At 60.2% G+C, this 55,796-nt stretch carries 55 protein-coding genes and 2 pseudogenes (1 of these 57 only partly in view); 25 read left to right on the top strand and 32 right to left on the bottom strand.

Annotation, left to right across the window (positions count from 1 at the left end; genetic code table 11):
• A protein-coding gene (glpT, locus tag ACIOU6_RS09600) for a glycerol-3-phosphate transporter (protein WP_221730798.1) crosses the window boundary here: on the top strand, positions 1 to 1,255 show its 3' portion. The gene continues 95 nt to the left of window position 1, outside the view; only the last 1,255 of its 1,350 coding nucleotides appear in the window; the start codon falls outside the window, past its left edge; its stop codon occupies positions 1,253 to 1,255.
• Here glpT and ACIOU6_RS09595 read toward each other — a convergent pair.
• From ACIOU6_RS09595 to ACIOU6_RS09565, 7 genes are all read right to left on the bottom strand, one after another.
• Positions 1,231 to 1,899: a gamma-glutamylcyclotransferase gene (locus ACIOU6_RS09595; RefSeq protein ID WP_221730799.1), complete on the bottom strand. Its 669-nt coding sequence runs from the start codon at positions 1,897 to 1,899 to the stop codon at positions 1,231 to 1,233. The genes glpT and ACIOU6_RS09595 overlap by 25 nt on opposite strands.
• Positions 1,900 to 2,095: 196 nt before the next feature.
• On the bottom strand, positions 2,096 to 3,064 hold the full coding sequence (locus ACIOU6_RS09590; protein ID WP_221730800.1) for a CDP-6-deoxy-delta-3,4-glucoseen reductase: 969 nt from the start codon (positions 3,062 to 3,064) through the stop codon (positions 2,096 to 2,098).
• Positions 3,064 to 4,530, bottom strand: coding sequence for a 4-hydroxy-3-polyprenylbenzoate decarboxylase (ubiD, locus tag ACIOU6_RS09585; protein WP_339430445.1), 1,467 nt, complete (start codon positions 4,528 to 4,530; stop codon positions 3,064 to 3,066). Before ubiD ends, ACIOU6_RS09590 begins: the two co-directional genes overlap by 1 nt.
• Before the next feature lie 80 nt (positions 4,531 to 4,610).
• A complete protein-coding gene (locus ACIOU6_RS09580) occupies positions 4,611 to 6,566 on the bottom strand; it encodes an acyltransferase family protein (protein ID WP_401135679.1) in 1,956 nt (651 codons plus the stop codon).
• Positions 6,567 to 6,704: 138 nt separating this feature from the next.
• Positions 6,705 to 7,964: a transcription termination factor Rho gene (gene rho / locus ACIOU6_RS09575; RefSeq protein WP_042561678.1), complete on the bottom strand. Its 1,260-nt coding sequence runs from the start codon at positions 7,962 to 7,964 to the stop codon at positions 6,705 to 6,707.
• Positions 7,965 to 8,212: 248 nt separating this feature from the next.
• On the bottom strand, positions 8,213 to 8,542 hold the full coding sequence (gene trxA / locus ACIOU6_RS09570; protein WP_003206727.1) for a thioredoxin TrxA: 330 nt from the start codon (positions 8,540 to 8,542) through the stop codon (positions 8,213 to 8,215).
• Between the two features lie 120 nt (positions 8,543 to 8,662).
• On the bottom strand, positions 8,663 to 9,370 hold the full coding sequence (locus ACIOU6_RS09565) for a FadR/GntR family transcriptional regulator (RefSeq protein WP_401135676.1): 708 nt from the start codon (positions 9,368 to 9,370) through the stop codon (positions 8,663 to 8,665).
• Between the two features lie 256 nt (positions 9,371 to 9,626).
• On the opposite strand from ACIOU6_RS09565, the gene ACIOU6_RS09560 reads away from it, so the two are divergent.
• The 5 genes from ACIOU6_RS09560 to ppx all read left to right on the top strand — a co-directional run bounded on the left by ACIOU6_RS09560 (position 9,627) and on the right by ppx (position 14,184).
• Entirely contained in the window at positions 9,627 to 10,412 is a 786-nt protein-coding gene (locus tag ACIOU6_RS09560; RefSeq protein WP_221730804.1) for a transporter substrate-binding domain-containing protein, read from the top strand.
• A gap of 21 nt (positions 10,413 to 10,433) precedes the next feature.
• A complete protein-coding gene (locus ACIOU6_RS09555; protein WP_221730805.1) occupies positions 10,434 to 11,102 on the top strand; it encodes an amino acid ABC transporter permease in 669 nt (222 codons plus the stop codon).
• Positions 11,099 to 11,749, top strand: a complete 651-nt coding sequence (locus ACIOU6_RS09550) for an amino acid ABC transporter permease (protein ID WP_221730806.1) — start codon at positions 11,099 to 11,101, stop codon at positions 11,747 to 11,749. Before ACIOU6_RS09555 ends, ACIOU6_RS09550 begins: the two co-directional genes overlap by 4 nt.
• On the top strand, positions 11,736 to 12,473 hold the full coding sequence (locus ACIOU6_RS09545; RefSeq protein ID WP_401135671.1) for an amino acid ABC transporter ATP-binding protein: 738 nt from the start codon (positions 11,736 to 11,738) through the stop codon (positions 12,471 to 12,473). The genes ACIOU6_RS09550 and ACIOU6_RS09545 overlap by 14 nt, the downstream gene beginning before the upstream one ends.
• 208 nt (positions 12,474 to 12,681) lie before the next feature.
• Positions 12,682 to 14,184, top strand: a complete 1,503-nt coding sequence (ppx, locus tag ACIOU6_RS09540; protein ID WP_221730808.1) for an exopolyphosphatase — start codon at positions 12,682 to 12,684, stop codon at positions 14,182 to 14,184.
• Between the two features lie 67 nt (positions 14,185 to 14,251).
• On the opposite strand, the gene ppk1 is transcribed toward ppx, so the two are convergent.
• Both ppk1 and hemB read right to left on the bottom strand, forming a co-directional pair.
• Positions 14,252 to 16,477 (bottom strand): polyphosphate kinase 1, encoded by a 2,226-nt coding sequence (ppk1, locus tag ACIOU6_RS09535; protein WP_401135668.1) that lies wholly within the window; start codon positions 16,475 to 16,477, stop codon positions 14,252 to 14,254.
• 18 nt (positions 16,478 to 16,495) lie between these two features.
• Positions 16,496 to 17,509: a porphobilinogen synthase gene (hemB, locus tag ACIOU6_RS09530; RefSeq protein WP_221730810.1), complete on the bottom strand. Its 1,014-nt coding sequence runs from the start codon at positions 17,507 to 17,509 to the stop codon at positions 16,496 to 16,498.
• 207 nt (positions 17,510 to 17,716) lie between these two features.
• Between hemB and ACIOU6_RS09525 the strand changes: the two genes are divergently transcribed.
• A complete protein-coding gene (locus tag ACIOU6_RS09525; RefSeq protein ID WP_221730811.1) occupies positions 17,717 to 18,349 on the top strand; it encodes a DedA family protein in 633 nt (210 codons plus the stop codon).
• Here the strand turns inward: ACIOU6_RS09525 and ACIOU6_RS09520 are convergent.
• Entirely contained in the window at positions 18,330 to 19,565 is a 1,236-nt protein-coding gene (locus tag ACIOU6_RS09520) for a sterol desaturase family protein (protein WP_401135664.1), read from the bottom strand. The genes ACIOU6_RS09525 and ACIOU6_RS09520 overlap by 20 nt on opposite strands.
• Positions 19,566 to 19,680: 115 nt before the next feature.
• On the opposite strand from ACIOU6_RS09520, the gene elbB reads away from it, so the two are divergent.
• On the top strand, positions 19,681 to 20,349 hold the full coding sequence (gene elbB / locus ACIOU6_RS09515; RefSeq protein ID WP_401135661.1) for an isoprenoid biosynthesis glyoxalase ElbB: 669 nt from the start codon (positions 19,681 to 19,683) through the stop codon (positions 20,347 to 20,349).
• 126 nt (positions 20,350 to 20,475) lie between these two features.
• On the opposite strand, the gene ACIOU6_RS09510 is transcribed toward elbB, so the two are convergent.
• Positions 20,476 to 20,931 (bottom strand): YaiI/YqxD family protein, encoded by a 456-nt coding sequence (locus ACIOU6_RS09510; protein ID WP_221730814.1) that lies wholly within the window; start codon positions 20,929 to 20,931, stop codon positions 20,476 to 20,478.
• Between the two features lie 102 nt (positions 20,932 to 21,033).
• The gene (locus tag ACIOU6_RS09505) at positions 21,034 to 22,929 is read right to left on the bottom strand and encodes an FTR1 family protein (protein WP_401135659.1); all 1,896 of its coding nucleotides are present in this window, start codon (positions 22,927 to 22,929) and stop codon (positions 21,034 to 21,036) included.
• A gap of 232 nt (positions 22,930 to 23,161) precedes the next feature.
• Here ACIOU6_RS09505 and ACIOU6_RS09500 point away from each other — a divergent pair, with 232 nt between their 5' ends.
• The 5 genes from ACIOU6_RS09500 to ACIOU6_RS09480 all read left to right on the top strand — a co-directional run bounded on the left by ACIOU6_RS09500 (position 23,162) and on the right by ACIOU6_RS09480 (position 27,932).
• Entirely contained in the window at positions 23,162 to 24,571 is a 1,410-nt protein-coding gene (locus ACIOU6_RS09500; protein ID WP_401135657.1) for a COG3014 family protein, read from the top strand.
• 204 nt (positions 24,572 to 24,775) lie between these two features.
• The gene (locus tag ACIOU6_RS09495) at positions 24,776 to 26,170 is read left to right on the top strand and encodes a COG3014 family protein (protein ID WP_401135655.1); all 1,395 of its coding nucleotides are present in this window, start codon (positions 24,776 to 24,778) and stop codon (positions 26,168 to 26,170) included.
• Positions 26,171 to 26,185: 15 nt separating this feature from the next.
• A complete protein-coding gene (locus tag ACIOU6_RS09490) occupies positions 26,186 to 26,560 on the top strand; it encodes a YcfL family protein (RefSeq protein WP_221730817.1) in 375 nt (124 codons plus the stop codon).
• A 37-nt stretch (positions 26,561 to 26,597) separates the two neighbouring features.
• Entirely contained in the window at positions 26,598 to 27,185 is a 588-nt protein-coding gene (lpoB, locus tag ACIOU6_RS09485) for a penicillin-binding protein activator LpoB (RefSeq protein WP_039757415.1), read from the top strand.
• A 3-nt stretch (positions 27,186 to 27,188) separates the two neighbouring features.
• A complete protein-coding gene (locus ACIOU6_RS09480; protein WP_221730818.1) occupies positions 27,189 to 27,932 on the top strand; it encodes a penicillin-binding protein activator LpoB in 744 nt (247 codons plus the stop codon).
• Between the two features lie 63 nt (positions 27,933 to 27,995).
• Here the strand turns inward: ACIOU6_RS09480 and ACIOU6_RS09475 are convergent, their stop codons facing one another.
• From ACIOU6_RS09475 to ACIOU6_RS09465, 3 genes are all read right to left on the bottom strand, one after another.
• Positions 27,996 to 28,628 carry a LysE family transporter gene (locus ACIOU6_RS09475; protein ID WP_221730819.1) on the bottom strand — a complete coding sequence of 211 codons (633 nt, stop codon included), beginning with the start codon at positions 28,626 to 28,628 and terminating at the stop codon, positions 27,996 to 27,998.
• Between the two features lie 194 nt (positions 28,629 to 28,822).
• The gene (locus tag ACIOU6_RS09470; RefSeq protein WP_221730820.1) at positions 28,823 to 29,404 is read right to left on the bottom strand and encodes a mechanosensitive ion channel family protein; all 582 of its coding nucleotides are present in this window, start codon (positions 29,402 to 29,404) and stop codon (positions 28,823 to 28,825) included.
• The gene (locus ACIOU6_RS09465) at positions 29,404 to 31,314 is read right to left on the bottom strand and encodes an ATP-binding cassette domain-containing protein (protein WP_221730821.1); all 1,911 of its coding nucleotides are present in this window, start codon (positions 31,312 to 31,314) and stop codon (positions 29,404 to 29,406) included. Before ACIOU6_RS09465 ends, ACIOU6_RS09470 begins: the two co-directional genes overlap by 1 nt.
• Positions 31,315 to 31,364: 50 nt before the next feature.
• Here ACIOU6_RS09465 and ACIOU6_RS09460 point away from each other — a divergent pair, with 50 nt between their 5' ends.
• Entirely contained in the window at positions 31,365 to 31,829 is a 465-nt protein-coding gene (locus tag ACIOU6_RS09460) for a TIGR02444 family protein (RefSeq protein ID WP_221730822.1), read from the top strand.
• Here the strand turns inward: ACIOU6_RS09460 and ACIOU6_RS09455 are convergent.
• Positions 31,826 to 32,932, bottom strand: a pseudogene (locus ACIOU6_RS09455) (AlgP family protein); the annotation flags it as partial. The gene ACIOU6_RS09460 and the pseudogene ACIOU6_RS09455 overlap by 4 nt on opposite strands.
• A 198-nt stretch (positions 32,933 to 33,130) precedes the next feature.
• On the opposite strand from ACIOU6_RS09455, the gene ACIOU6_RS09450 reads away from it, so the two are divergent.
• Positions 33,131 to 33,796, top strand: coding sequence for an FKBP-type peptidyl-prolyl cis-trans isomerase (locus tag ACIOU6_RS09450; protein WP_221730824.1), 666 nt, complete (start codon positions 33,131 to 33,133; stop codon positions 33,794 to 33,796).
• Positions 33,797 to 33,852: 56 nt separating this feature from the next.
• Here the strand turns inward: ACIOU6_RS09450 and rsd are convergent, their stop codons facing one another.
• The 8 genes and pseudogenes from rsd to ACIOU6_RS09410 form a co-directional block, all read right to left on the bottom strand.
• Positions 33,853 to 34,311, bottom strand: a complete 459-nt coding sequence (gene rsd, locus ACIOU6_RS09445) for a sigma D regulator (protein ID WP_221730825.1) — start codon at positions 34,309 to 34,311, stop codon at positions 33,853 to 33,855.
• Positions 34,312 to 34,494: 183 nt separating this feature from the next.
• Positions 34,495 to 35,046 carry a disulfide bond formation protein B gene (locus tag ACIOU6_RS09440; RefSeq protein ID WP_221730826.1) on the bottom strand — a complete coding sequence of 184 codons (552 nt, stop codon included), beginning with the start codon at positions 35,044 to 35,046 and terminating at the stop codon, positions 34,495 to 34,497.
• A 218-nt stretch (positions 35,047 to 35,264) separates the two neighbouring features.
• Positions 35,265 to 36,503, bottom strand: coding sequence for a heme biosynthesis protein HemY (locus ACIOU6_RS09435; protein ID WP_221730827.1), 1,239 nt, complete (start codon positions 36,501 to 36,503; stop codon positions 35,265 to 35,267).
• Entirely contained in the window at positions 36,500 to 37,642 is a 1,143-nt protein-coding gene (locus tag ACIOU6_RS09430; RefSeq protein ID WP_401135647.1) for a uroporphyrinogen-III C-methyltransferase, read from the bottom strand. The genes ACIOU6_RS09435 and ACIOU6_RS09430 overlap by 4 nt, the downstream gene beginning before the upstream one ends.
• Before the next feature lie 16 nt (positions 37,643 to 37,658).
• Complete coding sequence (locus ACIOU6_RS09425) at positions 37,659 to 38,426, bottom strand: uroporphyrinogen-III synthase (RefSeq protein WP_401135644.1); 768 nt, start codon at positions 38,424 to 38,426, stop codon at positions 37,659 to 37,661.
• Entirely contained in the window at positions 38,423 to 39,364 is a 942-nt protein-coding gene (hemC, locus tag ACIOU6_RS09420; protein WP_401135641.1) for a hydroxymethylbilane synthase, read from the bottom strand. The genes ACIOU6_RS09425 and hemC overlap by 4 nt, the downstream gene beginning before the upstream one ends.
• Positions 39,365 to 39,502: 138 nt before the next feature.
• On the bottom strand, positions 39,503 to 40,249 hold the full coding sequence (locus ACIOU6_RS09415) for a LytTR family DNA-binding domain-containing protein (protein WP_221730831.1): 747 nt from the start codon (positions 40,247 to 40,249) through the stop codon (positions 39,503 to 39,505).
• Positions 40,246 to 40,386, bottom strand: a pseudogene (locus ACIOU6_RS09410) (sensor histidine kinase); the annotation flags it as partial. The pseudogene ACIOU6_RS09410 and the gene ACIOU6_RS09415, both read right to left, overlap by 4 nt.
• A gap of 334 nt (positions 40,387 to 40,720) precedes the next feature.
• Here ACIOU6_RS09410 and argH point away from each other — a divergent pair.
• On the top strand, positions 40,721 to 42,115 hold the full coding sequence (gene argH / locus ACIOU6_RS09405) for an argininosuccinate lyase (protein ID WP_007911110.1): 1,395 nt from the start codon (positions 40,721 to 40,723) through the stop codon (positions 42,113 to 42,115).
• A gap of 114 nt (positions 42,116 to 42,229) precedes the next feature.
• On the opposite strand, the gene ACIOU6_RS09400 is transcribed toward argH, so the two are convergent.
• Complete coding sequence (locus ACIOU6_RS09400; protein WP_401135637.1) at positions 42,230 to 42,889, bottom strand: glutathione S-transferase family protein; 660 nt, start codon at positions 42,887 to 42,889, stop codon at positions 42,230 to 42,232.
• Positions 42,890 to 43,012: 123 nt separating this feature from the next.
• Here ACIOU6_RS09400 and ACIOU6_RS09395 point away from each other — a divergent pair, with 123 nt between their 5' ends.
• The 3 genes from ACIOU6_RS09395 to ACIOU6_RS09385 all read left to right on the top strand — a co-directional run bounded on the left by ACIOU6_RS09395 (position 43,013) and on the right by ACIOU6_RS09385 (position 46,840).
• Positions 43,013 to 43,300 carry a hypothetical protein gene (locus ACIOU6_RS09395; protein ID WP_221730833.1) on the top strand — a complete coding sequence of 96 codons (288 nt, stop codon included), beginning with the start codon at positions 43,013 to 43,015 and terminating at the stop codon, positions 43,298 to 43,300.
• A 256-nt stretch (positions 43,301 to 43,556) separates the two neighbouring features.
• Positions 43,557 to 43,802, top strand: coding sequence for a TIGR02647 family protein (locus ACIOU6_RS09390; protein WP_003229392.1), 246 nt, complete (start codon positions 43,557 to 43,559; stop codon positions 43,800 to 43,802).
• Positions 43,803 to 43,996: 194 nt separating this feature from the next.
• Entirely contained in the window at positions 43,997 to 46,840 is a 2,844-nt protein-coding gene (locus tag ACIOU6_RS09385) for a class I adenylate cyclase (RefSeq protein ID WP_401135634.1), read from the top strand.
• Between the two features lie 7 nt (positions 46,841 to 46,847).
• On the opposite strand, the gene rnk is transcribed toward ACIOU6_RS09385, so the two are convergent.
• From rnk to cyaY, 3 genes are all read right to left on the bottom strand, one after another.
• Complete coding sequence (gene rnk / locus ACIOU6_RS09380; protein WP_221730835.1) at positions 46,848 to 47,258, bottom strand: nucleoside diphosphate kinase regulator; 411 nt, start codon at positions 47,256 to 47,258, stop codon at positions 46,848 to 46,850.
• A gap of 129 nt (positions 47,259 to 47,387) precedes the next feature.
• Complete coding sequence (locus ACIOU6_RS09375; RefSeq protein ID WP_401135631.1) at positions 47,388 to 47,609, bottom strand: DUF1289 domain-containing protein; 222 nt, start codon at positions 47,607 to 47,609, stop codon at positions 47,388 to 47,390.
• A gap of 4 nt (positions 47,610 to 47,613) precedes the next feature.
• Positions 47,614 to 47,946, bottom strand: a complete 333-nt coding sequence (gene cyaY / locus ACIOU6_RS09370) for an iron donor protein CyaY (protein ID WP_077575013.1) — start codon at positions 47,944 to 47,946, stop codon at positions 47,614 to 47,616.
• Between the two features lie 316 nt (positions 47,947 to 48,262).
• Between cyaY and ACIOU6_RS09365 the strand changes: the two genes are divergently transcribed.
• From ACIOU6_RS09365 to ACIOU6_RS09340, 6 genes are read left to right on the top strand one after another with little or no spacing between them, the layout of a single operon-like run.
• Positions 48,263 to 48,436, top strand: a complete 174-nt coding sequence (locus tag ACIOU6_RS09365) for a lipoprotein (RefSeq protein WP_007911098.1) — start codon at positions 48,263 to 48,265, stop codon at positions 48,434 to 48,436.
• Positions 48,437 to 48,445: 9 nt separating this feature from the next.
• On the top strand, positions 48,446 to 49,693 hold the full coding sequence (gene lysA / locus ACIOU6_RS09360; RefSeq protein ID WP_221730837.1) for a diaminopimelate decarboxylase: 1,248 nt from the start codon (positions 48,446 to 48,448) through the stop codon (positions 49,691 to 49,693).
• Positions 49,694 to 49,696: 3 nt separating this feature from the next.
• Positions 49,697 to 50,527 (top strand): diaminopimelate epimerase, encoded by an 831-nt coding sequence (dapF, locus tag ACIOU6_RS09355; RefSeq protein ID WP_221730838.1) that lies wholly within the window; start codon positions 49,697 to 49,699, stop codon positions 50,525 to 50,527.
• A gap of 13 nt (positions 50,528 to 50,540) precedes the next feature.
• Positions 50,541 to 51,266, top strand: a complete 726-nt coding sequence (locus tag ACIOU6_RS09350) for a DUF484 family protein (RefSeq protein ID WP_221730839.1) — start codon at positions 50,541 to 50,543, stop codon at positions 51,264 to 51,266.
• A gap of 2 nt (positions 51,267 to 51,268) precedes the next feature.
• On the top strand, positions 51,269 to 52,168 hold the full coding sequence (gene xerC / locus ACIOU6_RS09345; protein ID WP_221730840.1) for a tyrosine recombinase XerC: 900 nt from the start codon (positions 51,269 to 51,271) through the stop codon (positions 52,166 to 52,168).
• Entirely contained in the window at positions 52,165 to 52,872 is a 708-nt protein-coding gene (locus ACIOU6_RS09340) for an HAD family hydrolase (protein ID WP_401135625.1), read from the top strand. The genes xerC and ACIOU6_RS09340 overlap by 4 nt, the downstream gene beginning before the upstream one ends.
• A 187-nt stretch (positions 52,873 to 53,059) precedes the next feature.
• Here ACIOU6_RS09340 and sutA read toward each other — a convergent pair whose 3' ends face one another.
• The 4 genes from sutA to ACIOU6_RS09320 all read right to left on the bottom strand — a co-directional run.
• On the bottom strand, positions 53,060 to 53,386 hold the full coding sequence (gene sutA / locus ACIOU6_RS09335; protein ID WP_116028492.1) for a transcriptional regulator SutA: 327 nt from the start codon (positions 53,384 to 53,386) through the stop codon (positions 53,060 to 53,062).
• 101 nt (positions 53,387 to 53,487) lie between these two features.
• The gene (locus ACIOU6_RS09330) at positions 53,488 to 53,913 is read right to left on the bottom strand and encodes a secondary thiamine-phosphate synthase enzyme YjbQ (protein WP_221730842.1); all 426 of its coding nucleotides are present in this window, start codon (positions 53,911 to 53,913) and stop codon (positions 53,488 to 53,490) included.
• A gap of 215 nt (positions 53,914 to 54,128) precedes the next feature.
• Positions 54,129 to 55,466 (bottom strand): ammonium transporter, encoded by a 1,338-nt coding sequence (locus ACIOU6_RS09325; RefSeq protein ID WP_221730843.1) that lies wholly within the window; start codon positions 55,464 to 55,466, stop codon positions 54,129 to 54,131.
• Between the two features lie 36 nt (positions 55,467 to 55,502).
• Positions 55,503 to 55,796, bottom strand: a 294-nt coding sequence (locus tag ACIOU6_RS09320; protein WP_401135620.1) for a P-II family nitrogen regulator, incomplete at its 5' end; no start/stop codon positions are given.

Genomic DNA, 55,796 nt, shown 5'->3' with positions numbered 1-55,796 from the left:
CGGTATTTTCATCGGCTACGCGGGTTATTACCTGCTGCGCAAAAACTTCTCCCTGGCCATGCCGTACCTGATCGACGAAGGCTACAGCCGTGGCGATCTGGGTCTGGCGATGTCGGCGATTGCCATTGCGTATGGCTTGTCGAAGTTCCTCATGGGCCTGGTGTCCGACCGTTCCAACCCGCGCTTCTTCCTGCCGTTCGGCTTGCTGGTGTCGGCGGGGGTGATGTTCGTTTTCGGTTTCGCGCCTTGGGCGACGTCCAGCGTGACCATGATGTTCATTCTTCTGTTCATCAACGGCTGGGCCCAGGGCATGGGGTGGCCGCCGAGCGGACGCACCATGGTGCACTGGTGGTCGCAGAAGGAACGCGGCGGCGTGGTCTCGGTGTGGAACGTGGCGCACAACGTCGGCGGTGGCCTGATCGGCCCGCTGTTCCTGATCGGCATGGGCCTGTTCAACGACTGGCACGCAGCGTTCTATGTACCGGCAGCGGTAGCGCTGGGCGTGGCGGTGTTTGCCTTCATTACCATGCGCGACACCCCGCAATCGGTCGGCCTGCCGCCGATCGAGAAGTACAAGAACGATTACCCGGAAGGCTACGATTCCAGCCACGAAGACGAATTCAGCGCCAAGGAAATCTTCGTCAAATACGTGCTGCGCAACAAAATGCTCTGGTACATCGCCATGGCCAACGTCTTCGTCTACCTGCTGCGCTACGGCGTACTCGACTGGGCACCGACCTACCTCAAGGAAGCCAAGGGCTTCTCCGTGGATAAAACCTCGTGGGCCTATTTCTTCTACGAGTGGGCGGGTATTCCGGGCACGTTGCTGTGCGGCTGGATGTCGGACAAGATCTTCCGTGGCAACCGCGGCCTGACCGGCATGGTGTTCATGGCGATGGTGACTGTCGCGACGCTGGTTTACTGGCTCAACCCGGCCGGCAACCCGACCGTCGACATGATCGCCCTGTTCTCGATCGGCTTCCTGATCTACGGCCCGGTGATGCTGATCGGTTTGCAGGCGCTGGAACTGGCGCCGAAGAAAGCTGCCGGTACCGCCGCGGGCTTCACCGGTCTGTTCGGTTATCTGGGGGGGTCGGTCGCGGCCAGTGCAGCTATGGGCTACACCGTTGACCACTTCGGCTGGGACGGCGGTTTCGTCCTGCTGGTCGGCGCTTGCCTGTTGGCGATGGCCTTCCTGGCTCCGACGTTATGGCACAAGCAAGTCGCCAGTCAGAGCCGCGAAGCCGTCGCCTGATCGGCTTTTAATCGACAGCGCTTGAGCCGCGCCTCCAGATTCCGGTCTGGCATGGCGTGGCTGCGCAGGGCGTGGGCGGTCTGCTCGACATAATCGCGAGTGGTACCGTAACGCCCGCAAGCGCTTTCGAACACCTGGCTCAGCACATGATCCGGCAAGTTGCCGGCATAGCTGGGCAGGTGTCGCTCCAGAACAAATCCCAACGCCTGAACCTGGCTGCCATCTTCGAGCCGGCAGTTGAGCCAGTGTGGCCGATAGGACGGGAACGGCATCTCGCGTTTCCACAGCGCATACAGCGAACTGTCGAGATTCTCTTGCGGCAAGCGATAGGCAAAGCCGCTGCACGAGCCGCCACGATCCAGACCAAAGACCAATCCGGGCATTTCCGGCGTACCCCGGTGTTCGTGCGACCACAGGTACAGGCCACGGTGGTAACCGTGCACTCGCCCGCGCACCCGCTCCACCGCTGTGCATTCCGGCCGCCAGATCAGCGATCCGTAGGCGAACAGCCACACCGGCCCGCCCTTGTGGCGCGCCATGGTCGATTGCATGGAGGCGAGAAGTTGTTCGTGCGTCAACTGCGGCCCAAGATCGAGCCGTGGAGGGTAAGCCAGGTTCAGAAAAGCGTTTTCAATGGCGCTCATGGCGAATAGCGTTCAGCTCCCCGCGGGTGATGAATTACTTAATAGAACGCACCGCTGAAACAATAAGGCACATATATTTAAAGGCAATTTAAGTGCCATGGCACAGTTCTTAATTAATTGCCTGATGGATATATAACCTACCGGTATTTATGTAATTGCATAAATACCGATCAGCTATATAGAGAGTTATAACGACTCAGGCACGTGGGGCGTAGGCAAACACATCAGCGCGCATCTGATGGGCATCCATCCCAGCCTCGACCAAAGCGTCGAGCGTGCCGTAGACCATGGCAGGTGAGCCGCTGGCGTAGACGTGCAGAGGCTTGAGATCCGGAAAGTCTTCACAGACCGCCTCGTGCAGCATCCCGCAGCGCCCTTCCCAGCCGCATTGGTCGCTGACGACTTTGTGCAGGAACAGATTCGGCAGCTTCAGCCACTCGTCCCAATGTTCGATGTCATAAAAATCTTCCGGACGGCGCACGCCCCAGTACAGATGCACGGGATGCTTGAAGCCATTGGCACGGCAATGTTCGATCAAGCTGTGAATCTGACCCATGCCCGTACCGGCGGCGATCAACACCAGCGGCCCATCGGGCAGTTCGGCGAGGTGGGTGTCGCCCATTGGCAACTCGACGCGCACCATCGCGTTACGTTGCAACTGCTCGATCAGGCTCAACGCACTGGCTTCGCGCGCCAGTACGTGGATTTCCAGATCACGCCCTCCGTGCGGCGCCGACGCCATGGAGAACGCCGATTTCTCGCCGTTCTCGCGCTCGATCATCAAATACTGCCCGGCGTGATAGCGCGGTGGTTTACCGGCCGGCGCGCGCAGGCGCACACGCCAGGTGTCGCCACCCACGTCCCGGCATTCGATGACCTGACACGACAGGCTGCGCACCGGCAACTCTCCCAGCGCGAGCACGCCATCCCACAACAGGATGCAGTCTTCCAGCGGCTCGGCTATGCAAGTGTAGAACTCGCCGTGATCGTGCACCTTGCCAGCCTGTTCGACCCGGCCTTCCACCAGCAGCGCCGCGCACACATGACAGTTACCGTTGCGGCAGCTTTGCGGGCAGTCGTAGCCCAGGCGCCGCGCTCCATCGAGAATCCGCTCACCGGGTTGTATCTCAAGCACCGCTCCGGAGGGCTGCAGGGTTACACGCATCAATCTATTCCTAACTGATTCCAGATGGCATCGATCCGCTGAGTGACGGCGTCGTCCTTGACGATCACGCGGCCCCACTCGCGAGTGGTTTCGCCCGGCCACTTGTGTGTGGCATCCAGGCCCATTTTCGAACCCAGGCCGGAGACCGGCGAGGCGAAGTCCAGGTAGTCGATCGGCGTGTTATCGATCATCACCGTGTCGCGCTTGGGGTCCATGCGCGTGGTGATGGCCCAGATCACGTCGTTCCAGTCCCGGGCGTTGATATCGTCGTCGGTGACGATAACGAACTTGGTGTACATGAACTGTCGCAAAAACGACCAGACACCGAGCATCACGCGCTTGGCATGCCCCGGATACGACTTCTTCATCGTCACCACGGCCATGCGGTACGAACAGCCTTCGGGCGGCAGGTAGAAGTCGGTGATCTCCGGGAACTGCTTCTGCAGGATCGGCACGAACACTTCATTCAGCGCCACGCCGAGAATGGCCGGCTCATCCGGCGGCCGGCCGGTGTAGGTGCTGTGGTAGATCGGCTTGATCCGGTGGGTGATGCGCTCGACGGTGAACACCGGGAAGCTGTCGACTTCGTTGTAGTAGCCGGTATGGTCGCCATACGGACCTTCGTCGGCCATCTCGCCGGGATGGATCACGCCTTCAAGGATGATCTCGGCGCTGGCCGGCACTTGCAGGTCGTTGCCGCGGCACTTCACCAACTCAGTGCGGTTACCGCGCAGCAGACCGGCGAAAGCGTATTCGGAGAGGCTGTCCGGCACAGGGGTCACGGCGCCGAGAATGGTCGCCGGATCAGCGCCAAGGGCCACGGACACCGGGAACGGCTGGCCCGGGTGCTTCTCGCACCATTCGCGGTAATCCAGCGCGCCGCCACGGTGGCTGAGCCAGCGCATGATGACCTTGTTGCGACCGATCACTTGTTGACGGTAGATGCCGAGGTTCTGGCGGTCCTTGTTCGGGCCTTTGGTGACGGTCAGGCCCCAGGTGATCAGCGGGCCGACGTCGCCGGGCCAGCAGGTTTGCACGGGCAGCATGGCCAGATCGACGTCATCGCCTTCGATGACCACTTCCTGACACACCGCGTCTTTGACGACTTTCGGCGCCATCGAGATGATCTTGCGGAAGATCGGCAGCTTCGACCACGCGTCTTTCAAGCCCTTCGGCGGCTCAGGCTCTTTGAGGAAGGCCAGTAGCTTGCCGATTTCGCGCAGCTCGCTGACCGACTCGGCACCCATGCCCATCGCCACCCGCTCGGGGGTGCCGAACAGGTTGCCGAGCACCGGGATGTCATAACCGGTCGGTTTCTCGAACAGCAACGCCGGGCCCTTGGCCCGCAGTGTGCGATCGCACACCTCGGTCATCTCCAGCACCGGCGAGACGGGAATCTGGATGCGTTTCAACTCTCCGCGCTGCTCAAGCTGCTGCACGAAATCCCGAAGATCCTTGAATTTCATTGACGATGGCACCCTCAAAATAGGCGTACATCCTACCTGCTCTGACGGGCAAACAGCAGCCCGTCAGCGCCTGGCATCGCTCAATTGTGGCTCGTACCCAGCAGCAACGGCGCAAACAGGGGACTCAGTCTGGCGCTGCCCACATCAGAGAGGTGATCCTCATCCTTGTATTGGGAATGACCGTTGACCTCGATGCTGCAGATCCCGTTGGCGCACATCAGCGGCGTTGGATCGACCACATGCACCCCTGGGTCGGCGGCACTGATGGCGTCGAACAAGACACCGATGAAATGCTGGCGCGCCAGATGTTCCTCCAGTGGACGACCGAGCCCCTCGGTCGAACGCCCAATCCGCGCCAGGCTGGTCAGTCGATTGATGCTGCCTTTGCGCTGCAGCGGCACTTCCTTGAACAACCAGACTTGCGCCCCCGCCTCTCGCAACGCAGCCACGCGCGCCTTCAGCGCGGCGGCCATGCGTTGCTCGGCCTGGGCAGTATCGTCGTGTGAATTGAGCAACACTTTCTTGTCACCGTCTTCGCGGCCGTACACATAAAGGCTCCAGTTGGAAGCCAGTACCACATCCTTGATGCCAAGGCTGCGCACCCGCTCCATGGTCTGTTCGTTGAAATCCTTGCAGCGCTGACGCGGGTCATCACTGAGAATCGGCGGACAGGCGCTCATGCTGTACAGCCATACCGGACGCCCCTCGCGACGGGCATTGCTCTCGATGGCCGGCAGCAAGGCGGCGGCATGGCTGTCACCCCAGAACAACTGAGTGGCCGGGACATTCTCCTTGCCACCCACCAGACAGGCCTTGTCCAGCGACTTGTCCTGGGTGACCAACATGCATTTCATCTGCCCTGCATGCCACTCACGGGACTGCGCGTACTCCAGCGCCTTACCGGTCAGGCGCTGAGGAACACCATCGGCCGAACGGATCGCCGATCCCGTTGCCACGAGCACAACGATGGCCGCAAAGCCTCCCGCCAGCACCGCATTGCGAGAGACAAGCAGGCGTTTTTCCCGCAAAGGCAACTCGACATAGCGCAAACTCAGCCACGCAAGGCCCAGCGCCAAGGCTATCCAGGCAATCGCCTCCAGTGGCTGAATGCCGTCGATCGAAATAGCGTTGGCGTAGACATACACCGGCCAGTGCCACAGATACAGGGAATAAGAGAGCAACCCGACCCAAACCAATGCTGGCAGGCTCAACAACCGCGCGGTCCAACTAGCCCCTTGCGCGCCCGACCAGATCAACGCCGTTGTGCCCAGCACCGGCAACAACGCCGCCCAGCCCGGGAAAACCGTGGCCTTGTCAAAGATGAACACCGCGCCCAAAACCGCCGCCAGACCGGCTAGGCCCACTGCCTGATACAGCCAGGGACGCACAGCACGTTTCGGCGCTGGCATCACCGCGAGCATCGCGCCGCACAACAACTCCCAAGCGCGGGTCGGCAGTGAGAAGAACGCGAAGTCCGGCTTTTGTTCGATGTAGGTGATGTTCAAGCCAAACGACACCAACAGCACCGCGAACAACATCCAGCGCCAATGCCGGACATAACGGATCAGCGCAGCCATCAGCAGTGGAAAGAAGATGTAGTACTGCTCTTCCACCGCCAGCGACCAGGTATGCAGCAGCGGTTTCAGATCAGAAGCAGGCTGGAAGTAGCCGTCCTCGCGCATGAACAGAATGTTGGAGATAAACAGAGACTGATAGCGCACCGTTCGGCCCAGCTCGGAGAAGTCCTTGGCCGTCAGCAGCAACCAGCCCAGCGCCAGCGTCACCAGCATGACCACGGTCAGGGCAGGAATGATGCGGCGGGCACGGCGCGCCCAGAAATCGATGAAGCTGAAGCGCTGAGCGCTGATTTCGCGGAACAGGATGGTGGTGATCAGGAAGCCGGAAATGACGAAAAAGACGTCAACCCCGACAAAACCGCCACTGAATGTACTGAATCCGAAATGAAACAGTACGACGGGAATAACCGCCAGTGCCCGTAATCCGTCGATATCACGGCGATTGCCAAACGTGTGCATGAAAGCCCTTTCTTTGTTTTGGATACAAACCTAGAAAGGGAGACCGTTATCAGCCGCGTAAAATTCAATCCCGAACACCAATAATCCAGCGCAAAAAAAAACGCCCCTTTTCGGGGCGCTTTTTTTAACAGCGGCGACTTACTTGCGCTTCATCGACAAAAAGAACTCGTCGTTGGTCTTGGTCGTTTTCAGCTTGTCGATCAAGAACTCGATGGCGGCAACTTCGTCCATCGGGTGCAGCAGTTTGCGCAGAATCCACATGCGCTGCAGTTCGTCGTCGGCGGTCAGCAACTCTTCGCGGCGGGTGCCGGAACGGTTGATGTTGATCGCAGGGAACACGCGCTTCTCGGCGATCTTGCGATCCAGAGGCAGCTCCATGTTGCCGGTACCCTTGAACTCTTCGTAGATCACTTCGTCCATCTTCGAACCGGTTTCAACCAGTGCGGTGGCGATAATGGTCAGCGAGCCGCCTTCTTCGATGTTGCGCGCAGCACCGAAGAAACGCTTCGGTTTCTCCAGGGCGTGGGCGTCAACACCACCGGTCAGCACCTTGCCGGAGCTCGGGATCACGGTGTTGTAGGCGCGGGCCAGACGGGTGATGGAGTCGAGCAGGATCACCACGTCTTTCTTGTGCTCGACCAGGCGCTTGGCCTTCTCGATCACCATTTCGGCCACCTGGACGTGACGGGTCGGCGGCTCGTCGAAGGTCGAGGCAACCACTTCGCCGCGCACGGTGCGCTGCATTTCGGTTACTTCTTCCGGACGTTCGTCGATCAGCAATACGATCAGGTGGACTTCAGGGTTGTTACGGGCAATGTTCGCTGCGATGTTTTGCAGCATGATCGTCTTACCCGCTTTCGGCGGCGCCACGATCAGACCACGCTGGCCTTTGCCGATCGGAGCACACAGGTCGATCACACGACCGGTCAAGTCTTCGGTGGAACCGTTACCGGCTTCCATCTTCATGCGCACGGTCGGGAACAGCGGGGTCAGGTTCTCAAAGAGAATCTTGTTTTTCGCGTTCTCTGGACGATCGAAGTTGATCGTGTCGACCTTGAGCAGGGCGAAATACCGCTCGCCTTCCTTCGGAGGGCGGATCTTGCCAACGATGGTGTCACCGGTGCGCAAGTTGAAGCGGCGGATCTGGCTCGGCGAGACGTAAATATCGTCTGGGCCGGCGAGATAGGAGGCGTCAGCGGAGCGCAGGAAGCCGAAGCCGTCCTGGAGAATCTCCAGCACGCCATCACCGGAGATTTCCTCGCCGCTTTTCGCGTGCTTTTTGAGCAGGGAGAAAATCACGTCCTGCTTGCGCGAACGGGCCATATTTTCTATGCCCATCTGTTCGGCCAATTCGAGCAGTTCGGTAATCGGCTTTTGCTTGAGTTCAGTCAGATTCATATAGGAATGACGTAATCATTTATGGAGGGGGGGGAAATTAAGCTTTTGGCTTAATGAGGCCGCGCCGCGGAGAAGGCGACAGGATCGCGTACTTATTCGAAAAGGAGTGCGTCGGCGACGGCTAGCAGGGGGCAGTGGAGAAACCATTGCGGGGCCGAATGTACCACCTGAGTTTCGGAGCGTCTAGCCCTGAATACGCAAAAAGCCCCGCAAAATGCGAGGCTTTTTTTGGCCTTTTATGGCGACGCTTAAATGTTGGCGTCGAGGAAAGCAGCCAGTTGCGACTTCGACAGGGCGCCGACTTTGGTCGCTTCAACGTTGCCGTTCTTGAACAGCATCAGAGTAGGAATACCACGCACGCCGTGCTTGGCCGGGGTTTCCTGGTTTTCGTCGATGTTCAGTTTGGCAACGGTCAGCTTGCCTTTGTAAGTCTCGGCAATCTCGTCCAGAACCGGAGCGATCATTTTGCATGGGCCGCACCATTCAGCCCAGTAGTCGACCAATACAGCGCCTTCGGCCTTGAGTACGTCGGCTTCGAAGCTAGCGTCGCTAACGTGTTTGATAAGATCGCTGCTCATGGAATTCTCCAGGTTGTAAGCAAAAAAACGTGGCCCATCATATCCGCCCTTCCTCCGTTCAGGAAGCCGCAGATGATTGAGTCTTGCTATGGTGCCCCATGAGTTTGGGTATAGCTCAAGTCACGCCGTGGCGGGGGCGATGAAGGCGATTCCAGTACGCAGCGCGGCATTGCGCACATGCTCCTGCATGGCTTTTTGCGCCGCACCAGAAGCACGGCGAGCCAGCGCACGGAGGATCTTGCGGTGTTCCTGCCAGGTTTCCATGGCACGTTCTGCGCGGATGAACGGTAGCTTCTGGCTCTCCAGAAAGATCTCGGCGCTGGCCGTGAGGATGCTCAGCATCGCCTGATTACCGCTGGACAGCAGGATCCGCCGGTGAAATTCGAAATCCAGCTTCGCCGCCGCATCAAAGTCGCCGGCACGCAGTTGTTCACGCATCGCCGCGACATTGTCCTCCAGCGCATCCAGATCGAAGGTGCTCAACGTCATCGCCGCCAGCCCCGCCGCAAATCCCTCCAGCGCGTAGCGCAGTTGGAAGATATCCAGTGGCGAAGCCTGCGCGGCGAACGACCAGCCCGGCGCATTCTCACCACGCGACAGCTCTACCGGCGACTGCACGAAGACGCCCTTGCCCGGCAGAATACTGACCACGCCCAGCGCGCTCAGTGACGACAGCGCTTCACGCAACGACGCCCGACTGACGCCCAACTGCAGTGCCAGATCCCGTTGCGACGGCAGGGCATCGCCCGGGCCGAAGCCCTGCTCGGTGATCAGTTTGCGAATCGCTTGAAGCGCCACTTCAGGTACGGCGCGGGAGATCGAGTTCATGGTTTTTCAGACGAGCCAGGCCAATGTGCGGCTAGTTGTAAAGCTATTCACCGAGTCCGGCAAGTCGTGCCCCAGCAGGGTTCGGTGATGAGCGTCGATGCGCCATCGGAGTGCGAAAAACATCCTGACTGTTCAGACCAGTAAGACCGAGCAAACCCACTGAAAATGCGGCCTTGCGGGATGAAAGCTGCGTATTGGCATGGCCCGTGCTGTGTCAGATCGCAGAAATCACTTCCCGCCGATCCGGAGATTGTCCATGACCAAGCGTTACAGCGCCCTCCTCGCCGCCTTGTTTTCCAGCCTGCTGTTAAGCCAGGTCCCCGCCCACGCTGACGGTCTGGACGACGTGATCAAACGCGGCACGCTGAAAGTTGCCGTGCCCCAGGACTTCCCGCCGTTCGGTTCAGTCGGCCCGGACATGAAGCCCCGCGGACTGGACATCGACACGGCAAAACTGCTGGCCGATCAGTTGAAGGTCAAACTTGAACTGACGCCGGTCAACAGCACCAACCGCATCCCGTTCCTGACCACCGGCAAGGTCGATCTGGTGATTTCCAGCCTGGGCAAGAACCCCGAGCGCGAAAAAGTCATCGACTTCTCCCGCGCCTACGCGCCGTTCTACCTCGCCGTGTTCGGCCCACCGGACGCTGCGATCACCACCCTCGATGACCTCAAGGGCAAAACCATCAGCGTGACCCGAGGCTCCATCGAAGACATCGAGCTGACCAAGGTTGCCCCGGCAGGCGTGACCATCAAGCGCTTTGAAGACAACAACTCGACCATCGCCGCCTACCTCGCCGGGCAAGTTGACCTGATCGCCAGCGGCAACGTGGTGATGGTCGCCATCAGCGAGAAGAACCCGAAGCGCGTTCCGGCACTGAAAGTGAAGCTCAAGGATTCGCCGGTCTACGTCGGCGTGAACAAGAACGAAGCGGCGCTGCTGACCAAGGTCAACGACATCCTGACCACCGCCAAGGCTGACGGCGCGCTGGAAAAGAACTCAAAAACCTGGCTGAAAGAGCCGCTGCCGGCCGATCTCTGATCGACTGCGCGGGAGACCTTCATGGCTTATCAGTTCGATTTCATGCCGGTGGTGCAGAACACCGACCTGCTGTTGCGCGGGGCGCTGTTTACCCTGGAGCTGACAGCCATCGGCGCGGTGCTCGGGGTGGGCGTGGGCATCGTTGGGGCGCTGGTGCGGGCGTGGAACATCCGCCCGTTCTCGGCGATCTTCGGGGTCTACGTCGAGTTGATCCGCAACACGCCCTTTCTGGTGCAACTGTTCTTCATCTTCTTCGGCCTGCCGTCGCTCGGCGTGCAGATTTCCGAGTGGCAAGCGGCGGTGCTAGCGATGGTGATCAACCTCGGGGCCTATTCGACCGAGATTATCCGCGCCGGCATCCAGGCAATCCCTCGCGGGCAACTGGAAGCGGCGGCGGCGCTGGCGATGAGTCGCTTCGAGGCGTTTCGTCATGTGGTGCTGCTGCCGGCGCTGGGCAAGGTCTGGCCGGCACTGAGCAGCCAGATCATCATCGTCATGCTCGGCTCGGCCGTGTGCTCGCAGATCGCCACCGAAGAGTTGAGCTTTGCTGCCAACTTCATTCAGTCGCGCAACTTTCGCGCCTTTGAAACCTACGCGCTGACCACGCTGATCTACCTGTGCATGGCGCTGCTGATCCGCCAACTGCTGAACTGGATCGGTCGGCGCTACATTTCGAGGAGCAGCCAATGAGCGATTTCACGTTCTGGGACATCCTGCGCAACCTGCTCATCGGCCTGCAATGGACGCTGGCGCTGTCGCTGGTGGCATTTATTGGTGGCGGCATTGTCGGGCTGCTGATCCTGATCATGCGCATCTCGAAAAACACCTTGCCGAGCAGCATTGCCCGCACCTGGATCGAGTTGTTCCAGGGCACGCCGCTGCTGATGCAGCTATTTCTGGTGTTTTTCGGCGTGGCGCTGGCCGGGATTGAAATCTCGCCGTGGATGGCCGCCGCGATTGCCCTGACGCTGTTCACCAGCGCCTATCTGGCAGAGATCTGGCGCGGTTGTGTCGAGGCGATTCCCAGCGGTCAGTGGGAAGCTTCGTCGAGTCTGGCGCTCAATCCTCTGGAGCAACTGCGCTATGTGATCCTGCCGCAAGCGCTGCGCATCGCCGTGGCGCCGACCGTGGGTTTCTCGGTGCAAGTGGTCAAAGGCACCGCGGTGACCTCGATCATCGGTTTCACCGAGCTCACCAAAACCGGCGGCATGCTCGCCAATGCCACGTTCGAACCGTTCATGGTCTACGGCCTCGTCGCCCTCGGCTACTTCCTGCTTTGTTACCCCTTGTCCCTCAGTGCGCGCTACCTGGAAAGGAGACTGCATGCCTCTGCTTAGAATTTCCGCCCTGCATAAATACTACGGCGATCACCACGTCCTCAAAAGCATCGACCTCAGCGTCGAGGAAGGCCAGGTGGTGGCGATCATCGGTCGCAGCGGCTCGGGCAAATCCACTTTGCTGCGCACCCTCAACGGCCTGGAGTCGATCAACGACGGCGTGATCGAAGTCGACGGCGAATACCTCGACGCCGCCCGCGCCGACCTGCGCAGCCTGCGGCAGAAAGTCGGCATGGTGTTCCAGCAGTTCAACCTGTTCCCGCACCTGACCGTCGGTGAGAACGTGATGCTTGCGCCACAAGTGGTGCAAAAAGTGCCAAAAGCCAAGGCTACGGAGTTGGCGCGCAAGATGCTTGAGCGCGTGGGTCTGGGCGAGAAGTTCGATGCTTTCCCGGATCGGCTGTCCGGTGGACAGCAGCAACGCGTGGCGATCGCCCGCGCCTTGGCAATGTCGCCGAAGGTGCTGCTGTGCGACGAAATTACCTCGGCGCTGGATCCGGAACTCGTCAACGAGGTGCTCAGCGTGGTGCGGCAACTGGCCAAGGAAGGCATGACGCTGATCATGGTCACCCACGAAATGCGCTTTGCCCGTGAGGTCGGCGACAAACTGGTGTTCATGCACCACGGCAAGGTGCATGAGGTGGGCGATCCGAAGGTGCTGTTTGCCAATCCGCAGACGGCGGAGTTGGCGAATTTCATTGGTACCGTCGAAGCGACTGCCTGATGGATCCTCATTGCCTGTGATGCCCTCTTCGCGAGCAAGCCCGCTCCCACATTGGAACGCGGTCACCTGTGGGAGCGGGCTTGCTCGCGAATGGCCACGCCGCGGTCTCAAGCTTTTATGCGCTGAATCAACGGTTTGTACCTTGCGCGTTGGCGTCAGCGTTTGATCGTGGCACGATGTCGAGGTTATCGACCGAGACCCCCTGACCATGCCGCAATCCCAAGCCAAGAATCTGTCCCTGATCGCCGCTATCGACCTGGGCTCCAACAGCTTTCACATGGTCGTGGCCAAGGCCCAGAACGGCGAGATCCGCATTCTCGAACGCCTCGGGGAGAAGGTGCAGTTGGCCGCTGGCATCAACGATGAACGCCAACTCAACGAAGAATCGATGCAGCGTGGCCTCGATTGCCTCAAGCGCTTTGCCCAACTGATCAACGGCATGCCACTGGGCGCCGTGCGCATCGTCGGCACCAACGCCCTGCGCGAAGCGCGTAACCGCCTCGAATTCATTCATCGCGCCGAAGAAATCCTCGGCCATCCGGTGGAAGTCATCTCCGGCCGTGAAGAGGCCCGTCTGATCTATCTGGGTGTGTCGCACACCCTCGCCGACACCCCAGGCAAGCGCCTGGTCGCCGACATCGGCGGCGGCAGTACCGAATTCATCATCGGGCAGCGCTTCGAACCGCTGCTGCGTGAAAGCCTGCAAATGGGCTGCGTCAGCTTCACCCAGCGCTATTTCAAGGACGGCAAGATTACTCCGGCCCGTTACGCTCAGGCGTACACGGCGGCGCGGCTGGAGATCATGAGCATCGAACACGCCCTGCACCGCCTGACCTGGGATGAAGCCATCGGCTCCTCGGGCACCATCCGCGCCATCGGCCTGGCACTGAAGGCCGGCGGGCATGGCACTGGCGAGGTGAATGCCGAAGGTCTGGCCTGGCTCAAACGCCGTTTGTTCAAGCTCGGCGATGTCGACAAGATCGATTTCGACGGCATCAAACCTGACCGTCGGGCGATTTTCCCGGCGGGCCTGGCGATTCTCGAAGCGATCTTCGACGCCCTCGAACTGCAACGCATGGATCATTGCGACGGCGCGCTGCGTGAAGGCGTGCTCTACGACCTGCTTGGCCGTCATCATCACGAAGACGTGCGCGAACGCACCCTGACCTCGCTGATGGAGCGCTATCACGTCGACCTGGAGCAAGCGGCACGGGTCGAACGCAAAGCCCTGCACGCTTTCGATCAGGTCGCTGTGGATTGGGAACTGGATGACGGTATCTGGCGCGAACTGCTCGGGTGGGCGGCGAAAGTGCACGAAGTCGGCCTGGACATCGCCCACTATCACTACCACAAGCACGGCGCCTACCTGATCGAGCACTCGGATCTGGCCGGGTTCTCCCGTGAAGACCAGCAAATGCTCGCACTGCTGGTTCGCGGCCACCGCCGCAACATTCCCAAGGACAAATTCGCCGAGTTCGGCGATGACGGCATCAAGCTGATCCGCCTGTGCGTGCTGCTGCGCTTTGCGATTCTGTTCCACCACATTCGTGGCACTCAGGCGATGCCGCAGGTGGTGCTGCATGCCAATGGCGACAGTCTGGAAGTGGAGTTCCCGGAACACTGGCTGGACGAGAATCAACTGACACAGGCGGATTTCGGGCTTGAGGCGGATTGGCTGACGCGGGTGGGGATTTTCCTCACCGTGCACTGACACATTGAGCAGATACAAAAAAGGCGATCCCGAGGGATCGCCTTTTTTATTGCGCTTGAGCCGAAGCTTAGCTGCTCACCGGCAAAATCGGGCTGCCCAACCGATCCAGCAACGTCGCCTGCGCACTGCGCGGGTTCTGGTTGCCGGTTGGCGTGTTGCGGATGTAACGGCCATCCGACTGCAGGCTCCAGCTGTGGGTGTTGTCGGTCAGGTAAAGCTCCAGCTCTTTCTTCACGCGAGTCAGCAGCTTCTTGCCTTCCACCGGGAAGCAAGTCTCGACACGCTTGTCGAGGTTGCGCTCCATCCAGTCGGCGCTGGAAAGGAACATCTGCTCCTCGCCACCGTTGAGGAAGTAGAACACGCGGGTGTGCTCAAGGAAGCGACCAATGATCGAGCGCACATGAATGTTGTGCGAAACCCCGGCGATGCCCGGACGCAGGCAGCACATGCCGCGCACCACCAGGTCGATACGCACGCCTGACTGGCTGGCCTTGTACAGCGCGCGGATGATCTTCGGATCGGTCAGCGAGTTGAACTTGGCGATGATGTGCGCCGGTTTGCCGTCGAGCGCAAATTGCGTCTCGCGGGCGATCATGTCGAGCATGCCCTTCTTGAGGGTGAACGGCGCATGCAGCAGTTTCTTCATGCGCAGCGTTTTACCCATACCGATCAACTGGCTGAACAGTTTGCCAACGTCCTCGCACAAGGCGTCGTCGGAAGTCAGCAGGCTGTAGTCGGTGTACAGACGGGCGTTACCGGCATGGTAGTTACCGGTGCCGAGGTGCGCGTAACGCACGATCTCGCCGGCCTCACGCCGCAGAATGAGCATCATCTTGGCGTGGGTCTTGAAGCCGACCACGCCGTAGATCACCACGGCACCGGCCGCTTGCAGACGACTGGCCAGTTGCAGGTTGGACTCTTCGTCAAAGCGCGCTCGCAGCTCGATGACAGCCGTCACTTCCTTGCCGTTACGCGCGGCATCCACCAGCGCATCAACGATCTCGGAGTTAGCGCCGGACCGGTACAACGTTTGGCGCACGGCCAGAACGTGCGGGTCTTTTGCGGCCTGACGCAGCAGGTCGACCACCGGGGTAAACGACTCGAACGGGTGCAGCAACAGGATGTCCTGCTTGCTGACCACGCTGAAAATGTTCTCGCTGTTTTGCAGCAGTTTCGGGATCTGCGGCGTAAACGGCGTGTATTGCAGCTCGGGGTGGCTGTCCAGACCGGTGATGCTGAACAGACGCGTCAGGTTGACCGGACCGTTGACCTGATACAGCTCGGTCTCGCTCAGGTTGAATTGTTTGAGCAGGTAGTCCGACAGGTGTTTCGGGCAAGTATCGGCAACTTCCAGACGCACCGCATCGCCGTAACGCCGCGAGAACAGCTCGCCACGCAGGGCGCGGGCAAGGTCTTCGACGTCTTCGGAATCGAGCGCAAGGTCGGCGTTCCGGGTCAGGCGGAACTGGTAGCAGCCCTTGACCTTCATGCCTTGGAACAGGTCATCGGCGTGAGCATGGATCATCGACGACAGGAAGACATAGTTGTCACCCGCGCCGCCGACTTCTTCCGGCACCTTGATGATTCGCGGCAGCAAACGCGGCGCCGGGATAATCGCCAGACCGGAGTCACGACCGAAGGCGTCAATGCCTTCGAGCTCGACGATGAAGTTCAGGCTCTTGTTCACCAGCAACGGAAACGGGTGCGTCGGGTCGAGGCCGATGGGGGTGATGATCGGCGCGATCTCGTCGCGGAAATAACGGCGCACCCAGGTTTTGATCTTGGTCGTCCAGTGGCGGCGACGGATGAAGCGCACCTGGTGCTTTTCCAGCTCCGGCAACAGGATGTCATTGAGGATCGCGTACTGACGGTCAACGTGACCGTGTACCAGTTCACTGATCCGCGCCAGCGCCTGATGCGGTTGCAGACCATCGGCGCCGGCCTGTTCACGGGCGAAGGTGATTTGCTTCTTGAGGCCAGCGACGCGAATTTCGAAGAATTCGTCGAGGTTGCTGGAGAAGATCAGCAGGAACTTCAGTCGCTCCAGCAACGGGTAGGACTCGTCCAGCGCCTGCTCCAGCACGCGGATGTTGAACTGCAGTTGCGAGAGCTCGCGGTGGATGTACAGGCTGCTGTCATCCAGGCCCGGAATAGCGATCACCGGCGCCGCCGCAGCGGGTTCGGCGACCGGCGCGGGTGGCGCTGGCTCGAGTTCCGGTGGGGTTTCGGTGATCTGCTCCACCACCGGCTGAGCTTCTTTTACTGCAACTTCAGTGAGTCCTTCGGTATTCATTGAATGTTCCTGGGAGGGCTATTTCTGCTCTCGTAACAATTGAGCGGCGCGGACAGCAAAGTAAGTCAGGATGCCATCAGCGCCGGCACGTTTAAAGGCGGTCAGTGATTCAAGAATCACCGCCTCGCTCAACCAGCCATTCTGGATCGCCGCCATGTGCATGGCGTATTCGCCGCTAACCTGATAGACGAAGGTCGGCACTTTGAAGGCATCTTTTACCCGCAAAAGAATGTCCAGGTACGGCATGCCGGGTTTGACCATGACCATGTCCGCGCCTTCAGACAAGTCCGCACCGACTTCGTGCAGCGCTTCGTCGCTGTTGGCCGGGTCCATCTGATAAGAGGCTTTGTTCGCCTTGCCCAAGTTCGAGGCCGAACCCACGGCATCGCGGAACGGGCCGTAATAGGCGCTGGCGTACTTGGCCGAGTAGGCCATGATCCGCACGTTGACGTGGCCGGCGATTTCCAGCGCTTCGCGGATCGCCTGAATGCGCCCGTCCATCATGTCCGATGGCGCGACCACCTGAGCGCCGGCCTCGGCGTGCGACAAGGCCTGGCGCACCAGTGCGTCGACGGTGATGTCGTTCTGCACGTAGCCTTCTTCGTCGAGAATGCCGTCCTGACCGTGGGTGGTAAACGGATCGAGCGCGACGTCGGTGATCACGCCCAGTTCCGGGAAACGAGCACGCAGAGCGCGAGTGGCGCGCTGGGCGATACCTTCAGGGTTCCAGGCTTGGGCGGCGTCGAGGGATTTGAGTTCTGCGGGTGTGACCGGGAACAACGCCAGTGCCGGAATGCCCAGTTCGACCCATTTGGCGGCTTCTTCAAGCAAAAGGTCGATGGTCAAGCGCTCTACACCCGGCATCGAGGCCACTGCTTCGCGACGATTTTCACCGTCAAGCACGAAGACTGGCAGGATCAGATCATCGACCGTCAGCACATTTTCCCGCACCAGCCGACGCGAAAAATCATCGCGGCGATTGCGACGCAGGCGGGTGGCGGGGAACAAACGGTTGGCAGGGGTAAAGCTCACGGCAGACTCCTGAGCCCGCGCAAACGGGCGAGCGTGACAGTTATAGACGGCCATTATGACCAACAGATGACAGTTGTGTGAGACCTGTGACAGGTAGGCGTATTCCATTCTCAGTGTAGGAATTGTTCACGTCGAGACACATCTCGATACTTTCCTGAATGTGTCCGAAGGGGTAGGCTGCGCGTTCATTTCGCCAGCACCCAGACAATGCTCCAACAATTTCTGCATGACTTCGGCTACTTTGCCCTTTTTCTAGGCACGTTCTTCGAAGGCGAAACCATCCTGGTGCTCGCAGGCTTCCTCGCGTTCCGCGGTTACATGGACATCAACATCGTGGTGGTCGTGGCGTTCTTGGGCAGCTATGCCGGCGATCAGCTGTGGTACTTCCTCGGCCGCAAGCATGGGCGCAAATTACTGGCGCGCAAACCGCGCTGGCAACTGATGGGCGACCGCGCGCTGGAGCACATTCGCAAGCATCCTGATATCTGGGTCCTGAGCTTCCGCTTTGTTTACGGCTTGCGCACGGTGATGCCGGTGGCGATCGGCCTGTCGGGGTATCCGCCGGGACGTTACTTGCTGCTGAACGGCATTGGCGCGGCGATCTGGGCCACTGCGCTGGCCGCCGCGGCTTACCACTTCGGAGCGGTACTGGAAGGCATGCTCGGCAGCATCAAGAAGTACGAGCTGTGGGTACTGGGTGCATTGCTGATACTGGGCGTTGGCCTGTGGCTGCGCCGTCGTTTCAAGAATGCTCGTCTGGCGAAGAAGATCTACGAAGACGAGCAAATCCAGAAAGCTGAATTGGCAAAATCAGCCGAGCCTAAGACGCCAGCCGAGTAAGTCGCAGGCGACACACGTACAGCCCGATGCCACTGAGCAGGCTGTAACTGAGCACGCCAGCCCACACCACCGGGCTGGCCGGCCAGAGCCCAACCAACGGCGCCAGCCACACCAACGCCAGGTTCGATGCCAGCCGCAGCAGCTCGACCTTCAGCGCCCACGGCCGATTCTCCAAGGCCACGCCCAACGCAAACACACCGAACGCCACAGCCCCCCAGCCGAGTATCAACGCGGCGACCGGCAAGCTGCGTTCCAGATTCATCAAATAACTGCCCAGCGCGATATAGACGCCAAACTGCGCCACCACATACCACTGCTGGCGGCTGTCGATCGACACTTCAAACTTGCGGAACTGGCTCAAGTCCGGCTTGTTCATCGGGTACCTGGCTGCGACATCCGCTGGCCGCCACCCGGTGCGCATGAACCAGATCCGCAGCTTGTCCCATTTGCGCTCGGCCCGACGCGCGTCGCTCCACAACTGCGCATAAAACTGCAGATTGGCCCACAGCGGGTTCCAGCTCGCCAACGGCGTGGTCACGCCAAAAATCACCGGTTCGTTGTCGTCCTCTTCCTGAAACGTGCCGAACAACCGATCCCAAAGAATGAACACCCCACCGTAGTTGCGATCCATGTAAAGAGCGTTCTGTGCATGGTGAGCCCGATGATTGGATGGCGTGACGAAGAACCACTCGAACCAGCCAAGCTTGGGGATGTGCCTGGTATGTACCCAGAATTGATAAAGCAGATTCAACGCCGCGACGCTGACAAATACCAGCAGCGGCACGCCGAACACGGCCAGCGGCAGGTAGAAGATCCAGCTCAACAGAAAACCGGTGCTGGTCTGGCGCAACGCCGTCGAGAGGTTGTACTCCTCGCTCTGGTGATGCACCGAATGCGCGGCCCAGAGGATGTTTCGCTCATGGCCCATGCGGTGCAGCCAGTAATAGCAGATGTCATAAAGGACGAAGGCAAACACCCAGACCCAAACGCTGTCCGCCGGCAGCCTGAGCAGCGCCAGATGTTCCAGGGCAAAGGCATAGGTCAACAGCCCCACGCCCTTGGTCAGCAGGCCGGTGGTGGTGGACAGCACGCCGGTGCTGATGCTGTTTACCGCATCGGCCAGGCGATAGTGGCTGACCCCACGCCAACGGTCAGCGATGAGTTCAACCACGATCAACACGAAGAAAAACGGCACCGCATAGAGAATGAAGTCCATGACGCGTCCTGACGGGAAACCTTAGGACAGATCCTAGGCTTAGCCGCCCATTAACCCTATGGCAACGCGCGACAAATTAGTGGACATTTAGCGCCATGAATCTGGAGAGAAACCCATGAGCAAAAAAGTTGCAGTGATCCTGTCCGGCAGCGGCGTGTACGACGGCGCCGAGATCCATGAAAGCGTCATCACCCTGCTGCGCCTCGATCAACGCGGCGCGCAGGTGCAGTGCTTCGCCCCCGACATTGCGCAATTGCATGTGATCAATCACCTGACCGGCGAAGAAATGCCCGAGTCGCGCAATGTGCTGGTGGAATCGGCGCGCATCGCCCGCGGCAACATCAAGGATATCCGCCAGGCCGACGTTGAAGACTTCGATGCCCTGATCGTGCCGGGTGGTTTTGGTGCGGCGAAAAACCTGTCGAACTTCGCCATCGAAGGCGCCGGCTGCACCGTGCAGCCAGACGTGCTGGCCCTGGCCGAGGCATTTGCCGAAGCGGGCAAACCGGTGGGGCTGATCTGCATTTCGCCGGCACTTGCGGCGAAGATCTACGGCCCGGGCGTGACCTGCACCATCGGCAACGATACCGACACCGCCACGGCGATGAACAAGATGGGCGCCAGCCACGAAGAGTGCGTGGTGGGCGACATCATCGAAGACAAGGCGCGCAAACTGGTGACCACCCCGGCTTACATGCTGGCGCAGAACATCAGTGAAGCGGCGTCCGGGATCAACAAACTCGTTGATCGCGTACTTGAGCTGACCCACGAAAACGACGTCTGAGCCTGACTGCAAACGAAATCTGTGTGGGAGCGGGCTTGCTCGCGAAGGTGTCGTATCAGCCAACTTTGAGTTGAATGACTCAGCGCTTTCACGAGCAAACCCGCTCCCACAGGGTCAGTGCAAGACTCAGGTTTTGCGGGTGAGCCGGGTCAGAATCCGGTCCAATGCGTTGGCAAACGCCTGCTTCTCGCGATCACCAAATGGCGCCGGGCCGCCACTCATCTGGCCCTGTTCACGCAAATCGGTGAACAGGTTGCGCACGGCGAGGCGTTCGCCCATGTTCTGCGCATCAAACTCTTTGCCTCGCGGGTCCAGCGCCGCCACACCCTTTTTCACCAGCCGATCGGCCAGCGGAATGTCGCTGCAGATCACCAGTTCACCCGGCACGGCGTGCTCGACCAGATAATCATCCGCCGCGTCCGGGCCGCTCGGCACCACGATCAATTTGACGATGGCCAACCCCGGTTTAATCTGCGGCTGCCCGGCCACCAGCACCACTTCGAACTGGCGCTTGAGCGCGAACTTCACCACCAGATCCTTCGCCGCCCGTGGACAGGCGTCGGCATCGATCCATACACGCATTTTTTAACCTCCAAAAAAATTGCGAGCAAGCTCGCTCCCACAGGATATACGCCATCCATGTGGGAGCGGGCTTGCTCGCGAATGTGAGCGCAGCGAATGCCTTTAAGCGGCGACCCGCTTCTTCTCGGCCATCCGACTGCGGCTGTACAGCACAACAATCGCCACAATCGCCACGACCTGCGCCGTCAGCGAATACGCATCGGCATGAATGCCCAACCAGTCGAAATCAAAGAACGCCACCGGCCGCGTACCGAAGATCCCAGCCTCCTGCAACGCCTTAACGCCATGCCCGGCAAACACCACCGACAGAGCGCACAGCAGCGCAGCGTTGATGCTGAAGAACAACGCCAACGGCAACTTCGCCGAGCCACGCAGGATCACCCACGCCAGACCGACCAGCAGCACCAACGCTGTCGCGCCACCGGCCAGCACCGCGTTGTGTCCGGCAGGGCCGGCCTGCAGCCACAGGGTTTCGTAAAACAGGATCACTTCGAACAGCTCGCGATACACCGAGAAGAACGCCAGGATCGCAAAGCCGAAACGCCCGCCGCCGCCGACCAGACTGCTCTTGATGTAATCCTGCCAGGCCGCTGCATGGCGGCGGTCGTGCATCCACACGCCGAGCCACAACACCATCACGCTGGCGAACAGCGCCGTAGCGCCCTCAAGCAATTCGCGTTGCGAGCCGCTGACATCAATCACATACGCCGCTAACGCCCACGTACCGAGGCCGGCCAGCAATGCCAGGCCCCAACCGACATTGACGCTACGCACTGCCGACTGCTGACCGGTGTTGCGCAGGAACGCGAGGATCGCCGCCAGCACCAGAATCGCTTCCAGACCTTCGCGCAGCAGAATCAGCAGGCCGGAAATGAAACTCAGCGACCAGCTCAAGCCATCGTTGCCCAACAGACCGGCAGACTCCTTGAGCTTGGCCTTGGCCGCGTCGAGACGCTGTTCGGCCTGCGCCACCGGCAAACCGTCCTGTAATGACTGTCGATAAGCCATCAGGGATTTTTCAGTGTCCTTGCGCACGTTGGCGTCGACGTTATCCAGCGAACTCTCGACCAGTTCGAAACCTTCCAGATACGCCGCCACCGACAGATCGTAAGCCTGATCGTGTTCGCCGGCGCGGTAGGCCGCGAGGCTCTTGTCCAGCGTCGCTGCGGTGTAGTCGAGCAACTGCGCTGGGCCACGCTTGACCTGCGGCGGCTGCGCACGCTGGGCGCGGAACGTCGCAGCGGCTTGCGGGCCTTCGGCGATTTGCACTTCGGCCGGAGTCTGGCGGGCCAGATCGGCGATGTTATAGGTTTTTTCGGCTTTGGCGGCCGAGGCATCGGCGCTAAGCCCGGCGACATAAGTCGCCATGTCCCAACGCTGGCGATCGTCCAATTGATCGGCAAAGGACGGCATGTCGGTGCCTTCGACGCCTTGACCGAGGGTGCTGTAAATCGCATACAGACTCATGTGGTCCAGACGCGCGGCCTCGCGCAGGTTAGCCGGGGGCGGCATCAGACCGACACCGGCCGGACCATCGCCGGCACCGGTTTCACCGTGGCACACCGAGCAATGCTGGGCGAAGAGCGGTGCTGCACGCGCCGGATCGGGGGTGATGACCGGCGCCTGGCTGACTTCATAGGCCACGGCCAGCTTCGCACCCAACTGCCGCGCCTGACGGGCAACGTCCGCGCCGTCCTGCCGAGCGGTGACCGCTGCACGCAAGGCGATGACGCCCTGTTCCAGTCCAGCCTTCTCCGGTTTGCCCGGCAACTCTGCGATCAGCCCCTGCAACACCTGAATGAATTCCAGCTGCTCGCGATACTCGGCGTCATCAATGACCTTGCCCGCGTCCACCGTCGGCGGATAGTCGGCACTGATGTAATCAAGCATGTGCAGGGCTTGCGGCGCGCCTTCCACCGTATCGGCCAGCAGGTTGGAGCAACTCAGAGCGCACAACGGGAACAACAGCCAGGCCAGAAAACGGGACGGCGCAGTCATGAACGAATCTCAATTGGTAATACGAAGTAACACATTGTTCACTTCCAATGAGATTCACTCAAGCTTTGTCGGAGCTACGGTCGTTTTTTCAGTGTAACGGTGGCGCCGATGCTCGGTCGTGTCCTTGCATGAACTCGACGAACGCCTGCACCGTGAAGGCGACATGCCGAGACAACCAGCCCCTATACTGCCTCACCTCCAGCCCTTGCCGTTCAAGGAAGAACCTGACTCCATGCGCCGTTGCCTGCCGTTTTTTCTGTTGTTCAGTGCCATCGTGCACCTGAGCGGTTGCGCCGCTTACCGCGATTACGATTCGGAGATGCAGCAGACCATCGATGAGATGGCCAAGGGCGAACTCAACGAAGCGCTCTATCTGCTGAAGCTGCACAATCCCTGGGAAGACAAGGATCTGCTGTATTACCTGGAAAGAGGCGCCATTCTCAGCGCCGGCACGGCCTTGCCGCAAAGTCAGGAAGCCTGGCGCACGGCTGACCGGATGATTTTCCAGCGCGAAGAGGCCAACCCATCCGGCGCCATGAAGCTGCTGACCCGGTTCGGCAACGAAATGGGCACGATGCTGGTCAATGACAAGCTGCTGCGCTACGAAGGCTACGACTACGAAAAAGTCATGCTGACCACAGAGATGGCCCTCAACCAACTGGCGGAAAACGATTTCGACGGTGCGCGCGCCGACATCAAGAAAACCCACGAGCGCGAAACCCTGATTGCGCGTCAGCGGGAACGGCAATACGAAGAGGCTGAAGAGCAGGCCAGGAGCCAGGGAATCACGCTGCATTACAAGGATCTGCAAGGCTATCCGGTCGCCGTCCTCGACGCCCCGCAAGTGGTTGAACTGAAGAACGGCTACCAGAGTGCGTTCAGCCATTACCTGGCGGGTTTCACGTATGAAGCCCTGGGTGAACGCGGCCTCGCGGCGCCAGGTTATCGGCAGGCTATCGAATTGCGCCCGGGTGTGCCGCTTCTCGAAAAAGCCTTGCGCAATCTGGACAAGCCCCCGCCGGCAGCAGATGAAAGCGAGGTTCTGGTCGTTGTCCAGGCCGGGTTTGCTCCGGTGCGCAGTTCGGTGCAAGTGCCGATCCCGGTGCGGCTGAACGAAAACCTGACGATTGTCGCGCCGATCTCGTTTCCGGTAATGGTGCCCGATACGATCACACCTCCTGTTCCGAGTGTGCTCGTCGACGGAAAACAATACCCGTTGACGATGATCAACAGCGTTACTGACATGGCCATGCGTACGTTACGCGATGACATGCCGGCGATCATCTCTCGCGCCATGTTCCGCGCCAACATGGCCGCCATCAGCCAGGCTCAAAAGAATGAACGCGATCCGGCCAAGGCTTCGCTGGTGGTTACTGAACACGATCCTTTCGAAGAGGCGGATACGCGCACCTGGCGCACCCTGCCGGACAAAACCCTGGTCGCCCGGCTACGCCTGAAAAAAGGCCTGCATCGCGTTCGCTTTCCGTATTTCCGTGCAGAGGACGGGTTTACCGTGCGCGTCGATCAGCACCATCAAGTGTTCAATCTACGGGTATTCATGGGCAAGAACTACTACGTGGGGTCAGCGCTGGTGCTACCCGAAGCACCAGCACCTACGAACGTTGGCAGCGCCGGGCAGTAATGGCACCTAACTAACCAGTGAAATTAAAAAGATATTATATAGCCAGCACCGCACGCCTATAATGCCGCGCCCGCGCTATCGCGATGCGGCATTAAAGCTCCTCTGGTTATGAGGAATTGGCAGGAGGCCAACGCCACTGTCGATGGGTCACACCAGCCCGACCAGCATCCGCGGCTGTAGTTACTCCAGGGAAGAAGTACCCCCATGGCATTCCGCGCCCCTACTCTGATCGCGCTCAGCGCTATCACTCTGCTGTCCGGCTGTTCGGCGTTTCGCAACTACGACTCCGAACTGGCCCAGACCAACCAGCAACTAGCTTCCGGCAACGTCGATGCCGCGCTGACCCTGCTGGAAAAGAACAACGCCGGCCCAGACAAAGACCTGCTCTATTACTTCGAAAAAGGTGAATTGCTGCGCGCCAAGGGCGACCTGTCCGGCAGCCAGAATGCCTGGACCAGCGCCGACCAGGTGGTTGGTCAGTGGGAAGACTCGGTCAAGCTCGACACGGGCAAGTATCTGGCCCAGTTCGGCAGTTTCATCGTCAACGACAAAGCGCGCCGCTACGAAGGCTACGACTACGAAAAAGTCATGCTGACCACGCAGATGGCCCTGAACCTGCTGGCGGTCAATGACTTCGACGGTGCACGCACTGCAATCAAGAGGACCCACGAACGTGAAGCGGTGATCGCCGACCTGCGTGACAAGGAATACCTCAAGAGCGAGGAAGAGGCCGAGAAAGAAGGCATCAAGACTCAGTACAAAGACCTGCAAGGCTACCCGGTCGCCAGCCTCGACGCGCCGGAAGTGGTCAGCCTGAAGAACAGCTACCAGAGTGCGTTCAGCCATTACTTGGCCGGTTTCGTCTACGAAGCCTTGGGTGAAAAAGACCTGGCTGCGCCGGGCTACCGCAAAGCGGCCGAACTGCGCCCGAACACGCCGCTGCTGGAGCAGGCGCTGGTCAACCTCGACAAGCCGACCAAGAGCGATGACAGCGACATCCTGATCGTGGTGCAAAGTGGTCTGGCGCCATCGCGCGACTCCATCCGCGTGCCGCTGCCTCTGCCGATCTCCAACAACGTGGTGATCACGCCACTGTCGTTCCCGATCATCAAACCTGACACCTCCACCGCGCCGTTCGCACAGATCGGTGTCGACGGCCAGCAGGTCAACCTGACGGCTCTCAACAGCACCACCGCAATGTCCCGCCGTGCTCTGCGCGATGACATGCCGGGGATCATCCTGCGCACCACCGTGCGTGCGATCACCAAAGGTGTGGCGCAGAAGAAAATCAACGAAACCAATCCGCTGGCCGGTCTGGCCGTCGGTATCTCTTCAGCGGTGCTCGAAGGTGCCGATACCCGTACGTGGCGCACCTTGCCGGACAACACCCAAGTGGTGCGTCTGCGCTTGAAGAAAGGTGAACACCAAGTCACCCTGCCGAGTGCCGTAGGCGGTTCAGTGGTCAAGGTCACTGTTGATCAACGTTATCAGGTGATCAGCCTGCGCGCCGTGGGCAATCAGGTGTTCGCTGGCGGTCTCGCCGCCCACGTGATCCCGAGCGCCGGCGCGACCAACGTCGCCAGCATCAAACAACCTTAAGAACGGAGTCTTTGCATGCACTTCAAACTCATCGCCGTCGCCGCCCTCGCCTTGTTGGCCAGCGGCTGCGCTACCCCGCCACCACCGGAGCCGGGCAGCGCCGCGAGCAAGGTCGTGGCCATGGGCCCGCAGAAACACATCGTCGTCGGCGCCATGCGCGTCGCGCGCGAAAACGGCTTCATGACCGTCAACGTGCAGTTGAGCAACACCCTCAACAGCAACAAGACGTTCTACTACCGCTTCGCCTGGCTCGGCCCGGAAGGTTTCCCGATTGCCGAGGAAGAAGTCTGGAAAAGCCAGATGATGTACGGCGCGCAGACCAGCTTCATCCAGGGCATCGCCCCGACCCCGAAAGCCGTGGACTTCCGTCTGGAACTCAAGACGCCTTAAGCCCTGACCCACTATTCCTGTTTTAGAGAGCATTCCCATGTTTGCACGCTTTTCCTGCATCGCCGTCATCGCCCTGCTGGCCTCCGGTTGCGCCAATACTTCGCCGACCCTGGGCAGCAAGAACATCAGCTACGGCGACACCAAAGCGGTTGAAACCGTGACCAACGAATTCGGTTCGACCGACCTGCAAATGATCGCCGAGTCGATGACCCGCTCCCTGGCCCAGTCCGGCATTCTGCAGGGCCGTCCGGTGGTTCAGGTCTACGACGTGAAGAACAAGACCAGCGAGTACATCGACACCCGCGAAATCACCACCAGCATCAAGACCCAACTGATGAAGACTGGCGTTGCGCGCTTCGCCAGCGACAACAATGCGATGCAGAGCCAGGTTGACCAGCTCAAGCTGCAAAACCAGAGCGGCCTGTACAAGAAGAGCACCGTGGCCAAGACCGGTAACATGATCGCCGCCAAGTACCGCATCGAAGGCTCGATCAGCTCGATCGTCAAGCGCAGCAGCGATTACAAGGACGTCTTCTACAAATTCAGCCTGCAATTGATCGACGTTGAAAGCGGTCTGGCCGAGTGGATGGACGAAAAAGAGATCCGCAAAACCACGGAGCGTTAATCGATGCGCACATGGATCGGCATGATGGCCCTGGCTTGCGCGTTCAGCGTGCAAGCGGCCCCGAAAGTCGCGGTGACGGATCTGGCGTACCAGGAACGTGTGGAGCAATACATCCACATCGTTTCGGCGCAGAGCAATTACCGCGAGGGTTACTACAGCTCCAGCGGTTCTTCGAACTACAACGAGCTCGAAGCGACCACCAGCTACATCGAACAAACCGAACTGCGCAAATTCACTGGCGACATCAAAGGTGAAATCCTGCGCACCGGCATGTTCCAGTTGGTGCAAGGCACGCCGTACACCGCGTCGTCCAAGGGTGATATCTACGACGTGATCAAGCGGATCAAGGCCGGTAACTTCAAGGGCGCCGACTATGTTCTGTTCGGTACCGTATCGGACATCGACTTCACCCAGGACATGAACGAGCTGGCGCACACCGACAGCTATTCGGCCGTGCTGGGCCTGACCTTGGTGGCGGACTTCAGCCTGATCAACACCAAGACCTTTGAGATCACTTCGGCCTTCACGGCGATGGGTGAAGCGCAGGACACCAAACTGGTGAACCACCGCGACATCAAGATCTCGCTGAACCGCCCAAGGGTGGTGCGTGAGGTGTCGAAGGCGCTGGGTGAGGACGTGGCCGGGCAACTGAGCCAACAGCTCGGCGGTGGCGGTTACGAGCAGCCGCGCGAGCCGCAGCCGCGCAACAATCTGCCGCGTGATACCGCGCCGGTGATTTTGCGCTAAAACCCCATGCCACAAATGAAAAAGGCGACCTCAAAAGGTCGCCTTTTTTATGCCTGCGGGGGTTTAAACCGCTGCTTTACGCAACGTCGCCATAAACGCCGCCGCACCGATGAACAGCCCGGCAAACGTGCGGTTCATGCGTTTCTGCTGTTTGGGCGTGCGCAGCAACCGCAGCACTTTCGACGCCAGACCGGTGTAGCCGGCCATGACGATCAGGTCGACGCAGATCATGGTCGCGCCGATCACCAGATACTGGATCAGCAGCGGTGCGTGGGGATTGATGAACTGCGGCAGCACCGCCAGCATGAAAATCAGTGCCTTGGGGTTGCTGATGTTCACCAGAAAACCACGGAACACCAGCGCCAGCGGCTTGCCGATCGGCCGCACCGCCGCGTCATCGCTCATGTCCATGGGCAGCGCGCGCCATTGCTTGATCGCCAGATAAACCAGGTAGGCCACACCAAACCATTTGATCGCATGGAACGCCGTAGCCGAGGCGGTGAGGACTGCGCCGACACCGGCGCCGACAATCGCAATCTGCACTGCGAGGCCGATTTGCAGGCCAAGGGCATTCCAGTAACCGCGCCAGAAACCGTATTGCAGACCGCTGGACATCGACGCAATGGCGCCGGCGCCAGGGGACAGACTGATCACCCAGCAGGCAGCAAAAAACGCCAGCCATGTTTGTAGCTCCATCGCACACCTCGACTCATGCTCGTGACAAATGCCTAAGCTAATGCGGGTTTGAATGGATGACTACCGATTTTTTGCTGAATGTTGCCGGAGCTGCTGAGCACCCCTTCGCGAGCAAGCCCGCTCCCACAGGGGAATGCATTCCAAATGTGGGAGCGGGCTCGCTCGCGAAGGCGTCAGAACATACGCCACGGAATCTACTTCTCGAAACCGCTGGAAGGAAACACATCACTGCCGCGCCAGCGCCGCACCGAGCGCTGGAAGAACAAGCTGTTCGGCACCTGCACCATCGCGCTCCCCGTGCCCAATTCCTCAGCCTCGATCAGCGTGGTGTAAAGCAGATTGATCGCCACCACCCGGCCTTTGACGCCGGGCTTGTCGGTGGTGTCCACCAACTCGACCACATCACCGAGCCGAAACGGCCCGACGGTAAAGATCAGAATCGCGCAGAGCAGATTCGACAGCACACTCCACATTGCGAAGAACGCCACCGCCGCCACCGCGACGAATCCCGACAACGCCGTCCACAACACCGTCGCCGATACGCCAAGGCGCTCAAGCACGAAGATCAGCGCACTGCCCATGATCAGCCAGCGCAAGCCACCGCGCAGCGGCATCAGCAACTGCGGCGGAAACGGATAGCGCTCACCCAGACGGGTCAGGCATTTGGCGACAAAGCGCTGGGCGAGGTAGCCGACCAGCAGGATCAGCAGAATCTGCACGCCGAGCCAGATCGGCTCGACCCACATGGCCGGAAGCGACAGCCTGAACGCGTCCATCAGGACAGCGCCTCCAGCTCCGCCTGCATGCTTTCCAGCGTCTCCAAAGCTTCCATCCACGCCTCTTCCAGTTCGGCTTCGCGCACTTTCAGTTTGGCCTGCTCGGCCAGCAGATCACGCAACTCGTTCTTGCGTGCCGGTTCGTAGATGTCGCTGTCGCCGAGGCTGGCATCGACCTTGGCCAGTTTCTCGTGGAGCTTGCCCAGTTCGGCTTCAAGCTTGTCGGCTTCACGCTTGTGCGGTGCGAGTTGCTGACGCAATGCAGCAGCGGCCTGGCGCTGGGCCTTTTTGTCGGTCTTGTCCGGGTTGACCGGGTTGTTGCTGACCGGCGCGTTGCGCTGACGGTATTCCACCAGCCAACGGGCGTAGTCTTCGAGGTCGCCATCGAACTCTTCGACCTTGCCGTCGGCGACCAGATAGAAGTTATCAGTGGTGCTCTTGAGCAAATGCCGATCGTGAGACACCACCAGTACCGCGCCACTGAACTCCTGCAAAGCCATGGTCAGCGCCAGGCGCATTTCCAGGTCGAGGTGGTTGGTCGGTTCATCGAGCAGCAACAGGTTCGGCCGCTCCCAAGCGATCAACGCCAGGGCCAGACGGGCCTTTTCGCCACCGGAGAAATTCAGCACCGGCTCATCGAGCCGTGCACCGCGGAAGTCGAAACCGCCGAGGAAGTCGCGCAGGGTCTGCTCGCGCTCGGTTGGCGCCAGACGCTGCAAGTGCAGCAACGGGCTGGCCTTGGCATCCAGCGAGTCGAGCTGATGCTGGGCGAAATAGCCGACCACGGTGTTCTCGCCACGCGTCAGGCGACCGGCCAGCGGTTGCAGCTCACCGGCGAGGTTCTTGATCAGCGTCGATTTACCCGCACCGTTAGGGCCGAGCAGACCGATCCGCGCGCCGGGGGTCAGTTGCAGCTTGACCTTCTCCAGCACGGTTCGGTCGCCGTAGCCCAGGTTCGCATCGGACAAATCAATCAGCGTGCTGGAGATCTTGGTCGACTCGCGGAACACGAAGTCGAACGGCGAATCGACGTGGGCCGCCGACAGTTCTTCCATGCGCTCCAGTGCCTTGATCCGGCTCTGTGCCTGACGGGCCTTGGTGGCCTGAGCCTTGAAACGGGCGATGTAGCTTTCCATATGCGCACGTTGCGCCTGCTGCTTCTCGTAGGCCTGTTGCTGCTGGGCCAGACGCTCGGCACGGGCACGTTCGAACGCGGTGTAGCCGCCACGGTAGAGGGTGATTTTGCGCTGATCGACGTGGGCCACATGGTCGACGACTTCATCGAGGAAATCGCGGTCGTGGGAAATCAGCAGCAAGGTGCCCGGGTAACTTTTCAGCCACTCTTCGAGCCAGATGATGGCATCGAGGTCCAAGTGGTTGGTCGGTTCGTCGAGCAGCAGCAAATCCGACGGACACATCAAAGCCTGCGCCAGATTCAGACGCATCCGCCAGCCACCGGAGAAATCTCCTACCTGGCGATCCATCTGTTCGTTGGTAAATCCCAGGCCAGCCAGCAGCTTGCGGGCTCGGGCGTCGGCGGTGTAGCCATTAGCGCTGTCGAGCTCGGCGTGCAGGCGGGCCAGCGCCACGCCATCATGGGCCGCTTCGGCTGCGGTAAGGTCACGCTGCACTTCGCGTAGACGCAGGTCACCATCGAGCACATAGTCGACCGCCAGGCGTTCAAGCGTGTCGACCTCCTGACGCATGTGCGCGATCCGCCAGTCGGCCGGCAGCAGGCAATCGCCCGAATCCGGGTGCAACTCGCCGCGCAGCAAGGCGAACAGGCTGGATTTGCCGGCGCCGTTGGCGCCGATGAGGCCGGCTTTGTGGCCGGCGTGCAGGGTCAGCTCGGCGTCTTCTAGCAGACGTTGCGGGCCACGCTGTAAAGTCAGGTTCTGAAGTCGGATCATAATGGCGGCGGAGTCTACCAGCTTCGCTCACAACTGGCGCGAGTAGCACGATGTCCTCTGACCTGTGGAGCTTTTCCCTTGCCACCTACGCCCGCCCGGGCGTGGAAAACGCCTGCCTGCACATGCAAGCGGCGGGCACCAATGTCTGCTTGCTGCTTTGCGGCCTATGGCTGGAACAACGCGGGGTGACCTGCAGTGAGCAACGCGTGCGGCAACTGCAAATGCTGGTGGAACCTTGGGACGTGGAGGTGGTGCAGCCACTGCGTGCATTGCGCACTCAATGGAAAAGCCTGGCGAAGGAAGATCCGGTGCTCAAGGGGCTGCGCGATCAAATGAAGTCGCTGGAGCTGGAAGCCGAACGGCATCTGCTGTGGCAGTTGGAGCAGGCGGCGCAGAATTGGCCGTTGCATGACGCCCCAGGGTCGGGGGCATGGCTGGAGAGCTTGGCGACAACAGCCGCCAACCTGAACCGCGACGCGCTGCAAAGGCTGCGCGTCGCGGCAGCCGGCACTTAGGAAGCGCTGGTCGGGTTGTTGGTGCTGCTCGACGCAGCGGCTGGCGCTGGTGCAGTCGTGGTAGTCGAAGCACTGGCGGCCGACGAGGCCGGGGCTGCCGGTGCAGCAGGCTTGGCAGCCGGAGCGGTTGCCGGTTTTACAGCGGCTGGTTTGGCAGCAACTGGTTTTTTCACGGCAGGCTTGGCGGCCGATTTGGCTGCTGGCTTGACGGCAGCAGTAGCCGGTTTGGCGGCGGGTTTAACTGCTGGTTTTGCAGCTGGCTTGGCGGCGGGTTTCGCCGCAGCTTTGGCAACTGGTTTGGCGGCTACCGGTTTAGCGGCAGTCCTGGCAGCCGGTTTACCAGCGGTTTTTACCGCCGCTTTGGCAGCCGGTTTAGCGGTTGATTTTGCCGCTGTGGATTTAGCTGGAGCAGCTTTGGCAGCGGCTGGTTTTACAGCGGCTTTTGCAGCAGCAGTTTTGGCCGCAACTGGTTTTGCAGCAGTCGGTTTTGCAGCAGTAGTTTTAGCCGCCGTTTTTGCAGCGCTTGCCGCAGCCGGTTTTTTCGCCGCAGGCTTCGCAGCCGTTTTCACAGGTGCTTTTGCAGGTGCTTTTGCAACTGGCTTAGCTACCGGCTTTGCAGCGGGTTTGGCAGCAGCCGTTTTCGCCGGTGCTTTGGCAGCAGCAGGTTTGGCTGCTGCTTTCTTCGCAGGTGCTGCAGCAGGCTTCGCGTCACGGGATGACAGAACCTTGCTCACTGCTTCTTGCACACGGCCAACACCCTGGGCCAATTTCAGGCTTTCCTGAGCATCGCGCTTGAGTTGCAGAATGTAGTTGCGAGTGTCGGACTGACGTTCTTTCAGAGCATCGAGCAGTTCTTCGAGCTCTTTCACTGCGCCTTTGGCTTTGGTCTGTGCCTTGGCTTTACCGGCGGCGGCGGCGTCCTGCAATTTGGTGCGCGACTTGTGCAGTTTTTCTTGCGCCTTGCCGCGTTGCTTTTCCAGTTTGGCGAGCAGTTTTTCAGCATCAGCCAAGGCTTGGGAGCAAGCGTTTTCCAGATGCTCGAGCAAGCTGCCGGCGAGTGGTGGGCGTAAGGGGAGCGGCGGGGGTGCAGGCTGCGTGGTGGCCGGCCTGGGTGACCTCCTGGCTGACGTGAGTGCGGCTCATACTAGACCTCTGCTGCTACCGCCGCTAGGTCATCTTGACAGTAAGGAAAGCGCTGCGTTGCACCGAATTGAAAATGTTCTGCATTAAGTCAAAAGCAGTTCACCGTTGCAGACGTTCGCGCTGGCATAATCCACCGCATCTCAGGTCGGAGAGTGCCTATGTCGCGCTACCTTTTTTTATCCCTCTGCATGATTTTTTCAGCGGCCCACGCCGACGAAAAAACCACCGCGAACGACGCTCATGATCTTGCCTACAGCCTCGGTGCCAGCCTGGGCGAACGCTTGCGCCAGGAAGTCCCGCAGTTGCAGATCCAGGCGCTGGTGGACGGCTTGCAACAGGCCTATCAAGGCAAGCCGCTGGCGCTGAGTGAAGCGCGGATCGAGCAGATTCTGGCCGATCATGAATCGCAGAATGCCGAGCACGCCGCGATGCCTACGAGCGACGCCGCGATGGAAAACGAGCAGCGCTTTCTGAGCGCCGAAAAAGCCAAACCGGGTGTGAAGGAACTCGCCGACGGCATCCTGCTCACCGAGCTTGCGCACGGCACCGGCGCCAAGGCCGGTCCCGATGGAAAAGTGCAGGTGTTGTATATCGGTCGTTTGCCAGACGGCACGGTGTTCGATCAGAACACTCAGCCGCAATGGTTCAACCTCGACAGCGTGATTGCCGGTTGGCGCACCGCTTTGCAAAACATGCCGGTGGGCTCCAAATGGCGACTGGTGATTCCATCGGATCAAGCGTATGGCGCCGATGGTGCAGGCGACTTGATCGCGCCATTCACACCACTGGTGTTTGAAGTCGAATTGCGCGGTGCGACGAGCTGATCAGGCATAAAAAAACGGTGCGCTTTGGGCGCACCGTTTTTTATTGAAAAAGCCAATCAGGCCTGAACCGGATCTTCTGTTTTGTGTGCGGTATGCAGCACTTCAATCAGGCAGTCTTCCAGCTCGAAGCGTTCGTGAAGCAGTCCACCGAGTTCCTTGAACTTCTCTGCAACGCATTTACCGTCATCGCAAAGATCGTTGAACGCGAGGAGTTTTTCAGTGATGACATCGATGCGCGGATAGATCGTTTCGGCGAGTTCAAGGCCGCGAGTGTCGCCAAATGCCTTGGCCTCACCGGTCAACTGTTCGTAGATTTCGAAGTGTCCAGCCGATACGTAGTCGACCAGCACGCCGCAGAATTCCTGCAAGGGCTTGCGATTCTCGGATAACGCCTGGGGCTCAGCGCCGAGCTTGTCGTAGGCGCCAATCAGCTCCTCACGCTCTTGCAACCAGCGGTCGATCAGCAGATGAACTCCACCCCAACGTTCCTGAGCATTCTGACAACTTTCGAGCATGGCGATCTCTCTTCCCTTGTGGGTCATGCTGCTCTACACCCGCGTCCCGCTTTTGGTTTTGACTTGGGGGACGGCCGGGCAGAGCGTCATCGAGCAACATAAATCCAATGACACGTGGGGGCCAGATTATGCCCGCACGCCTATGGCTTCAAGGTACGCAGGAGATAAAGTTCATACAAGTGTTTAATCCCTGATCAGCTTCCGGTGCGACGCTTCGCCGCCCGGCGGTCGTTGCAGAGCATTCCAGACCAGTCGCAACAATTGATAAACGGCAAGAATCGACACCGCTACAAAGAACAACAAACTCCACTCCGGGATACTCAGATCGAACAGCGTCCAGGAAATTTCGGCGCAATCGGCACCGCCGTTAAACATCTTTTGCAACGCGCAGATCCACGGCAAACCGTTGAACATCGTTTCCGGCGGCGGGGCACAATTGAGCATTTGCAGCACAGGATCACTTTGAATCAATACCTGCCGCCAGGCCGCTGTGGTGCCCCCCAGACTTGCGCCCAGCGCAAACAGCCAGTAAAGCCACAGACCGACACGTTTGGGACCGTGCACCGCCGCCAGACCACAAGAGGCGCACAGCAGCGTGAGGAACAGCCGCTGCACCAGGCATAGACTGCACGGCGTCAGGCCGACCGCGTATTCAAGATAATAGGAAGCTCCCAGAGCAAAGGCCCCCGCAGTGAAAGCCATGAAGAACAAGGAGCGTGAGCAGGCCAACGACATGGCTTTTCCGTAACAGTAGAGACAGACGGTTACGGTAGAGGAAAGCGTGTCAGCCTTTCAAGGCAACGCCCTGCCGACAGTTCACCAGATGTGTAGGGAAAACCCGACAGGTTCGAGAGGAATAGGTGCAATCCACTGTAGGACTTTGCCCCTGACGCGCCTTGAAGTTAAATTTTCGGTCGCCAAACGGGAACGAGGGAGCGACCTCCCTCGTGACTTCAGACGTGCGCCGGGACCGGAAGCGGCGCGGCCAGCAGGCGCTCGTCCAGTAGACCCAGTCCTTCCTGAAACAACTGATTGCTGCGATCAGTGTCGCCCAGTTGCGCGAGCAAGCGCGCCAGTTCCGCACAGGCTTCCGGATTGCGCTGCACACGCAGGCTGCTTTCCAGATAATCCCGCGCCTTCCCCCATAGACTGGTTTGCAGACACAGACGCCCCAACGTCAGGAGCAGACCTGGATCGTTCGGATGATCCTTGAGCCAGCCTTCAGCGGTTTGCAGTTGACGCGCCGGATCGCTGCCGCGAACCAGGCCATAAAGACGTGCCAGATGGCTGTCGTAATTGCGCTTTAGGGCCGTACGCAGTACTTCTTCTGCCTCCACCTGAGCACCTAGCTGACGCAATTGCTCGGCGTAAGCCAACACCAGCGGCGACTCCTGGCGCTGCGCCGAAGTCAGTTGCTGCCAGGCGCGATTGAGGGACTGCAGGCCAACGGAGCCGTCCTCTTCGCGCTGCGCGGCCAACGACAGATTCTCACCCCAGGCACGGCGTTCCAGTTCAGCCAGTTCGGCGCGTGGCAGGACTTTGTCCTTGCGCAGTTCAGGCAGCAATCGAATCACCGCGGACCATTCGCCGCGCTGTTGATACAGGCGCTGCAACTGGCGCAGCGTCTGCACATTGTGTGGATGACGCTCGTGCATCGCTTGCAATGTCACCAGCGCGCCATCGGTATCGCCGCGGTCGGTCTGCAACTGTGCATGACTCAGAGCAATCGCCAGCTCAGCTTGTGGCTGACGCTCCAGAGCGCGCTCCAGCAGACGATCACAATCCTCGTAATTGCCTTGTTCGTTGGCCGCGCGGGCAGCACCGAGATAGTAGAGCAGAGGCTGGCGTTCGGCTTCGGCGGCACGATACAAATGACGCTGAGCGCTGGCCCAGCGACCTTCTGCCAGATCCAGTTGGCCATGCTCGATTGCCACCTGTATCCGCCGGCTGCGGTTGCGCCGCGACCATGGATTGACCACGCCACTGGACGTCATGACCAGCTCGACCAACGCCTTGATGCCCCAGACCAGCAACCACAACACCGCGATCAGCGCCAACGTCGCCCACAGACTCGACTCGTAGCGGAAGGACTTGTAGGCCACCAGCACGTAACCGGAATGCTCAGCAATCGCCAAGCCCAATGCTGCCGTCGCGGCGATCACCAGAAACACGATCACATACAGACGTTTCATGGTGTGGCCTCCTGCGCGGTGTTGGCGGCAGGTTTGGCGAAGGGTTTCACCGATTCCTCGGCGTTGACATTACGCCGCTCCAGATAGGCTTGCACCGCACTCAGGGTGCCGGTCAGATCCGGGGTGTTGACCGTGACCGGTTCCTTGCTCAGCTCGGCAACCTGCTCAAGCATCACTTTGCTTTGCGGATTGTCCGGGTTGAAGTTGCCGTGCAACACGTCCCGCGCCTCGGTCAGCGCCTGGGTGTACACCGGCGCCTGACCATTGAGCGCCGCCCACTGCGCCTGTTCCAGCGCCAGGCTCAGAGCCAGGCGCACCTGACTCAGACTCTGCCCGGCCAGCAGTGGCTTCACATTCTTGTCAGCGTTGAAATCAATACGAATGTAGCGAGAGACCTCATCCCACCACTGTGCCCAGCGACTGGCGCCGTCACCATCGGCCGTCAGACCGAGCAGCGACTCGCCGCGATCCTTGTACTCCGGCGCCAGTTCGGTAAGGCCGATAACCTGATCACGCAGCGCACCCAGACGCAGGAACAACCCGGTGCGATCCGGCTGCTCGGTGCTGCGCAATGCGACGAGGGTTTTCGCCACTTGCTCACGAGCAGCGAAAGAGCCGGGGTCGTTTTGCTCGCGAAGAATTTCGTCGGCGCCCTGCACCAGGGCTTGAGCGCTGCTGATGTCCTGCAACGCCGAAAGACGCAGGCTGGCCAGACGCAGCAGGTGTTCGGCCTCGGCCAGACGCCAATCCTTGCGACTGGCGCCAAGGACGGTTTCCAGACGTTGACTCAGTCGTTGCTGATCACCCTGAAGCTGAGCCACCAGACGCTGGCGATCAGCAAGTTCGTCGGCGCCCGGCAACTGCGCGAGACGCTCGCTCAGCCGCTGCTCGCTGAGCTTCAGGCTCTGCGCCTGATCATTCAACGCCTGGACCTGACCCGACTGCTGCTCAGTGTTGGTTTGCAGGTGACGCACCTGCCAGACACCCCAACCACCGATCGCGACACCGGCAGCACCGAGCAACAGGGCGACGATGGCCAGTCCATTGCCTCGGCGCGGCTCTTTGGCCGGCGGTGGAGTTTCAACCTGCTTTTCAAGCACAGGCTGGACGTCATCTTTAGGCAAGGCTGTTTCGCTCACGTATCCATCCTTTGCATTAGAAAACGGGCACGGGATGCTCCCGTAGCGCCGTCAGCAAAGCCGCGGCACTCGCGCCGCGACAATCCACAACTGTTTGGGCCCCGGCGGCAACTGCCAGCTCGGCGACCCTTGGGCTTGGAACAAACAACGGCAACTGCGCAATCGCAGGCCATGCATCACCGGCCATCCGGCGCAGATGCTCAAAACCCTGTCCACTGCTGACCACCAGCCCATTCAAGCGTTCCGCTTCGATACGCCACGACAACGCTTGCGGCGCATACGCTGGTAGATCGCGTCGATACAACTCCAAGTACTCGACACTAGCACCAAGCTCGCGCAAGCGCTCGGCGAGCAGCTCGCGGCCGCCCTCCCCACGCAAGATCAAAACCTGCGAACCGGGCCGGGCCACAGCTTCACCCAGACGCGGCAATTGCAGCAAGGCTTCGCTGTCATCGCCTTCTGCCGGGAAGCTCACATCGAGGCCGTGATCCTTGAGAATCTGCGCAGTCGCCGCACCGACGCTAAACCACGGCATCGCCAGAGACTGCATGCCATGGGCCTTGAGCAGATCCACTGCAATTCGTGCCGCCGGTTTGCTCACCACGATCACCGCGCTGCAACCGGGCAGCCGCGTAATCGCCTGACGTATTTTGTCAGAGACCGGCAGCGGTGCAATTTCCAAAAGCGGCAGGCAATTGCTGAAAACCCCCTGCGCGGCCAACGCCTCGGCGAGCGCCGCACAGTCATCGGCAGGGCGCGTCAGCAGCAGGCGCCAACCAGTCACTCGTGACCTGCCTCGCCGTACACCGCTTTGAGAATGTCAGCGGCACCCTGGCTGAGCAGGTCTTCAGCGACCCGCACACCCAAGGTTTCGGCATCCGCGCGCGGCGCCCGGGCTTCGGCGCTGAGCAGCTTGCCGCCGCTCGGTTCGCCCACCAGACCACGCAACCACAATTGCTCGCCTTCGAGCACGGCGTAGCAGGCGATCGGCACTTGGCAGCCGCCATTCAAATGTTTGTTGAGTGCGCGTTCGGCCGTGACACGCGAAGTGGTATCGGCGTGATGCAGTGGCGCCAGCAAAGCGTGAATTTCAGTATCGGTGCTGCGGCACTCGATGCCGACCGCGCCTTGGCCACCGGCCGGCAGGCTGTCATCGACACTGATGGCCGACGTGATGCGGTCTTCGAAACCGAGTCGAATCAGCCCCGCCGCCGCGAGGATGATCGCGTCATACTCGCCGGCATCGAGCTTGGCCAGACGAGTGTTGACGTTGCCGCGCAGGAAACGGATTTCCAGATCCGGGCGGCGGGTCAGCAACTGCGCCTGACGACGCAGACTGGAAGTGCCGACGATGCTACCGGCTGGCAAGGCATCAAGACTGGCATAGGTATTGGAAACGAAAGCGTCGCGCGGATCTTCACGCTCGCAGATACAGAACAGTCCCAGACCTTCAGGAAAGTCCATCGGCACGTCTTTCATCGAATGGACGGCGATGTCGGCTTCGTTTTCCAGCAGCGCGGTTTCCAGTTCCTTGACGAACAGGCCCTTGCCGCCGATCTTCGACAGCGGCGAGTCGAGCAGCTTGTCGCCGCGACTGACCATGGGCACCAGCGTCACCAGCAGACCCGGATGGGCCGCTTCCAGACGGGCTTTGACGTATTCGGCCTGCCAAAGGGCCAGTGCACTTTTTCGGGTGGCGATGCGGATTTCGCGAGAAGACATGGATCAATCCGTACTGAATAGATACGGCGGATAATAACAGCTCAGTCAAATCCACTTTGACTTGAATCAGAAACGGCGCGGCCTCCCTGGCCTGCGATGCCCGGTAAAGAGAAATGTGAACCACCCGGAAAGGCCAGGTTACAGGCCCTGCATCATTTTGCGCACACCCGCCACATGCCGGCGGCTGACAATCAGCGCGTCGCCATTGAGCCCTTTCAGAAAGAGCTGAAAATGCCCCAGCGGCGTGCGTTGCAGACGTTCTATTCGGTCACGGGCAACCAATGCGTTACGGTGGATGCGCACAAAGCGTTCACCGAATTCGTCTTCAAGGGCTTTGAGCGGTTCGTCCAGCAGCACTTCGCCAGACTCGTGGCGCAAGGTCACGTATTTGTGGTCGGCGATGAAATAGACCACCTGATCCAGCGGGATCAGTTCGATGCCTTTGCGGGTGCGAGCGCTGATGTGACTGCGCGGGCCGTTGCCACTTTCGGCTGCGGGACGGGTCAGGGCCGAGAGTTGCGCCCGGTTGGGACGTTCTGCCCGTTTCAGGGCGTCATGCAAGTGTTCGGTTCGCACAGGTTTCACCACATAGCCCACGGCGCTGGCCTGCAGGGCTTCCACGGCAAATTCATCGGGACTGGTGCAAAACACCACGGCCGGCGGCGTTTCTCGTTCGCACAAACGGGCAGCGACCTGCAGGCCGTCCAGGCCCGGCATGCGGATATCGATCAGCACGATATCCGGTTTGTGGCTGTCGATCAGTGCCAACGCCTCTTCGCCATTCGTGGCGCTGGGCTCCAGGACTGTATAACCCTCAAGCTCGCTCACCATTCGGCTGAGGCGCTCGCGAGCCAGTGGTTCGTCATCAACGATCAGGACATTCATATTGCGCTGGATTCCTGCGTGAGTCTCGCACAAGGATAGCGTAGACAGGTGGAGTGACGTCCGTCACCGCGATCCACGCTAAGACTAGTCCGAGCACCAAAAAGTGCCGTACGTCGGCCAGCAATATTTGCCAGTGTCCGGGTCGTACTGCTCAAAGCCCGCTGTTTCCCGCGTTTTTCACGCCGTTTGTCCAAGGACAATACACCCACCCCTCTTCTTATTAGTCGGCGGCCAGACCCTTTCGCGATCTGCACTCGCGCCGACCCTTATGTCCAACTGTAGACGCTCGTCGGGCCGATATTGCTCAATCGGAAAATATCCTTGCGCAAATCCCCCGGCGACCGCGTCGACTATGGACGAGCAGATGAGAAAAAAACGTATCGACCAGTGTCAGCGACAGCAATGGCAACCCTGTTATTATCCGCGACAGCGTTTCACGCCTTTTTTCTTCAAGCCGATACGAGCGAATTCATGAGCACTGACAAGACCAATCAGTCCTGGGGCGGCCGCTTCAGTGAACCCGTCGACGCCTTCGTCGCCCGCTTCACCGCCTCCGTCACTTTCGACCAGCGCCTGTATCGCCACGACATCATGGGTTCGATCGCCCACGCCACCATGCTGGCCAAGGTCGGTGTGCTGACAGATGCCGAGCGCGACAGCATCATCGACGGCCTGAAGACCATTCAGGGCGAAATCGAAGCCGGCCAGTTCGACTGGCGCATCGACCTCGAAGACGTGCACATGAACATCGAAGCACGCCTGACCGACCGCATTGGCGTCACCGGCAAAAAACTGCACACCGGGCGCAGCCGCAACGACCAGGTCGCCACCGACATCCGCCTGTGGCTGCGTGACGAGATCGACCTGATCCTCGCCGAAATCACGCGTCTGCAAAAAGGCCTGCTGGAGCAAGCCGAGCGCGAAGCCGCGAGCATCATGCCGGGCTTCACCCATTTGCAGACCGCACAGCCTGTGACCTTCGGGCACCACATGCTGGCCTGGTTCGAAATGCTCAGCCGCGACTACGAACGTCTGGTCGACTGCCGCAAGCGCACCAACCGCATGCCCCTGGGCAGCGCCGCACTCGCTGGCACCACCTACCCGATCGATCGCGAATACACCGCGCAACTGTTGGGCTTCGACGCCGTGGGCGGCAACTCGCTGGACAACGTATCCGACCGTGATTTCGCCATCGAATTCTGTTCGGCCGCGAGCATCGCGATGATGCACCTGTCGCGTTTCTCCGAAGAGTTGGTGCTGTGGACCAGCGCGCAATTCCAGTTCATCGATTTGCCGGATCGTTTCTGCACCGGCAGTTCGATCATGCCGCAAAAGAAAAACCCCGACGTGCCAGAGTTGGTGCGCGGCAAGACTGGCCGTGTGTTCGGTGCGCTGATGGGCTTGCTGACCTTGATGAAAGGCCAACCACTGGCCTACAACAAGGACAATCAGGAAGACAAAGAGCCGCTGTTCGACGCCGCCGACACGCTGCGAGATTCGCTGCGTGCGTTCGCCGACATGATCCCGGCGATCAAGCCGAAACACGCGATCATGCGTGAAGCGGCGCTGCGCGGTTTCTCCACCGCGACCGACCTGGCCGACTACCTCGTACGCCGTGGCCTGCCGTTCCGTGATTGCCACGAAATCGTCGGCCACGCCGTGAAGTACGGCGTCGACACCGGCAAGGATCTGGCCGAGATGAGCCTGGAAGAACTGCGTCAGTTCAGCGATCAGATCGAGCAGGACGTGTTTGCCGTGCTGACCCTGGAAGGCTCGGTGAATGCCCGTGACCACATCGGCGGCACTGCGCCAGCGCAGGTCAAGGCAGCGGTTGTACGCGGACAGGCACTGATCGCCAGCCGCTAAAAAGCCAAAAGCTTCGCGAGCAAGCCCGCTCCCACAAGGAACTTATGGTGTTCACCAAAGTGTCTGTGCGGGAGCGGGCTTGCTCGCGAAAGTGACTTTAAAACGCTACAAACCCTACTTCTTAGCAGCGATCATCGCCAAAAACGTCGGCATGGCGGCTTCTTTGTCGGCCGCAATCTTCTGTACATGCGGATTCTGCTCAAGCCGCTCCAGTAGCGCTTTCGCCTGCGGCATCTCTGCCAGCAAATCAATACCGAACAACTTCTGCCCTACTGCGCAGGCCAACGGCACGCTGTAGAGGAAGTACAGATCCGCGATGCTCAGGCTGTCGCCGGCCACATACGGGGCGAATTTGCCGTGTCGGCCCAGCGCCGCAAAACCCAGCAGCAACTCGATCCTGGTCTTTTCCTTGATCGCCTCCGGCAGCGTCATGCCAAAGAAGGCTTCGCCATAACAGGCGCGTCCCGGCAGTTCGATGTACAGCTCGATTTCCTTGGCAATCGCTAGCACCTGCGCGCGCTCGAACGGAGCGCTCGGCAGCAGCGGCGTGCCTTTGTGCGTCTGTTCGAGGTATTCGAGAATGATCGCTGTTTCATTGATAAACCCTCCGTCGACGCCCAGCACCGGCACTTTGCCGCGCGGGCTGATCGCCAGCGAGTCCGGGGTCTGCGCGGGGTAAAACGTGACCTCTTCGAACGGCAGGCCTTTTTCCATCAACGCCAGCTTGACCATGTTGTAGTAGTTGCTGACAGAGAATCCATAGAGCTTGAACATCACATAGCCTCCAGGCCGTGCGGGGTGGGCAGTGCCTGTTTATAGATCGCATACGCGATTCCCGCCAGCAGCATCACGCCACTGAATGCGGGTAAACTGGCGACTTTCCTTGAGGAGCCTGCCATGAGCGAGCCGACAGACATCAATAATGACGACGAAGAAGAGTTCACCGAGACCACTCTGATCGACGCCATCGAAAACCAGATCGAAAGCGACAACCCGCCAGCGGCCAAGGCAACCTTCAACAAGCTGACCCTGGTGGGTTACGAGCGTGAGGATATCCTCAACTTGATGGCCCACGTTCTGGCCTACGAAATCGACGCCATGCTCGATGACGACCGTGCCTTCAATACCGAATGGTATGAAACCGCATTGCGTGCCCTGCCTGAGCTGCCCCCGGAAAAGCAGTAATCGCCGCTTGCCTGTGGGAGCGAGCCTGCTCGCGAAAAGGCCGAACATTCGAAATATGCGGCGCCTGACACGCCGCATTCGCGAGCAGGCTCGCTCCCACACAATTTGTCACCCCTCCATCCGGCCTTCTCCCAGAGCCTGACTACACTGGAGTCCGCCCCCAGACAAAAACCCTGACGCGCACACTGGACAGTCCGCGCCGGCAGGTTCACCTTAGGGGCGCTGTCGTCCAATTCCTAGAAAGTCTGGAGTCCTTATGTCGCTTACCCCTGAGCTGGTTGCCGAACTGGAAGTCCTCGCACTCTTCAACCTGGACAGTTCCCAGGAAGGTCTGAAAATTCATCAGACCGCTGCCCCGAAACACATCGCCGCTGCCAAACGCCTCTTCGAAAAAGAACTGACCGACCAGCCTGATGGCGGGTATCTGACCAGTCTGGGTCGCGATGCTGCGCAAAACGTGCAAACCGTGCTGACGATTCTGAGAGAGCAAGAAACCGCCTGACCCTCCCCGACTTTGCCCACGGGAACTCCTGCCACGGGATTTCCGCGGGCTCATCCGTTCGCCAGCCGTCACCTCGCGATATAAATCTGACGTCAAAAAACAAATTCAGCTTAAAAGTCCCTCTGCGCAAAGGCTAAACTGCCCCACATTCCGAGACCCTTTACGTCCGAGCCCGCGAGCCGGTTTGAGCTGACATGACGCGCACCCACGAAATCCGCCCCGACCTGGACGAGGGAATTGACCGCAAGGTCCTCAGCCAACTGCGTGCGCGTTTTCTCAAACTCAATGAAGGTCGCCTGGGCCGCGCACTGGAAGGTCTGTCGACGCGCCAGCAAAGCGTGCTGACGCTGTTGCCGCTGTTCTTTCATGTCAATCATCCGCTGCTGCCGGGCTACGTTTCAGGCAGCACGCCGGCGGGCCTGTCCAATTACGAGCCAGACGCCAACGCCCTCGCCGAAGCCCAACGCCTGACCCGATCGTTCTCCTACAAGCCGCGCCACGGCAGTAATCCACCGCGCCCGATTCACGGACTGTTCCTGATGGGCAGCCTCGGCACGCTGGCCCAGGCCGATCAGAGCGATATGGACGTGTGGGTGTGCCACGCGCCGGACCTGAACGAAAGCGAACTCGCCGAGTTGCGCAAAAAATGTCAGTTGCTGGAAACCTGGGCGGCCACTCTGGGCGCCGAGGCGCACTTCTTTCTGATTGATCCGGTCCGCTTCGTCAAAGGCGAGCGCGACACCCAGCTCAGTTCCGAAGACTGCGGCACCACTCAGCACTATCTGCTGCTGGACGAGTTCTATCGCACCGCGATCTGGCTGGCCGGGCGCACGCCAATCTGGTGGCTGGTGCCGGTTTACCAAGAAACAGCCTACGACACTTACACTCACACGCTGATTTCCAAGCGCTTCATCCGCGCCGACGAGACCCTCGACCTCGGACATCTGGCGACGATTCCGCCGGGTGAGTTCATCGGCGCCGGATTGTGGCAACTGTTCAAGGGTATCGAGTCACCCTACAAGTCGGTGCTCAAACTGCTGCTGACCGAGGTCTACGCCAGCGAACACCCAAAGGTGCATTGCCTGAGCCTGCGCTTCAAGCAAGCGGTGTTCGCCAACCGGCTGGACCTGGATGAACTGGACCCGTACATGGTCGTGTATCGGCGCATCGAGGAGTACCTTACCGCCCGCGACGAGCCGGAGCGCCTGGAACTGGTGCGCCGAGCGCTGTACTTGAAGGTCAACCGCAAACTCACCGGCAATAGCCGCACTCAGAGCTGGCAGCGCGCCTTGCTCGAACGTCTGGCCAGCGAGTGGCATTGGGATCAACGGCAACTGGCGCTGCTCGATAGCCGTAGCCAGTGGAAAGTCCGCCAGGTCAGCGCCGAACGCCGGGCGCTGGTCAACGAACTGAATTACAGCTATCGCTTCCTGACCCAGTTCGCCCGCACCGAACAGACTGTCAGCCTGATCAACAAACGTGATCTCAACGTTCTCGGTCGTCGTTTGTATGCAGCCTTCGAGCGCAAGGCCGACAAAGTCGAGTTCATCAACCCCGGCATCGCCCCCGACCTTGCCGAAGACACCCTGACGCTGGTGCAGTCGCCGAACAAAAAAGAGCCAGGGCAACCCCAGTGGGGGTTGTACAACGGCAGCCTCACGGCACTTGAGTGGGAGCACTTCGCGCCGATCAAGCGCAGTCGCCAACTACTCGAACTGCTGACCTGGTGCCACCGCAACGGCGTGATTGACAGCAGTACCCGACTGGCCCTGCACCCGGGCACCAGCGACCTCAGCGAGTTCGAACTGTTCAACCTGCTCGGCAGCCTGCAACAGAGCATCGCCCTGCCCTTGCCCACGGTGGCGGAAGAGCCCTTGCTGCGCGCCGCCGTGCCCAGCGAGGTGCTGATTCTGGTCAATGTTGGCGTCGACCCACTCAAGCATCACCGTGACCTGAACATCGTGATGACCACCGAGCGCACCGACTCGCTGAGCTACGCCGGAGTACGCGAAAACCTCGTGCTGACCCTCGACCAGGTCACGCTCAATAGCTGGAACGAAGTGCTGGTCAACCGCTTCGACGGCCCTCATGCGTTGCTTGATTGCCTGCGCGACTACCTCAACAACCTGCCTCGCGGGCCGATGCAACCGTCGCTGAAGGTGCGTTGTTTCTGCCACAACCGCGCGCAGTTCATCGCCCGCCGTGTTGAAGAAATCGTCGACACGGCACAGCATCTGTTGCTCAGCGAGTTGAATCACCGCTACCTGATTCAGGTGCAGCAGCACTATCACGTTCTGGAGTTGGTGCCCGGCCAGGTCAACCATGTCGCCCTCGCCACCCTGCCCGCCTTGCTCGACTACCTCGGCGAAGAACAGCCGAGCTACAGTCCGTTGCATCTGGACCCGATGGCGCTCGAGGAACATGACCTGGCGCTGATCCTGCCGATGGGTCAGCCCGAGTGCATTCAGGTGTTCTACCGGATCACCGAGCAACAGGCCGAGTTGTACGTGCTGGATGAGTTCAACGCATTGTGGCAACAACATTTGCCGTATCACGACGAACAGAGTCTGCTGGTGCCGCTGCAACGATTCCTGCAATCGATCCAGTTCCGGCGTGAAGCGGTGCTGCCGATGGATGCCGGCTCCGCAGCCAGCTTCGAGACTTTGTATTACCAGTTATTGCCGTCTGGCCCGGGACGGGCGCGGCGGGTCGAAGCGCGGCCAGCACCGCAGACACCGGTCAACAAACCGTTCTACGACGTGCAGGCGATTGTCGGCAAAGCCGCACCGGGGCAAGTGCAGGTCACGCTGTATTGCAATCAACGGGAATTCAGCGAGCTGGAACATGGCGACCAACTGTTCAGCGTGGTCGCCCGGGAAATCGTCGAACAGCGCCGCGAGACCGAGCGCTATCGCTGCTACATCACCGACCTGGACCTGTCGGGCCTGCTCGGTGATGGGCAAAGTTCAAGCAATCTGTATCTACGCTACAAGGCGGATCTGGAGCGCGCCCTGAACGAGGCGCTCGAACAGGTCTGAGGCAGGCTTATTCGCGGAAATCGCCGCCATTGGCCGGCTGAGATTCGACTTCCAGCAAGGTCAGTTTCAGGGTCTTGCCACCGGGTGCCGGCCAGTCGATGTGCTGACCGACCTTCAGGCCCAGCAGCGCACTGCCAACCGGTGCCAGAATCGAGATCTTGCCTTCATCGGCGTTGGCATCCTTGGGATAGACCAACGTCAGGTGATAATCCTTGCCGCTGCTTTCTTCGCGGCAATGCACGCGGGAGTTCATCGTGACGACATCGGCAGGCACTTCTTCGTGACTGACCAGAGTATCGGCGCGATCCAGTTCGGTTTGCAGCGCGATAACGCCCGGCAGCGTGTCGTCCAGGCTGTCGATCAGGCGCTCCAGACGTTGCACGTCCAGACGAGTAAGGGTGATGGAAGGTGCGGTCATGATCCGAGCAGACTCCTTTCTTCTGCACACAAAAAAAGCAAAACCCCGCCAAAAAAAGACGGGGTTTTCATCAGGCCTCGATGGGTTGAGGCGTGTTCGGACACTATCACAGCTCAAAAAATATACAAGTCACGCCCTTGTGGCGCGGCGTTGCTGTGCCTGCGCGCACATCACCCGCCGCCGCTCATCGTCTGCCGAACGCCACTCGCGAATATCTTCGACATGCCGGAAACAGCCGAGGCAGACCTTTTGTTCGTCCAGCCGGCACACCCCGCTACACGGCGAAGGCACCGCCGGGCTGACGTTGCTGTAGAGCGGCTTGGGCGGACGAACGGGAGCGGTGTCAGTCACGGAATCACAGACCTTCGAAGTCGAATTCGGCGCCGGCCTGCTGCTTGACGATGCGCTCGAGCATTTCGCCCAGTTGTTCTTCGCTCTTGTCGCACATCCAGCGTTCGCTTTCTTCGTCGTAGTCAAAGTGGAAACCACCGGACACGGCCGCCAGCCACAGCTGACGCAGCGGCTCCTGACGGCTGAAGATCAGCTGCGAGCCGTTTTCGAACTTGACGGTCAGCACGCCGGCCGAACTTTCCAGATCGATATCCAGGTCACTTTCATCAAAGATGTCTTCCAGTTTTTCCTGGGTTTCATCGACCAGATCGTGGAAACGGGCTTCGGACAAACTCATTGCGGCAACCTCAAAAAATGTCTGATCAGGCTCAAGCGCCGAAAGATACGGACGCCGCCGGCCGATTGCAAAGATTAACGACCAAGCACCTGCCAGCGCCTCCAACACTGCCCCTGTGGGAGCGAGCCTGCTCGCGAAAGCGGTGTTCCAGGCAACGAGCCTGTTGAACTTGCCGGCCCCTTCGCGAGCAGGCTCGCTCCCACAGGGGATGATGCGTATCCGTGGACCCCCGCCGGACGGGAACCCCGTCGCATAGGCAAGCTGCCGGGTGGCCGGTATACTCCGGCGCAATTAACGCATTTTCAAGGATTTCGCCATGAAGCGCCTGATCTCTTCCCTTGCTGCGCTCGTCGCGGTTGCCTGCCTTGTCTCGGCCTGCGGTCAAAAAGGCCCGCTGTACCTGCCGGATGACGATCAGGACCCGGCCGAGCAAGCCCAGTCTTCGCAAAAGCAGCCGTCCAAAGCACACAAGCACGACGTTTACCAATAAGGGATCGCCATGGACGCTTTTAACTACCGTGGCGGGGAGCTGTTCGCGGAAGGTGTGGCGCTGTCCGCCATCGCCGACCGTTTCGGCACGCCCACCTACGTTTATTCGCGCGCACACATCGAAGCCCAGTATCTGGCCTTCGCCGATGCGCTGGCCGGCATGCCGCACCTGGTCTGCTTTGCCGTCAAAGCCAACTCCAACCTCGGCGTTCTGAATGTCCTGGCCCGTCTCGGCGCCGGTTTCGACATCGTTTCGCGTGGGGAACTGGAACGCGTACTCGCCGCTGGCGGCAGCGCCGACAAGATCGTGTTCTCCGGCGTTGGCAAAACCCGTGACGACATGCGTCGTGCGCTGGAAGTCGGCGTGCACTGCTTCAACGTCGAATCCACTGACGAACTCGAACGCCTGCAAGTGGTGGCCGCCGAGCTGGGCGTTCGCGCACCGGTTTCGTTGCGTGTGAACCCGGATGTCGACGCCGGCACCCACCCGTACATTTCCACCGGTCTCAAAGAGAACAAGTTCGGCATCGCCATTGCCGACGCCGAAGACGTGTACGTGCGCGCCGCGCATCTGCCGAACCTGGAAGTGATCGGTGTCGATTGCCACATCGGCTCGCAACTGACGACGCTGCCGCCCTTCATCGACGCGCTCGATCGCTTGCTGGCTCTGGTCGACCGTCTCGGCGATTGCGGCATTCACCTGCGCCACATCGATCTCGGTGGTGGTTTGGGTGTGCGTTATCGCGATGAAGAGCCGCCATTGGCCGCTGACTACATCAAAGCCGTGCGCGAGCGTCTGGACGGTCGTGATCTGGCGCTGGTGTTCGAGCCGGGCCGCTTCATCGTCGCCAACGCTGGCGTGCTGCTGACGCAGGTCGAATACCTCAAGCACACCGAACACAAAGACTTCGCCATCGTCGACGCGGCCATGAACGACCTGATCCGCCCGGCGCTGTATCAGGCCTGGATGGACGTCACCGCCGTCAAACCACGCGACACGGCCGCGCGCAAGTACGACATCGTCGGCCCGATCTGCGAAACCGGCGACTTCCTCGCCAAGGACCGTGAGCTCGCGCTGGAAGAAGGCGACTTGCTGGCCGTGCATTCGGCGGGGGCCTACGGCTTCGTGATGAGCTCCAACTACAACACCCGTGGCCGTGCCGCCGAGGTGCTGGTGGACGGTGACAAGGTATTTGAAGTGCGCCGCCGCGAAACCGTGGCCGAGCTGTTTGCCGGCGAAAGCCTGCTGCCGGAGTAACCCATGCTGCTGCGTTTTACCAAAATGCACGGCCTGGGCAATGACTTCATGGTTCTCGACCTGGTCAGCCAGCACGCGCACATTCAGCCCAAGCACGCCAAGCAATGGGGCGACCGGCATACCGGCATCGGTTTCGACCAGTTGCTGATCGTCGAAGCGCCGAGCAATCCGGACGTGGATTTCCGCTACCGGATCTTCAATTCCGATGGCTCCGAAGTTGAGCAGTGCGGTAACGGTGCGCGCTGCTTTGCACGCTTCGTGCTCGACAAGCGTCTGACCGCCAAACGCCAGATCCGCGTCGAGACCAAGGGCGGCATCATCGAACTGGACGTGCGTAACGACGGCCAGATCGGTGTGAACATGGGCGCTCCGCGTCTGGTGCCGGCGGACATTCCGTTCGAAGCCCCGGCGCAGGCTTGCAGCTATCAGCTGGAAGTCGACGGCACCACGGTTGAACTGGCCGCCGTGTCGATGGGCAACCCACACGCCGTGCTGCGTGTGCAGGACATCAACAATGCACCGGTGCATGAACTGGGGCCGAAAATCGAACACCACCCGCGCTTCCCGGCGCGGGTCAATGTCGGCTTCCTCCAGGTCATCGACCGCCACCGCGCACAGTTGCGCGTCTGGGAACGTGGCGCCGGGGAAACCCAGGCCTGCGGCACCGGCGCTTGTGCCGCGGCGGTTGCTGCAATCAGTCAGGGGTGGATGGATTCGCCGCTGTTGATCGACTTGCCCGGCGGGCGTCTGTCCATTGAATGGGCAGGCCCTGGCCAACCGGTGCTGATGACCGGTCCGGCAGTACGTGTATACGAAGGACAAGTGCGTCTTTAAGTGAGCAGAAGCCATGACCGATAAGCCTCAGGTACCCGCCCGACAGTCCGACGAATCAGCGTCCGAGAGCCTGGAGGCGGCAGCGGTTGCCGCATACCTTGAGGCTCATCCGGACTTCTTCGTCGAACACCAAGAACTGCTGCCGGCGATGCGCATTCCCCACCAGCGCGGTGACACCGTGTCGCTGGTCGAACGCCAGATGACCATTCTGCGCGACCGCAACATCGAGATGCGTCATCGCCTTTCGCAACTGATGGACGTCGCCCGCGACAACGATCGCCTGTTCGACAAGACCCGTCGCCTGATCCTCGCCCTGATGGACGCCAGTAGCCTCGAAGACGTGGTCATCTGCGTCGAAGACAGCCTGCGCCAGGACTTTCAGGTGCCTTTTGTCAGCCTCATCCTGCTTGGCGACAACCCGGCCCCGGTCGGCCGCTGGGTCAGCCACGCCGATGCACAAACCGCCATCGGAGGCCTGCTCACCGAAGGCAAAAGTGTCAGCGGCACCCTGCGTGAGCATGAGCTGGACTTCCTGTTTGGCGAAGAACAGCGCAAGCAGATCGGCTCCACCGCCGTGGTCGCCGTCAGCCATCAAGGTATCCACGGGATTCTGGCCATCGCCAGCCGCGACCCGCAACATTACAAGAGTTCGGTCGGCACGCTGTTCTTAAGCTACATCGCCGAAGTCATGGGCCGCGTGCTGCCACGGGTCAACAGCTCCCTGCGCTCGGTACGCTGAACATGGAACGACAACTGGACGCTTACTGCGAACATCTGCGCAGTGAGCGGCAGGTGTCGCCGCACACGCTGTCGGCCTACCGCCGCGACCTCGATAAAGTCCTCGGCTGGTGCATCAAGCAGAACATCGGCAGTTGGGCCGCGCTGGACATCCAGCGTCTGCGCAGCCTGGTCGCTCGCCTGCATTCACAGGGCCAGTCTTCGCGCAGTCTCGCCCGCTTGTTGTCGGCAGTGCGTGGGCTCTATCACTATCTCAATCGCGAAGGTCTATGCGACCACGATCCGGCCACCGGGCTGGCGCCGCCGAAAGGCGAGCGCCGCCTGCCGAAAACCCTCGACACCGACCGCGCACTGCAACTGCTTGAAGGTGCGGTCGAGGATGACTTTCTTGCGCGGCGTGATCAGGCGATTCTGGAGTTGTTCTATTCCTCCGGCCTGCGCCTTTCCGAGCTGACCGGGCTCAATCTCGATCAACTCGACCTCGCCGACGGCATGGTGCAAGTGCTCGGCAAGGGCAGCAAAACGCGGCTGCTACCGGTCGGTAAAAAGGCCCGTGAAGCCCTCGAACACTGGCTGCCGCTGCGCGCCATGACCCACCCGGCGGACGACGCGGTCTTTGTCAGCCAGCAAGGCCGGCGCCTTGGCCCGCGAGCGATTCAGGTGCGGGTCAAACTCGCCGGCGAGCGCGAACTGGGGCAGAACCTGCATCCGCACATGCTGCGGCACTCCTTCGCCAGCCACTTGCTGGAATCCTCACAGGATCTGCGCGCGGTGCAGGAACTGCTCGGCCACTCGGACATCAAGACCACGCAGATCTACACCCATCTGGACTTCCAGCACCTGGCGGCGGTCTACGACAGTGCCCATCCACGGGCCAAACGCATGAAAGGCGATGATTCATGAGCATTCAGTTGATCACCTTCGACCTCGACGACACCCTGTGGGACACCGCCCCGGTGATCGTCAGCGCCGAAGCAGTATTACGCGAATGGTTGAGCGAACACGCACCGAATCTGGGCGCGCTGCCGGTGGAACACTTGTGGTCGATCCGCGAGCGGGTGCTGGCCAATGAACCGGGCCTCAAACACCGCATCAGCGCGCTGCGTCGGCGGGTGCTGTTCCATGCCCTGGAAGAAGCGGGATACGCCCACGGCGAAGCCTCGGATCTGGCGGACAAGAGTTTTGAAGTGTTTCTGCATGCGCGGCATCAGATCGAAGTGTTTCCCGAGGTCGAGCCGGTGCTGGAGATTCTCGCCAACCATTACGCCCTCGGCGTGGTCACCAATGGCAATGCCGATGTGCGTCGTTTAGGGCTGGCGGATTATTTCAAGTTCGCGCTGTGCGCCGAGGACATCGGCATTGCCAAACCGGATGCGCGGCTGTTTCACGAAGCCTTGCAGCGCGGTGGCGTGAGCGCTGATATAGCCGTACACATTGGCGATCATCCAGGCGACGACATCGCCGGGGCGCAGCAAGCGGGATTACGCGCGGTATGGTTCAACCCAACGGGCAAAGTCTGGGAGGCGGATCGCCTGCCGGATGCCGAAATTCGCAGCCTGACTGATTTGCCGGCGGTGCTGGCGCGCTGGAATGCTTCCTCAAATTGACACACCCCCTGTGGGAGCGGGCTTGCTCGCGAAGAGGTCGTGTCAGTCAACATATCAGTTGAATGACACACCGCATTCGCGAGCAAGCCCGCTACCACCAGGGATAGCGGCGCACCCAAAAACTTTAATCCAGGCATGAAAAAGCCCGCAGCGACGGCGGGCTTTTTCAGCAAGCAAGCGGCACGCCTCAGATAGGGCGGCTACCGTACTTGTTGTCCGGCTTCTTCGGCGGATCGGCGACCACATTGGCCTCCACTTCCTGCACTTTTCCGCCGCGCGACAGGAACTCTTCCATGGCCTTGGCCAGGGCGTCGCGCTCCTTGTTCTTGGCTTCAATGCTCGGCAACTCGTCAACCGACACCGCAGCCTTGGCTTTGCCTTTGGCAGCCGGGGCCGGCGCATCGTCACCGCCATCGTCGTCAGCAACGTCTTCCGCTGCTGCTTCCAGGCCTTCCTCGGCCTCGTCTTCGTCGCCTACTTCGAGGTCGTCGTTTTCCAGATCATCGTCGCTCATGTTCTACCTCATGACTTGCGAAAAGCAGATTAGTTATAGACCAGCTTTGGCAACTGTCGAAAGTCGCCGTTAAAAAATCATTCACCGCTGCTGATCAGCGGCTATGCCCCTTCACCGTGCAAGGTGGCAAGGACTTTACGGGCACCGCCATGATCACGGTGCTCGCCCAGATAAACGCCTTGCCAGGTGCCCAGTGCCAGTCGACCTGCCGAAACCGGCAGACTGATCTGGCAACCCAACACGCTGGCCTTGAAGTGCGCCGGGAGGTCGTCCAGGCCTTCGTCGTTATGCTCATAGCCGTCTGTTCCTTGTGGGATCAGACGATTGAAAAATCGTTCGAAGTCGCGACGGACCGCCGGATCGGCGTTCTCGTTGATGGTCAACGACGCCGAGGTATGTTGCAGCCACAGATGCAAAAGACCGACCCGGCACGCCTTGAGTTCAGGCAGGCCATTGATCAACTCGTCCGTTACCAGATGAAAGCCCCGGGGTCGCGCCCGCAGGGTTATCAGAGTCTGCTGCCACATACAGTTCTCCGCACGTTCGGGGCGCATTCTAGCGCGCTCTGGGAAAAAACAAAGGCCCTAATATTCCTGCAATGGTGTAAGCCATTGCCCGCAGAAAAACACCCTTCATAAACACGACAAAAGCCGTACGAAAAATCCTTTCAGCTTGTCCTTCAATGACAAATCCCAGACAAAAAAATGCCCGGCGAACCGGGCAAGTTTTTTAGTGCGCGTACTTACAGGTTGTAGCCGCGTTCGTTGTGTTGTGCCAGATCCAGGCCCACCGACTCTTCTTCGTCGGTCACACGCAGACCCATCACGGCGTCCAGTACCTTGAGGATGATGTAAGTGACGATCGCGGTGTAGATCACCGTGAAGCCGACGCCTTTGCACTGAATCCATACTTGAGCGGCGATGTCGGTGACGGTGCCGAAGCCACCCAGCGACGGTGCAGCGAACACACCGGTGAGGATCGCGCCGAGAATACCGCCGATACCGTGTACGCCGAACGCATCCAGGGAGTCGTCATAACCGAGTTTGCGTTTCAGAGTGGTGGCGCAGAAGAAGCACACCACACCCGCCGCCAGACCAATGACCAGTGCGCCCATCGGGCCCACGGTGCCGGCAGCCGGAGTGATCGCAACCAGACCGGCCACCACACCCGAGGCAATGCCCAATGCGCTAGGTTTGCCGTGGGTGATCCACTCGGCGAACATCCAGCCCAGCGCCGCCGCCGCAGTAGCGATCTGAGTGACCAGCATCGCCATACCGGCGGTGCCGTTGGCCGCCGCAGCGGAACCAGCGTTGAAGCCGAACCAGCCGAACCACAGCATCGCCGCGCCCATCAGGGTGTAACCGAGGTTGTGCGGAGCCATCGGAGTGGTCGGGAAGCCTTTGCGCTTGCCCAGCACCAGGCACGCCACAAGACCTGCGATACCGGCGTTGATGTGCACAACGGTGCCGCCAGCGAAGTCGAGCACACCCCAGTCCCACAGCAGGCCGCCGTTACCGGACCAGACCATGTGTGCGATCGGCGCATAAACGAGGGTGAACCACACGCCCATGAAGATCAGCATCGCGGAGAACTTCATCCGCTCGGCGAACGCACCGACGATCAGCGCTGGGGTGATGATTGCGAAGGTCATCTGGAAGGTGATGAACACCGCCTCAGGGAACAGCGCGGCCGGGCCGGTCAGGCTGTCAGGCGTAACGCCAGCGAGGAACGCTTTGCCCATGCCGCCGAAGAACGAGTTGAAGTTGACGACGCCCTGCTCCATGCCGGTGGTGTCGAACGCAATGCTGTAGCCATAAATGACCCACAGGATGCTGATCAGACCGGTAATGGCGAAGCACTGCATCATCACGGAAAGAATGTTTTTGGAGCGAACCATGCCGCCGTAGAACAGCGCCAGGCCCGGGATGGTCATGAACAGCACGAGGGCTGTCGAGGTGAGCATCCAGGCAGTGTCGCCGGAATTGAGGACTGGGGCCGCCACTTCGTCTGCCGCCATTGCAAGGCTTGGCATTACGATGGACAACAGGGCTCCTAGCCCTGCGAATTTACGCAGAGTCATATTGTTTTCTCCTGGGGCGTTGGGGTTTGTGGCGGCTTAAATCGCGTCGGTATCGGTTTCGCCGGTACGGATACGAATCGCCTGTTCCAGATTGACCACGAAGATCTTGCCGTCACCGATCTTGCCGGTGTTGGCCGCCTTGGTTATCGCCTCGATAACGCGATCCAGATCCTTGTCGTCGATGGCCACGTCGATTTTCACCTTGGGCAGAAAATCGACCACATATTCCGCGCCGCGATACAGCTCGGTGTGACCCTTCTGCCGGCCGAAGCCTTTGACTTCAGTAACGGTAATGCCCTGCTCGCCGTTGGCGGTCAGCGACTCGCGCTC

Origin of the sequence: Pseudomonas sp. NPDC087615 (assembly GCF_044743445.1) — a bacterium.
Classification (GTDB): Bacteria; Pseudomonadota; Gammaproteobacteria; order Pseudomonadales; family Pseudomonadaceae; genus Aquipseudomonas; species Aquipseudomonas baetica_A.
This window is presented reverse-complemented; position numbering and strand designations above follow the sequence as displayed.

Excerpts from the sequence above, each read along its gene's own strand:
- ACIOU6_RS09595 (WP_221730799.1), bottom strand. The coding sequence starts at position 1,899 with ATGAGCGCCATTGAAAACGCTTTTCTGAACCTGGCTTACCCTCCACGG.
- ACIOU6_RS09590 (WP_221730800.1), bottom strand. The coding sequence starts at position 3,064 with ATGCGTGTAACCCTGCAGCCCTCCGGAGCGGTGCTTGAGATACAACCC.
- ubiD (WP_339430445.1), bottom strand. The coding sequence starts at position 4,530 with ATGAAATTCAAGGATCTTCGGGATTTCGTGCAGCAGCTTGAGCAGCGC.
- ACIOU6_RS09580 (WP_401135679.1), bottom strand. The coding sequence starts at position 6,566 with ATGCACACGTTTGGCAATCGCCGTGATATCGACGGATTACGGGCACTG.
- rho (WP_042561678.1), bottom strand. The coding sequence starts at position 7,964 with ATGAATCTGACTGAACTCAAGCAAAAGCCGATTACCGAACTGCTCGAA.
- trxA (WP_003206727.1), bottom strand. The coding sequence starts at position 8,542 with ATGAGCAGCGATCTTATCAAACACGTTAGCGACGCTAGCTTCGAAGCC.
- ACIOU6_RS09565 (WP_401135676.1), bottom strand. The coding sequence starts at position 9,370 with ATGAACTCGATCTCCCGCGCCGTACCTGAAGTGGCGCTTCAAGCGATT.
- ACIOU6_RS09560 (WP_221730804.1), top strand. The coding sequence starts at position 9,627 with ATGACCAAGCGTTACAGCGCCCTCCTCGCCGCCTTGTTTTCCAGCCTG.
- ACIOU6_RS09555 (WP_221730805.1), top strand. The coding sequence starts at position 10,434 with ATGGCTTATCAGTTCGATTTCATGCCGGTGGTGCAGAACACCGACCTG.
- ACIOU6_RS09550 (WP_221730806.1), top strand. The coding sequence starts at position 11,099 with ATGAGCGATTTCACGTTCTGGGACATCCTGCGCAACCTGCTCATCGGC.
- ACIOU6_RS09545 (WP_401135671.1), top strand. The coding sequence starts at position 11,736 with ATGCCTCTGCTTAGAATTTCCGCCCTGCATAAATACTACGGCGATCAC.
- ppx (WP_221730808.1), top strand. The coding sequence starts at position 12,682 with ATGCCGCAATCCCAAGCCAAGAATCTGTCCCTGATCGCCGCTATCGAC.
- ppk1 (WP_401135668.1), bottom strand. The coding sequence starts at position 16,477 with ATGAATACCGAAGGACTCACTGAAGTTGCAGTAAAAGAAGCTCAGCCG.
- ACIOU6_RS09525 (WP_221730811.1), top strand. The coding sequence starts at position 17,717 with ATGCTCCAACAATTTCTGCATGACTTCGGCTACTTTGCCCTTTTTCTA.
- ACIOU6_RS09520 (WP_401135664.1), bottom strand. The coding sequence starts at position 19,565 with ATGGACTTCATTCTCTATGCGGTGCCGTTTTTCTTCGTGTTGATCGTG.
- elbB (WP_401135661.1), top strand. The coding sequence starts at position 19,681 with ATGAGCAAAAAAGTTGCAGTGATCCTGTCCGGCAGCGGCGTGTACGAC.
- ACIOU6_RS09510 (WP_221730814.1), bottom strand. The coding sequence starts at position 20,931 with ATGCGTGTATGGATCGATGCCGACGCCTGTCCACGGGCGGCGAAGGAT.
- ACIOU6_RS09505 (WP_401135659.1), bottom strand. The coding sequence starts at position 22,929 with ATGACTGCGCCGTCCCGTTTTCTGGCCTGGCTGTTGTTCCCGTTGTGC.
- ACIOU6_RS09500 (WP_401135657.1), top strand. The coding sequence starts at position 23,162 with ATGCGCCGTTGCCTGCCGTTTTTTCTGTTGTTCAGTGCCATCGTGCAC.
- ACIOU6_RS09495 (WP_401135655.1), top strand. The coding sequence starts at position 24,776 with ATGGCATTCCGCGCCCCTACTCTGATCGCGCTCAGCGCTATCACTCTG.
- ACIOU6_RS09490 (WP_221730817.1), top strand. The coding sequence starts at position 26,186 with ATGCACTTCAAACTCATCGCCGTCGCCGCCCTCGCCTTGTTGGCCAGC.
- lpoB (WP_039757415.1), top strand. The coding sequence starts at position 26,598 with ATGTTTGCACGCTTTTCCTGCATCGCCGTCATCGCCCTGCTGGCCTCC.
- ACIOU6_RS09480 (WP_221730818.1), top strand. The coding sequence starts at position 27,189 with ATGCGCACATGGATCGGCATGATGGCCCTGGCTTGCGCGTTCAGCGTG.
- ACIOU6_RS09475 (WP_221730819.1), bottom strand. The coding sequence starts at position 28,628 with ATGGAGCTACAAACATGGCTGGCGTTTTTTGCTGCCTGCTGGGTGATC.
- ACIOU6_RS09470 (WP_221730820.1), bottom strand. The coding sequence starts at position 29,404 with ATGGACGCGTTCAGGCTGTCGCTTCCGGCCATGTGGGTCGAGCCGATC.
- ACIOU6_RS09465 (WP_221730821.1), bottom strand. The coding sequence starts at position 31,314 with ATGATCCGACTTCAGAACCTGACTTTACAGCGTGGCCCGCAACGTCTG.
- ACIOU6_RS09460 (WP_221730822.1), top strand. The coding sequence starts at position 31,365 with ATGTCCTCTGACCTGTGGAGCTTTTCCCTTGCCACCTACGCCCGCCCG.
- ACIOU6_RS09450 (WP_221730824.1), top strand. The coding sequence starts at position 33,131 with ATGTCGCGCTACCTTTTTTTATCCCTCTGCATGATTTTTTCAGCGGCC.
- rsd (WP_221730825.1), bottom strand. The coding sequence starts at position 34,311 with ATGCTCGAAAGTTGTCAGAATGCTCAGGAACGTTGGGGTGGAGTTCAT.
- ACIOU6_RS09440 (WP_221730826.1), bottom strand. The coding sequence starts at position 35,046 with ATGTCGTTGGCCTGCTCACGCTCCTTGTTCTTCATGGCTTTCACTGCG.
- ACIOU6_RS09435 (WP_221730827.1), bottom strand. The coding sequence starts at position 36,503 with ATGAAACGTCTGTATGTGATCGTGTTTCTGGTGATCGCCGCGACGGCA.
- hemC (WP_401135641.1), bottom strand. The coding sequence starts at position 39,364 with ATGTCTTCTCGCGAAATCCGCATCGCCACCCGAAAAAGTGCACTGGCC.
- ACIOU6_RS09415 (WP_221730831.1), bottom strand. The coding sequence starts at position 40,249 with ATGAATGTCCTGATCGTTGATGACGAACCACTGGCTCGCGAGCGCCTC.
- argH (WP_007911110.1), top strand. The coding sequence starts at position 40,721 with ATGAGCACTGACAAGACCAATCAGTCCTGGGGCGGCCGCTTCAGTGAA.
- ACIOU6_RS09400 (WP_401135637.1), bottom strand. The coding sequence starts at position 42,889 with ATGTTCAAGCTCTATGGATTCTCTGTCAGCAACTACTACAACATGGTC.
- ACIOU6_RS09395 (WP_221730833.1), top strand. The coding sequence starts at position 43,013 with ATGAGCGAGCCGACAGACATCAATAATGACGACGAAGAAGAGTTCACC.
- ACIOU6_RS09390 (WP_003229392.1), top strand. The coding sequence starts at position 43,557 with ATGTCGCTTACCCCTGAGCTGGTTGCCGAACTGGAAGTCCTCGCACTC.
- ACIOU6_RS09385 (WP_401135634.1), top strand. The coding sequence starts at position 43,997 with ATGACGCGCACCCACGAAATCCGCCCCGACCTGGACGAGGGAATTGAC.
- rnk (WP_221730835.1), bottom strand. The coding sequence starts at position 47,258 with ATGACCGCACCTTCCATCACCCTTACTCGTCTGGACGTGCAACGTCTG.
- cyaY (WP_077575013.1), bottom strand. The coding sequence starts at position 47,946 with ATGAGTTTGTCCGAAGCCCGTTTCCACGATCTGGTCGATGAAACCCAG.
- ACIOU6_RS09365 (WP_007911098.1), top strand. The coding sequence starts at position 48,263 with ATGAAGCGCCTGATCTCTTCCCTTGCTGCGCTCGTCGCGGTTGCCTGC.
- lysA (WP_221730837.1), top strand. The coding sequence starts at position 48,446 with ATGGACGCTTTTAACTACCGTGGCGGGGAGCTGTTCGCGGAAGGTGTG.
- dapF (WP_221730838.1), top strand. The coding sequence starts at position 49,697 with ATGCTGCTGCGTTTTACCAAAATGCACGGCCTGGGCAATGACTTCATG.
- ACIOU6_RS09350 (WP_221730839.1), top strand. The coding sequence starts at position 50,541 with ATGACCGATAAGCCTCAGGTACCCGCCCGACAGTCCGACGAATCAGCG.
- xerC (WP_221730840.1), top strand. The coding sequence starts at position 51,269 with ATGGAACGACAACTGGACGCTTACTGCGAACATCTGCGCAGTGAGCGG.
- ACIOU6_RS09340 (WP_401135625.1), top strand. The coding sequence starts at position 52,165 with ATGAGCATTCAGTTGATCACCTTCGACCTCGACGACACCCTGTGGGAC.
- sutA (WP_116028492.1), bottom strand. The coding sequence starts at position 53,386 with ATGAGCGACGATGATCTGGAAAACGACGACCTCGAAGTAGGCGACGAA.
- ACIOU6_RS09330 (WP_221730842.1), bottom strand. The coding sequence starts at position 53,913 with ATGTGGCAGCAGACTCTGATAACCCTGCGGGCGCGACCCCGGGGCTTT.
- ACIOU6_RS09325 (WP_221730843.1), bottom strand. The coding sequence starts at position 55,466 with ATGACTCTGCGTAAATTCGCAGGGCTAGGAGCCCTGTTGTCCATCGTA.